The 57,671-nt window shown below is 36.9% G+C and carries 54 protein-coding genes (2 of these 54 cut by a window edge); 19 read left to right on the top strand and 35 right to left on the bottom strand.

Features of this window, described 5'->3' with window-relative positions; genetic code table 11:
* A protein-coding gene (locus tag DFQ08_RS12040; RefSeq protein WP_114310273.1) for a purine-cytosine permease family protein crosses the window boundary here: on the bottom strand, nt 1-1,530 show its 5' portion. 189 nt of this gene lie to the left of the window's left edge; 1,530 of the gene's 1,719 nt are visible here — the first part of the coding sequence; it begins with the start codon at nt 1,528-1,530; its stop codon lies off the left edge, out of view.
* Nucleotides 1,531-1,986: 456 nt separating this feature from the next.
* On the opposite strand from DFQ08_RS12040, the gene DFQ08_RS16345 reads away from it, so the two are divergent.
* Complete coding sequence (locus tag DFQ08_RS16345; RefSeq protein WP_245935432.1) at nt 1,987-2,133, top strand: hypothetical protein; 147 nt, start codon at nt 1,987-1,989, stop codon at nt 2,131-2,133.
* A gap of 272 nt (nt 2,134-2,405) precedes the next feature.
* Here DFQ08_RS16345 and DFQ08_RS12030 read toward each other — a convergent pair whose 3' ends face one another.
* Nucleotides 2,406-4,202 carry an AMP-dependent synthetase/ligase gene (locus tag DFQ08_RS12030; RefSeq protein WP_114310505.1) on the bottom strand — a complete coding sequence of 599 codons (1,797 nt, stop codon included), beginning with the start codon at nt 4,200-4,202 and terminating at the stop codon, nt 2,406-2,408.
* A gap of 531 nt (nt 4,203-4,733) precedes the next feature.
* On the opposite strand from DFQ08_RS12030, the gene DFQ08_RS12025 reads away from it, so the two are divergent.
* Nucleotides 4,734-5,621, top strand: a complete 888-nt coding sequence (locus DFQ08_RS12025) for an outer membrane beta-barrel protein (protein WP_114310272.1) — start codon at nt 4,734-4,736, stop codon at nt 5,619-5,621.
* Nucleotides 5,622-5,695: 74 nt separating this feature from the next.
* Here the strand turns inward: DFQ08_RS12025 and DFQ08_RS12020 are convergent, their stop codons facing one another.
* From DFQ08_RS12020 to DFQ08_RS12010, 4 genes are all read right to left on the bottom strand, one after another.
* Nucleotides 5,696-6,700: an LLM class flavin-dependent oxidoreductase gene (locus DFQ08_RS12020; RefSeq protein ID WP_114310271.1), complete on the bottom strand. Its 1,005-nt coding sequence runs from the start codon at nt 6,698-6,700 to the stop codon at nt 5,696-5,698.
* Between the two features lie 293 nt (nt 6,701-6,993).
* Nucleotides 6,994-8,490, bottom strand: a complete 1,497-nt coding sequence (locus DFQ08_RS12015; RefSeq protein WP_114310270.1) for a mannitol dehydrogenase family protein — start codon at nt 8,488-8,490, stop codon at nt 6,994-6,996.
* Between the two features lie 46 nt (nt 8,491-8,536).
* Nucleotides 8,537-8,662, bottom strand: a complete 126-nt coding sequence (locus DFQ08_RS16385; protein ID WP_262508884.1) for a hypothetical protein — start codon at nt 8,660-8,662, stop codon at nt 8,537-8,539.
* A gap of 28 nt (nt 8,663-8,690) precedes the next feature.
* Nucleotides 8,691-9,566, bottom strand: coding sequence for a hypothetical protein (locus tag DFQ08_RS12010; RefSeq protein ID WP_245935431.1), 876 nt, complete (start codon nt 9,564-9,566; stop codon nt 8,691-8,693).
* A gap of 242 nt (nt 9,567-9,808) precedes the next feature.
* Between DFQ08_RS12010 and DFQ08_RS12005 the strand changes: the two genes are divergently transcribed.
* On the top strand, nt 9,809-10,540 hold the full coding sequence (locus DFQ08_RS12005; protein WP_245935430.1) for an NUDIX hydrolase: 732 nt from the start codon (nt 9,809-9,811) through the stop codon (nt 10,538-10,540).
* 90 nt (nt 10,541-10,630) lie between these two features.
* Here the strand turns inward: DFQ08_RS12005 and DFQ08_RS12000 are convergent, their stop codons facing one another.
* The 12 genes from DFQ08_RS12000 to DFQ08_RS11945 form a co-directional block, all read right to left on the bottom strand.
* Nucleotides 10,631-11,215, bottom strand: a complete 585-nt coding sequence (locus DFQ08_RS12000) for a DUF6515 family protein (RefSeq protein WP_114310504.1) — start codon at nt 11,213-11,215, stop codon at nt 10,631-10,633.
* Between the two features lie 260 nt (nt 11,216-11,475).
* Entirely contained in the window at nt 11,476-11,775 is a 300-nt protein-coding gene (locus tag DFQ08_RS11995) for a hypothetical protein (RefSeq protein WP_147269474.1), read from the bottom strand.
* Between the two features lie 124 nt (nt 11,776-11,899).
* Nucleotides 11,900-12,634, bottom strand: coding sequence for a LytR/AlgR family response regulator transcription factor (locus tag DFQ08_RS11990; RefSeq protein WP_114310267.1), 735 nt, complete (start codon nt 12,632-12,634; stop codon nt 11,900-11,902).
* 48 nt (nt 12,635-12,682) lie between these two features.
* Nucleotides 12,683-13,690, bottom strand: a complete 1,008-nt coding sequence (locus DFQ08_RS11985; RefSeq protein ID WP_114310266.1) for a hypothetical protein — start codon at nt 13,688-13,690, stop codon at nt 12,683-12,685.
* Nucleotides 13,691-13,701: 11 nt separating this feature from the next.
* Nucleotides 13,702-14,301: a YbhB/YbcL family Raf kinase inhibitor-like protein gene (locus tag DFQ08_RS11980; RefSeq protein ID WP_114310265.1), complete on the bottom strand. Its 600-nt coding sequence runs from the start codon at nt 14,299-14,301 to the stop codon at nt 13,702-13,704.
* On the bottom strand, nt 14,298-15,614 hold the full coding sequence (locus DFQ08_RS11975) for a YHYH protein (protein ID WP_114310264.1): 1,317 nt from the start codon (nt 15,612-15,614) through the stop codon (nt 14,298-14,300). The genes DFQ08_RS11980 and DFQ08_RS11975 overlap by 4 nt, the downstream gene beginning before the upstream one ends.
* 31 nt (nt 15,615-15,645) lie before the next feature.
* Nucleotides 15,646-16,683 (bottom strand): sensor histidine kinase, encoded by a 1,038-nt coding sequence (locus tag DFQ08_RS11970; protein WP_114310263.1) that lies wholly within the window; start codon nt 16,681-16,683, stop codon nt 15,646-15,648.
* 158 nt (nt 16,684-16,841) lie between these two features.
* Nucleotides 16,842-18,152 (bottom strand): Lcl C-terminal domain-containing protein, encoded by a 1,311-nt coding sequence (locus tag DFQ08_RS11965; RefSeq protein WP_114310262.1) that lies wholly within the window; start codon nt 18,150-18,152, stop codon nt 16,842-16,844.
* Nucleotides 18,153-18,191: 39 nt separating this feature from the next.
* Nucleotides 18,192-19,412 carry an ABC transporter permease gene (locus DFQ08_RS11960; RefSeq protein ID WP_114310261.1) on the bottom strand — a complete coding sequence of 407 codons (1,221 nt, stop codon included), beginning with the start codon at nt 19,410-19,412 and terminating at the stop codon, nt 18,192-18,194.
* A gap of 2 nt (nt 19,413-19,414) precedes the next feature.
* Complete coding sequence (locus DFQ08_RS11955; RefSeq protein WP_114310260.1) at nt 19,415-20,158, bottom strand: ABC transporter ATP-binding protein; 744 nt, start codon at nt 20,156-20,158, stop codon at nt 19,415-19,417.
* A gap of 8 nt (nt 20,159-20,166) precedes the next feature.
* Nucleotides 20,167-21,372 (bottom strand): efflux RND transporter periplasmic adaptor subunit, encoded by a 1,206-nt coding sequence (locus DFQ08_RS11950; RefSeq protein WP_114310259.1) that lies wholly within the window; start codon nt 21,370-21,372, stop codon nt 20,167-20,169.
* Nucleotides 21,373-21,439: 67 nt separating this feature from the next.
* Nucleotides 21,440-22,771, bottom strand: a complete 1,332-nt coding sequence (locus tag DFQ08_RS11945) for a TolC family protein (protein WP_114310258.1) — start codon at nt 22,769-22,771, stop codon at nt 21,440-21,442.
* A gap of 308 nt (nt 22,772-23,079) precedes the next feature.
* On the opposite strand from DFQ08_RS11945, the gene meaB reads away from it, so the two are divergent.
* Together meaB and DFQ08_RS11935 are read left to right on the top strand one after the other, a co-directional pair.
* Nucleotides 23,080-24,084 carry a methylmalonyl Co-A mutase-associated GTPase MeaB gene (gene meaB, locus DFQ08_RS11940; protein ID WP_114310257.1) on the top strand — a complete coding sequence of 335 codons (1,005 nt, stop codon included), beginning with the start codon at nt 23,080-23,082 and terminating at the stop codon, nt 24,082-24,084.
* A gap of 29 nt (nt 24,085-24,113) precedes the next feature.
* Nucleotides 24,114-24,866, top strand: a complete 753-nt coding sequence (locus DFQ08_RS11935; RefSeq protein ID WP_114310256.1) for an acyl-[acyl-carrier-protein] thioesterase — start codon at nt 24,114-24,116, stop codon at nt 24,864-24,866.
* 80 nt (nt 24,867-24,946) lie between these two features.
* Here the strand turns inward: DFQ08_RS11935 and scpA are convergent, their stop codons facing one another.
* The 9 genes from scpA to DFQ08_RS11890 all read right to left on the bottom strand — a co-directional run bounded on the left by scpA (nt 24,947) and on the right by DFQ08_RS11890 (nt 34,537).
* Nucleotides 24,947-27,082: a methylmalonyl-CoA mutase gene (gene scpA / locus DFQ08_RS11930; RefSeq protein WP_114310255.1), complete on the bottom strand. Its 2,136-nt coding sequence runs from the start codon at nt 27,080-27,082 to the stop codon at nt 24,947-24,949.
* A 51-nt stretch (nt 27,083-27,133) separates the two neighbouring features.
* Entirely contained in the window at nt 27,134-28,933 is a 1,800-nt protein-coding gene (locus tag DFQ08_RS11925; protein ID WP_114310254.1) for a methylmalonyl-CoA mutase family protein, read from the bottom strand.
* Between the two features lie 38 nt (nt 28,934-28,971).
* Nucleotides 28,972-30,294: a sodium ion-translocating decarboxylase subunit beta gene (locus DFQ08_RS11920; protein ID WP_114310253.1), complete on the bottom strand. Its 1,323-nt coding sequence runs from the start codon at nt 30,292-30,294 to the stop codon at nt 28,972-28,974.
* A gap of 55 nt (nt 30,295-30,349) precedes the next feature.
* Nucleotides 30,350-30,769 (bottom strand): biotin/lipoyl-containing protein, encoded by a 420-nt coding sequence (locus DFQ08_RS11915; protein WP_114310252.1) that lies wholly within the window; start codon nt 30,767-30,769, stop codon nt 30,350-30,352.
* 89 nt (nt 30,770-30,858) lie between these two features.
* Complete coding sequence (locus tag DFQ08_RS11910; protein WP_114310251.1) at nt 30,859-31,218, bottom strand: OadG family protein; 360 nt, start codon at nt 31,216-31,218, stop codon at nt 30,859-30,861.
* Nucleotides 31,218-32,777, bottom strand: a complete 1,560-nt coding sequence (locus DFQ08_RS11905) for an acyl-CoA carboxylase subunit beta (protein ID WP_114310250.1) — start codon at nt 32,775-32,777, stop codon at nt 31,218-31,220. The genes DFQ08_RS11910 and DFQ08_RS11905 overlap by 1 nt, the downstream gene beginning before the upstream one ends.
* 43 nt (nt 32,778-32,820) lie before the next feature.
* Entirely contained in the window at nt 32,821-33,222 is a 402-nt protein-coding gene (gene mce / locus DFQ08_RS11900) for a methylmalonyl-CoA epimerase (RefSeq protein WP_114310249.1), read from the bottom strand.
* Between the two features lie 233 nt (nt 33,223-33,455).
* Nucleotides 33,456-34,079 carry a MarC family protein gene (locus DFQ08_RS11895; protein WP_114310248.1) on the bottom strand — a complete coding sequence of 208 codons (624 nt, stop codon included), beginning with the start codon at nt 34,077-34,079 and terminating at the stop codon, nt 33,456-33,458.
* Between the two features lie 257 nt (nt 34,080-34,336).
* Nucleotides 34,337-34,537 carry a CsbD family protein gene (locus tag DFQ08_RS11890; RefSeq protein ID WP_114310247.1) on the bottom strand — a complete coding sequence of 67 codons (201 nt, stop codon included), beginning with the start codon at nt 34,535-34,537 and terminating at the stop codon, nt 34,337-34,339.
* A gap of 237 nt (nt 34,538-34,774) precedes the next feature.
* On the opposite strand from DFQ08_RS11890, the gene DFQ08_RS11885 reads away from it, so the two are divergent.
* The 9 genes from DFQ08_RS11885 (at nt 34,775) to DFQ08_RS11845 (ending at nt 42,621) form a co-directional block, all read left to right on the top strand.
* Nucleotides 34,775-35,359: a TetR/AcrR family transcriptional regulator gene (locus tag DFQ08_RS11885; RefSeq protein ID WP_114310503.1), complete on the top strand. Its 585-nt coding sequence runs from the start codon at nt 34,775-34,777 to the stop codon at nt 35,357-35,359.
* Between the two features lies 1 nt (nt 35,360).
* Entirely contained in the window at nt 35,361-36,029 is a 669-nt protein-coding gene (locus DFQ08_RS11880; protein WP_114310502.1) for an NAD(P)H-binding protein, read from the top strand.
* A gap of 19 nt (nt 36,030-36,048) precedes the next feature.
* On the top strand, nt 36,049-36,681 hold the full coding sequence (locus DFQ08_RS11875) for an NAD(P)H-dependent oxidoreductase (protein WP_114310501.1): 633 nt from the start codon (nt 36,049-36,051) through the stop codon (nt 36,679-36,681).
* 19 nt (nt 36,682-36,700) lie between these two features.
* On the top strand, nt 36,701-37,699 hold the full coding sequence (locus DFQ08_RS11870) for an NADP-dependent oxidoreductase (RefSeq protein WP_114310246.1): 999 nt from the start codon (nt 36,701-36,703) through the stop codon (nt 37,697-37,699).
* Nucleotides 37,700-37,756: 57 nt separating this feature from the next.
* Nucleotides 37,757-38,917 (top strand): iron-containing alcohol dehydrogenase, encoded by a 1,161-nt coding sequence (locus DFQ08_RS11865; protein ID WP_114310245.1) that lies wholly within the window; start codon nt 37,757-37,759, stop codon nt 38,915-38,917.
* Between the two features lie 8 nt (nt 38,918-38,925).
* Nucleotides 38,926-39,732, top strand: coding sequence for a type 1 glutamine amidotransferase domain-containing protein (locus DFQ08_RS11860; RefSeq protein WP_181858407.1), 807 nt, complete (start codon nt 38,926-38,928; stop codon nt 39,730-39,732).
* A gap of 238 nt (nt 39,733-39,970) precedes the next feature.
* The gene (locus DFQ08_RS11855) at nt 39,971-40,618 is read left to right on the top strand and encodes a thiamine phosphate synthase (protein ID WP_114310244.1); all 648 of its coding nucleotides are present in this window, start codon (nt 39,971-39,973) and stop codon (nt 40,616-40,618) included.
* Nucleotides 40,619-40,680: 62 nt separating this feature from the next.
* On the top strand, nt 40,681-41,580 hold the full coding sequence (locus DFQ08_RS11850; RefSeq protein ID WP_114310243.1) for an EamA family transporter: 900 nt from the start codon (nt 40,681-40,683) through the stop codon (nt 41,578-41,580).
* Nucleotides 41,581-41,700: 120 nt separating this feature from the next.
* Entirely contained in the window at nt 41,701-42,621 is a 921-nt protein-coding gene (locus tag DFQ08_RS11845) for a glutaminase (protein WP_114310242.1), read from the top strand.
* A gap of 120 nt (nt 42,622-42,741) precedes the next feature.
* On the opposite strand, the gene DFQ08_RS11840 is transcribed toward DFQ08_RS11845, so the two are convergent.
* Complete coding sequence (locus DFQ08_RS11840) at nt 42,742-43,836, bottom strand: alkene reductase (protein WP_114310241.1); 1,095 nt, start codon at nt 43,834-43,836, stop codon at nt 42,742-42,744.
* Nucleotides 43,837-43,942: 106 nt separating this feature from the next.
* Nucleotides 43,943-45,199: a DUF2130 domain-containing protein gene (locus tag DFQ08_RS11835; protein WP_114310499.1), complete on the bottom strand. Its 1,257-nt coding sequence runs from the start codon at nt 45,197-45,199 to the stop codon at nt 43,943-43,945.
* A gap of 247 nt (nt 45,200-45,446) precedes the next feature.
* Between DFQ08_RS11835 and DFQ08_RS11830 the strand changes: the two genes are divergently transcribed.
* The 4 genes from DFQ08_RS11830 to DFQ08_RS11815 all read left to right on the top strand — a co-directional run bounded on the left by DFQ08_RS11830 (nt 45,447) and on the right by DFQ08_RS11815 (nt 50,174).
* Nucleotides 45,447-47,618 carry an FUSC family membrane protein gene (locus tag DFQ08_RS11830; RefSeq protein ID WP_114310240.1) on the top strand — a complete coding sequence of 724 codons (2,172 nt, stop codon included), beginning with the start codon at nt 45,447-45,449 and terminating at the stop codon, nt 47,616-47,618.
* 96 nt (nt 47,619-47,714) lie between these two features.
* Nucleotides 47,715-48,005, top strand: a complete 291-nt coding sequence (locus DFQ08_RS11825; protein WP_114310498.1) for a hypothetical protein — start codon at nt 47,715-47,717, stop codon at nt 48,003-48,005.
* 117 nt (nt 48,006-48,122) lie between these two features.
* Entirely contained in the window at nt 48,123-48,644 is a 522-nt protein-coding gene (locus tag DFQ08_RS11820) for a 5' nucleotidase, NT5C type (protein WP_114310239.1), read from the top strand.
* Between the two features lie 183 nt (nt 48,645-48,827).
* Nucleotides 48,828-50,174 carry an exonuclease domain-containing protein gene (locus DFQ08_RS11815; protein ID WP_317048385.1) on the top strand — a complete coding sequence of 449 codons (1,347 nt, stop codon included), beginning with the start codon at nt 48,828-48,830 and terminating at the stop codon, nt 50,172-50,174.
* A gap of 23 nt (nt 50,175-50,197) precedes the next feature.
* Here DFQ08_RS11815 and DFQ08_RS11810 read toward each other — a convergent pair whose 3' ends face one another.
* The 5 genes from DFQ08_RS11810 to DFQ08_RS11790 form a co-directional block, all read right to left on the bottom strand.
* A complete protein-coding gene (locus DFQ08_RS11810; RefSeq protein WP_114310497.1) occupies nt 50,198-50,374 on the bottom strand; it encodes an adenylosuccinate synthetase in 177 nt (58 codons plus the stop codon).
* 163 nt (nt 50,375-50,537) lie between these two features.
* On the bottom strand, nt 50,538-51,068 hold the full coding sequence (locus DFQ08_RS11805; protein ID WP_147269473.1) for a hypothetical protein: 531 nt from the start codon (nt 51,066-51,068) through the stop codon (nt 50,538-50,540).
* A 196-nt stretch (nt 51,069-51,264) separates the two neighbouring features.
* Nucleotides 51,265-53,004 (bottom strand): tetratricopeptide repeat protein, encoded by a 1,740-nt coding sequence (locus tag DFQ08_RS11800; RefSeq protein ID WP_147269472.1) that lies wholly within the window; start codon nt 53,002-53,004, stop codon nt 51,265-51,267.
* A 171-nt stretch (nt 53,005-53,175) separates the two neighbouring features.
* Nucleotides 53,176-55,671 (bottom strand): ABC transporter permease, encoded by a 2,496-nt coding sequence (locus DFQ08_RS11795; RefSeq protein ID WP_114310235.1) that lies wholly within the window; start codon nt 55,669-55,671, stop codon nt 53,176-53,178.
* 44 nt (nt 55,672-55,715) lie between these two features.
* Entirely contained in the window at nt 55,716-56,405 is a 690-nt protein-coding gene (locus tag DFQ08_RS11790; protein WP_114310234.1) for an ABC transporter ATP-binding protein, read from the bottom strand.
* 30 nt (nt 56,406-56,435) lie between these two features.
* On the opposite strand from DFQ08_RS11790, the gene DFQ08_RS11785 reads away from it, so the two are divergent.
* Complete coding sequence (locus DFQ08_RS11785) at nt 56,436-57,182, top strand: arylesterase (RefSeq protein WP_114310233.1); 747 nt, start codon at nt 56,436-56,438, stop codon at nt 57,180-57,182.
* A 137-nt stretch (nt 57,183-57,319) separates the two neighbouring features.
* Here the strand turns inward: DFQ08_RS11785 and DFQ08_RS11780 are convergent, their stop codons facing one another.
* A protein-coding gene (locus DFQ08_RS11780) for a DEAD/DEAH box helicase (RefSeq protein WP_114310232.1) crosses the window boundary here: on the bottom strand, nt 57,320-57,671 show its 3' end. Its footprint extends 959 nt past the window's final position; only the last 352 of its 1,311 coding nucleotides appear in the window; its start codon lies off the right edge, out of view — the gene reads right to left on this strand; it ends in the stop codon at nt 57,320-57,322.

Genomic DNA, 57,671 nt, shown 5'->3' with positions numbered 1-57,671 from the left:
GCGTAATACTTTAGTAAATATGGAGTGGTCTATTACAGGAACTGTTTCTTGCTCTGCTTTTTGTTCTTGAAATTTAGCGATGTTTATGTTGCGTAATCTTTCTTTTTCTTCAGCTTCAGGATAGTTGTCTTTAGCGCCATATTTCCCTGCTAAAATGGTATAAATAATGATGGTGAATACCCAAGTTGGTAAAAACAGATAAAAGAACGACATCACATTTAAAGCGTTGAGGCCAAAACCAAAGACCAGTCCTAATCCCCATGAGGCAACTGCAGGCGTGCTAAAAGTTAATTGGCGGTAATGTGACCAGTACCTCGTGTAGCCAATGCGTGGGAATATTTGATGCTCTGCAAATACAATAGCCCCTACTGGCACTACTAAAAGTCCTGCGTAAGTTAATAACGGTAAGATTTGAGAAAATACAAAAGGGAAACAAGCGACCGCCATAGTAACTAAGCCAACAACAATGGTTGTTTTTTTACGAGAATGGTTTTTAAATATGGCCTGTGCGGCTAAACCAGCACGATAAAGGTTAGCCACTGCTGTGGTCCACCCCGCTACAATAACAATTACAAAACCAGACCATCCTAAAGCGTAATAGGCAACATCACCTGGATCGAGTTCTACGATAGATTTTCCAATGATTACTGCTGCTCCTGCCCCCATAATTCCGGCAGAAATCCAAGCGACGTAGTGTCCAAACATCATCCCTGTACTCGTTGCTAATCCGTAAGATTTCTTTTTAGAAAAACGAAATAAGGCCATATCTATAAGTCCAAAGTGTGTAATGGTGTTCGCTGCCCAAGCAAATCCGATAACTTCTGTTAAACCGATCCCTGCTTCTCCTTCACTATTAATGCCGGTCCATATCGATTGGTTACCTAAGGCAATAAAATCGCTCCATCCGCTAGGAATGGTTTTGTCTAAAACTTCTAAAGACAAAGCAGGTAAAAGCACAAAGGCGCCACAAGTAAACATGACAAATAACCAAGGGGCACAAATACCAGCAAACTCAGATACCGCTTTAAAGCCATAAATAGCAATAGAAACCACAACAGAGCCAACAATTAATACAATAAGTACAAACCAAGGATTGGTCGGATACCAATTTAATTGTGGCGGAATATTAAACGCAAAGCGCACCGCTGTTGCGGATACGGTAATCATTGCTGCGGAAATCACGGTAAAAATAATCACATTAGCCCAATTATAGAGTTTGGTCATAGAATCGCCAGCTATTTTATTGAGGTAGGTATAGAGGCTTAACCGTGTGTCTACTGCAATTGGCGATGTAATAAAGGTCCAACTTAAAACCGCTAGTATATTACCAATTAGTAAGCCTAATAAAATATCTTTTGTTGAAGCCCCTAAGGCTACAAAGGTAGCACCAATAACAAATTCTGTTGCGGCTACATGTTCTGCCGCATAGATACCTGCAAAATGTGTCCAATTGTGCAATCTGTTTTTTGCAATTGGTAATTGTTCTTCTTTTAAGTTTTTGAACTGCTGAAAGTCATTGGTTCCATTCATAATATCGCTTTTTATGATCTTAAGGTATTGTAATTCACGTTTTCAACAGTTTAAGTGTTATGGCTAACGCTTAAAATTCACATTAATGGAATTTGTTATCGTATGAAAATTACAATTCGGTCGACGCTTATATTATAAACGTCATAATTACGTTTGTTTTTTCAAATGTATTGCAAAAAAATAAGAAATTGTCGTTTTTGAGGAGAAAATGTGTGTTAAATTACTTATTAACTATACTATATTGATAAATACATATTTTTAAGGAAGCTAAAGTGTTAATGATTATTAATGTAAATATGACGTTTAATGATGTTTATCATAGTTTAGATGTGCTCAAGAATAAGGTTTTATTGTTGTAATTGAATTGTGTTGTGGAAATAGAAACATAGATCAAATTTGTCAGTAGATTGTGTAGTGTTTGGGTATGACACTAGTTCGAAATCTTGAAATGATTTGTTGATACCACGTTATTTAACTCTTAAAGATTACGAGGACGTTGTAGCTGATGATGATGATGTGCTTGTAGTAGAATGCCTCAGTAAATCAGAAACTTTAGATAAGTTTACGATGAACGAGGTGCAAGACTTGTACAAGTTGATATGAATAGATTTTAATAATCGAAATTTTAGACGAATGCTAATTCATAAAAAAAATACATTATTCCTCTAGATGAAAAACCAATTGGGGTTCTGAAAAAAATAGCGGAACTCTATAGGTTTGGTAGAGCCGTCTATAACAAAGTGGTTTAAAAAACGATTTAATTAGTCTCTACGTGCTAGTAGAAACCAATGAAGGTCCCTTCACTCCTATTTATGGAATCATGACGAAAATAATGACACTTAAAATTGAATGTTTAAGTGCGATTGGAATTACATTTATTCAGAATACATCTTATCAATAAGTTCTTGATATTTATGCTGAATAACCTTTCGTTTTAATTTTAAGGTAGCGGTAATTTCTCCCGTTTCAATAGTAAACTCTTTTGGTAATAAGGTGAACTTTTTAATCTTTTCAAACTTAGAAAATTCCTTCTGAAGGTCTTCAAAACGTTTTTCGAAAAGCGTTATAATTTGGTTGTGACTGATTAGGTCCTCAACGTCCTGAAAACTTATTTTATGCTCTAAGGCATATTTTTTTAAGTTCTCAAAGCTAGGCACTGCTAAGGCCGTAACATATTTCTGCTGATCGCCAATAACAGCGATTTGCTCAATAAAAGAATCGGTAATTAAGGCGTTTTCAAGCTTTTGAGGGGCAATGTACTTTCCTCCAGACGTTTTCATAAGATCCTTAATACGGTCTGTAATAATAAGGTTGCCTTTGTGGTCTAGTTTTCCGGCGTCACCTGTTTTAAACCAACCGTCTTCAAACACTTTAGCGGTTTCTAAAGGTTTTTTATAATAGCCTTTCATTACCCCAGGACCTTTTACTAAGATCTCGTTATTAGCACCAATTTTAATTTGGGTACCTTTAAGGGGTTGGCCTGCGGAATTAAATTCAAAATGTGTGTCTCCAAAAAGTGTTGCTGTTGCTGTAGTTTCGGTTAAGCCATAACCACATTTTATATTAAGTCCGAAGGAATGAAAAAACGATACCAAATCGGCCACTAAAGGTGCACCTCCACAAGGCATAAATTTAATGTTACCGCCAAAGACCTCGCGTAATTTACTTAACACCAGTTTGTCGGCAATTTTAAGTTTTAATTGTAAGCCTAAAGGAATAGATTTCCCTAAGCGTTTGTGTTTATTGTAATAGTTGTTTCCTACACCTAAGGCCCAGCTGGCTAATTTCATTTTTGTAGGAGACGCTTCTTTTCTTTTGTCTTGTATAGCGGCAAATATTTTTTCAAATATTCTAGGCACTGTACACATTACTGTAGGTTTCACTTCTTTAATGACATCTACAATTTTTTTAGGATCTTGGTTAAAGTACACCTCAATACCTTTCTTTAAACAAAAGAAAGCCCAACTACGTTCGTAGATATGACTTAAGGGTAAAAAACTAAGAGACGTGTCTTTTTCGGTAAGGTCTAACTCGTAATCATGTGCGGCTAATGCACCTCCAAAATTATGATAATCTAACATTACCCCTTTTGGTTCTCCAGTTGTTCCGGAGGTATATATAATACTGGCTAAATCTTCAAAATCACGTTCGTAATAACGTTTTTGAAGTTCTATATTTACCTGTTCTGTGGGGGTAATAGCCATAAAATCGTCTAAATGCATAACACTGCTAGAAGGTTTTAGTTGAATGGATTTTGTTAAGGCTACAATCCCCTTTAAATACTCAGAGGTTTGTAAAAGTTCAAAGGCTTTATCAAATTCATTCTGGTTTCCAACAAAAAGAAGCGATACTTCAGCGTCATTAATAACATATTCAACCTCTTTTTTAGAATTTGTGGCGTAAATAGGAATACTCACAGCTCTAACTCGCATAATAGCGGCATCTGCAATAATCCAGTTCGGCATATTTTCAGAAAAAATAGCCACATTCTGTTGCACGTTAATACCGTAATGAATTAAGGCTTTAGAAAGACGCTCAACCTGAGTTTCAAAATGTAACCAAGACATACCTTCCCAGGTGTTGTTTTGATCGTTTTTAGCGTAAACCGCGTTTTTATTTTGAAAACGTTGACTGTTCTCCTTGAGTTCTTCAACTAAATGCTTGTAATTCATTCTCTTAATATTACTGAGTTTCATTGAGGAATTTCGCCTCAATTAAAGGCTGCTAAGATACGACTATTTGTACGGTATTGCTTATAAATACTAAGGCTGTTTTAGTATTTAATATGTGAAATTGGGTGAATTTTGGATCCCATCCTTAATCTATACCTTAAAACAAGCTTCAATTTTTTAGACCTCAAATTTTTTGGTGTAACAGGCTTGTGTTGACCATCTTTAGGTGTGGTGATGGTCCTGTGATGTATTTTGCTTAGAACAAATAGACTTGTAAGGGTTTGGAAATGTAGTATTTATCGTATGTTTTTTTGTATTTAAGATGGTTTAGTGCCGTGTGTTTTTCTTTTTTAGAAGTGGTTCATGGCATTTGGAATTCATAAGAATGTTTATTTTTTGGCTTAAAAATTCGATTATCGTTAATATTAATGTGAGATTTTAACAATTCAACATTATTAAACAATTATATTTGCCATCGATTTAAAACTAGGACGGTTTTAAAATCGTAATAACTTTAAAAAAACAACATCAATGAAACAAACAATTACAGTATTAGCTGCACTTTTAATAGGCAGCGTGTCTTATGCTCAATTTCAAATTTCTGCTAGTGGCGGGTATGCTATTGGAAGTGCGGGGATGAAAATTGGAGAAAAAGTATCTGTATCTCAAACCGAAAATACTTACGGAAGTTACGGTGAGGGTTTTAATGGACAAATTAGAGGAACCTATTTTTTTAATGACCATATTGGTGCTGACCTAAGTGTGGGATATTTACACGGTTCTGATCAAACTGTTTCTGAAGTAAATGTACCAGGTTTAGAAGTTGATGCCGTGGCTAGAGCACGTGCTTTTGGAGCTGCTTTATCTGTCGTATATAAATTTAATGATAATGTGTACGCACGTTTAGGAGCTTTAGTAAAGTTAGGCGGAAAAACAGAAGCTGTAGCGTATCAAAATGCTGTGATGAGTGATGAGCAAGCAGCAGGTTTGTCGCAAGCATATGGGACAGAGATTGAGTCTGGATCAACTTTTGAAACGAACTATGTTGAAGATTACCATGGTCAATTTCCTTTAGGTTTTGTAGCAGCAATTGGTTATGAATATCCTTTAAATGATAATTTTAGTGTTTTTGCTGAAGCTGAATATTATGGGATCAGTTTAAAACGTAAAGATTCTGAAATTACTGAATGGAACACTGATGTGGTAAGGACTGATGGTACGGTTGCCATAGCTGGGTTTTATTCTTTAGATAATTTACCAGCAGGAACAAACAGAACCACCACTTATGTCGATGAATTGTCTAATACAAATGCAGATGATTCTAAAGAATTAGCGGTAAAAGTACCTTACTCTTCTTTCGGAATTAACTTTGGGATTACCTATAAGTTTAAGCGTGCTGCGTCAAACAAGATGATGTAAGTCAGAAAAGTATTTTACAGTAGCTTATAAAAAAACTCCTATGTTATTCATAGGAGTTTTTTTAGGCTTTATTTTTACTGTAATTCAGTCATAATTTCTGCGAATAACTCTGCTGATCGTATGCGACTGTCAATATCGTAAATATGCGTAACGGCAATAAGTTCGTCCGCTTTGGTTTGGTCTAAAAATTCTTTAACCTGCGCTTTTACGGTGGCTTTACTTCCTATAAAAGAATATTTCAGCATTTGATGTACCTGAGGATTGCGCATAATATCTTTAAGGTCTTCGGTCATTTCCGTTGGTGGTTGCACCTTGGCACGTCGGCCGGTAAAAATACCAACAATCATGCGGATCAATGAGGTGGCTAAACGTTGGGCATCTTCATCAGTTTCAGCAATAATAATATTAACACCTGCGATGACGTATGGTGTTTCTAACTCTTCTGAAGGCTGAAACTCTTTACGGTAGGTTTCAATGGCTTCAAATAAATGCGTTGTTGCAAAATGACTGGCAAAAGCATAAGGAAGTCCTTTTTGGGCGGCCAAATGCGCACTATCAGTACTTGAGCCTAAAATATACAAAGGCACCTCTACCCCTTCAGCAATAGTCGCTCTTACTTTAGCATCTTCGTTTTGCGTTGAAAAATAGGTTTGTATTTTACTAACTTCATTTGGGAATGAATGCGCAGCTTTCATAAAATCAGATCGGATGGCTTCAGCAGTTTCGCGGTCCGTCCCTGGTGCTCTTCCTAAGCCTAAATCTATACGTTGTGGATAAAGACTTCCTAAAGTACCAAATTGTTCGGCTATAATTAAAGGTGAATGATTAGGAAGCATAATTCCACCAGAACCCACACGAATCGTTTGTGTGCCTTGCGCAATATAACCAATTAAAATTGAGGTGGCATTACTCGCAATGTTTTCCGCATTATGGTGCTCTGCTAACCAATATCTGGTGTAGCCATAAGTTTCAGCATATTGCGCTAATTTTAAAGCATTGCTAAAGGTTTGTTTTAGAGAATGACCTTCAGAAACTAATGCCAGATCTAAGATAGAATAAGCTATGGGTTGGGTATTCATTAATGGGGTATATAAATTTTTACTGATAATAATTGTGATTGCTGAAGGCCTTTTTTAAGGCTGAATCCTAATGTAAAGTGGCCTTTCAAAATGTAAATTTACAAAGCCAAAAATCAACTTATAGCTTTATTAAGTTAAACTTTTGTTTACAAATGAAAATAAATGCAGGATAGTCATTTAAAAACTATAAAGACAACTTCTCTGCACTGGATGGCTTCACGATAAAAACAAAAAAAAGGTTTATGACTTTCGCCATAAACCTTCGAAGAATTGCTATTATAAATATAGGGGAATTAGCAATTGATACGGTTATTGGTATAGGTTTTAATACAGGCCTTAACTCCTGAGGTTCTTAAGGTGTTATAAGCTTTGGTGTAAGCGCTTACAAACGAGGGTGACGATTTCAATAATCCAAAAACGGATTCAATCTCTAAGAAGGCTTCCGGTTGTCCGTTTGCTGCTTGGGCAGCTTTCTTCCTTAAAGTGGCCTCCATAGCATCTTTTATGTTGAGGGACTTTCCTTGTTCATTTCTACCTAAACTATAGATGGCAAACCCAGCAATTAAAAGGGCGGCACATTTAATTTGCCCTTCAGATTCTAAATTAGCGGTAATGGTCGGTAAAACAAAAATTGGAATTTTAGAAGCGCTTTCAGAACAAATACGGTCAATTTGATCTTTAATACTAACATTTCCGAAGCGCTGTAATAAAGAAGCTTTATAATGCTCTAGGTCCACACCTTTTAAATCGGATAAGGTTGGGCTGACTTCATGATCCATATACTGTTCTAGAAAAGTACGGAGATCTTCATCATGTACGGCTTCATCAATAGTCTTGTAACTTAATAAGGCTCCTAAAATGCCGAGTACGGTATGACCCGCATTTAATAGGCTTAATTTCATTTTTTCATAGGGCACAATATCCTCTACAAATCGAGCCGCAACAGCATCCCAAAGTGGGCGACCATTAACAAAATCATCTTCAATAACCCATTGCTTAAAAGGTTCACATACCACTGGACATGTGTCTTTAATGTTTGTGGTGGCTTTTAAAATTGCAATATCTGAAGCTGTTGTTGTTGGTGTTATACGGTCTACCATACTATTAGGAAACGAAACATGAGTTTCAATCCATGACACTAAGGAAGGTTCTGCAAGTCTTACATAGCTTAAAAGCATATTCTTAGCCATATGACCATTCCTTTGGATATTATCGCAAGATTGAATGGTTACCCCTTTAGCGCCTTTTTCTTTTCTAAGTTTTAAAGCCTGCGTAAGATAACCAAACACCGTTTTAGGCATTAGTGGATTGGCAATATCGTGGCGTATATTGGGGTTTTGATCGTCAAAAGCTTTGGTGACTTCATTGTAGTTGTAGCCACGCTCTGTAATGGTTAGGGTGATAATTTTAACGGCACTACTGGCCATCTTTTTTATGACTTTACTTGGATTTTCTGGAGCGAATAAAACTTCCGTAATAGAACCAATGACCCGTTTAGTGAGTGCGCCATCAAATTCTTTTACCATTAACGTATATAGGCCATCTTGCTTTTTAAGCGCCTTATATATTTTAATATCTGATGGCAATAAGGCTACTCCGCAGATGCCCCAGTCTGTAATTGAGGTGTCGTGTAATAATTGATCCGTGTAATAGGCTTGATGTCCACGATGGAAATCGCCAATACCAATATGGACAATGCCCGTTTTTAGTTGACGTCTTTGATATTTAGGGATCGATATATGTTCCGATATCGCGTCTAAGTGGTCTTGTTTTAAGGTGTAAGCTGTCATCAATTTTTCTTTTCCATTAATTTTGGTGGCGGTTCTTTTTCCATGGTTAAGTCAGCATCGTGGTTCCTAATTCTGCTAAAGGATTAATAGAACGACCCGTAATAAAAATAGGAATTCCTGAAGCCTTAGCGATTTTTGTAACACCAACGAAGGTATCGGCTATTGTTTTCATAGGATTAGGAGTCTATGTTATTTAAGAGTTAAAATAATTTAAGGTCTAATTGTAAGACTGTTTTTTCTTGTTCAGGGTTCCACATAGCAGTTACTTCTACTGGTAATTGGTAGCTACCAATATTTAAATTTTTACCATAAGTAGCGCCGACGTTTATAAGGTTTCCAGAACCTTCGGTGTAAAAGGTCTTATCTGTAATAAAGGACCATGCACCACCAGCAAAAACGGATAAATTAGCATTGTCGTTGTTCCAAACTTTGCTTTTTACTTCAAAATAATGCGTCCAAGAATCTTCTAGGCTCCCATCGGACTGCACCTCGTAATCGCCGGCCCCACCTGCTATAATCGTAGCAAAATAAAGTAAAGTGTTTGGGCAAACATTGTATCCTATTCCGATATCTACAAAATTGTAACCTTGAGTTTTGTCGTAACTCCAATAATGCAATTCGTCACCACGTTCTTCTACTCCAGTATAATTGTTGTGCGATACGGCCTCTACAAACAACCGGTCTGAAAACTTATACTTTGTATAGATAGAAAACTCTTTATAGCTTGCACTTACATTTTCTCCTGTATTATAATTTTCAATATCAACGCCAGAAAAACTAGCCCCTCCCCATACGCCAAAAGTAAATTTTTGATCTCGAGTATTGTACTCAAGGCTTGTCGCAAATACCGCACTTGGGTGCACTACAAATCCATGCCAAGTGTGCATGTTTTTTATATGTCCGCTTATGCTAAACGGTTTGTAGGTTTCTGTTACGCTTTCTGTTTGTGCGTTAAGGGTGGTATTGGCAACCCCTAGAAATAAACTAAGAATGAATACCTTATAACTTAAAGATAGGCCTTTGGGATTAAATACCTTTTTGATGTTGTTGGTATGCGATGTTGTTAAGGTGCTCATTTCTATATGGTCTAAGATTATATTTTAATAAACGTCATATTTACGTTTATTAGTCAAATGTATAAAATATATTTTGAATATTACAAAATATAAAGCCAAAAAATATATTATATTAGCTTAATACTATGCTATATTGATATGAGAATACTGATGTGGCTTGGCTTTTATTCAATAAATATTTAATGTTATATTGACGTTTAATAAAATTATTGTGCTACATTTAACACCGTTAAAAACAAATTATGCCTAATAAAATTTCTAATATATCTGTAGATTGTGTGGTTTTTGGTTATGACACAATTACTAAATCTTTAAATGTTTTACTGATAAAACGTTACTTAGAATCTAAAGAGAAAGAGGTTTTAGTTGACGACTATGTCCTTACAGGATACCATGTTTATGAAGATGAAACTTTAGATGATTCGGCAACCCGTGTATTAAAGGAATTAACGGGATTAACCAATCAGTATAAAAAGCAATTTAAAGCCTTTGGAGATCCTGATCGTTTATTAAGTGAGAAGGATTTAATTTGGATTGATAAAGAAGCCTTTAGTTTACGTACCATCACGATTGCCTACTATTTTTTATTAAAAACAGAAGATGTTGATGTTACACGTAATAAGTACCAAGCTAAATGGTTTCCGTTAAGATCTTTGCCCGAATTAGGCTTCGATCATAAGAAGATTATAGAAGAGGCGCATGAAGATTTAAAAACCAAGTGTTTAGCGGAACCTATTATTTTTGAATTGTTACCAGATAAATTCACCATTAATGATGTTCAGGATTTGTATGAATCTATTTTGGGGATAGAAATTGACAATCGTAATTTTAGACGAAAACTCATCAATAAAAAATACATTATTCCTTTAGATGAAAAGCAAGTTGGTGTTTCTAAAAAACCAGCGCAACTCTATATGTTTAGTAAAGACATCTATAAAAAGATGTACCATAAGAATTATCTTATCAGTATTTAAAAGAGAGCATAAAAAAAGGAGGGCGCCACTCTAATAACTTCCCTCCTTCTCACTCTAACAATCAATTAAATATGATTTTCTTAAATAGCTTTATTCCATATCTATAATACCAACCACTTCATAAGCTCTTGTGCCGTCTACCTGTACTTTTTCGTATAGAATATTAGCGTACTCATAATAAGTTTGGTTGTCTATAGTTACTTTTTCGTAATCTTCTGGTAATTCAGATACAATAGTTCCTATCTCTGGTTCTACCACTTCATATTCGTTATTAACGTAGATATAAAAGGTTCCATTAACAGCATAATAATCACGGTTGTTAAAACGTATACGCTTATAGTTAGATGGTATGGTCTGAATTCTGAATCCTACCTTAGGAGCAATAACAATATAACGTCCTCTAGATTGTGTATAGAATCTGTTATTAGCGTAATAATAATTCTGTCCCTTATATTGTACAACCTTTTTATTAGGAACGCTTCTTACAGAAACCACTTTTTTAGTCTGTTTTTTATACGTCACTTTTGAGCTCGGTATTTTTTTGCTTACGGGTTTCTTAGTGCTTATTACGGTTGTTTTTTTACTGCTACTACGTTTGGTTTGCGCGGGCGCCTGAAAAGCGAATGCAACCAAAAATGTTAAAGGGAGTAAGTAGGTTTTAATACGTGTTTTCATAATCATTTATTTTAAGGCGTTAAACAATCTTTTATCGCAATAATGATAAGCCTTATTGCTTTCCTTGATTTAAAGGTATTGCAATTATAAGGCTTGTGAGAAAGCAATAGACTAGTGCTTGATATTTATCTATAAAGCGGCTGTTTTTGTAGATATAGAGTTTTGTTCAAGTGCAATTTCTGTAAGGGTTTAGAGGTATGCATAAAAAAAAGGAATACCTTTTCAAGTATCCCTTTTTTAGCAATTAATTCTAGGGGTAATTATTTTAATAAGTCTAATAAGCCTGTTAGCTCGGTAAGATTTAAATTAGAACTGTTGTCTGTATCTAAGACGTCAAAGTTTTCTGAAACTGAACCAATAGCTTCTGAAGAACTGATGGCATCATTATGATCAGTGTCTAATAAATTGAAAAGACTTGTAATTTGTTGTACTGTAGAGTTTGAGCTTAAAGAACTTAATAGTGTTGAAGCTTGTGCAATGGTAGAGGTGTCTACATTTTTAACACTGTTACAACTTAACATTATGATTGCAACCGATACGGTTAAAACAATTTTTTTCATGATTTGATATATAGTTTTGTGCAGTACAAACGTACTTCTATTGCTTTTAAATTAAAAAGGAAATAGACCAATACCGCAATTCCTCATATTAAATCTGAAAATCAATAGATGAATACCAATCGTGCTATCCGTTTAAGGAGTTATTATTAATGAATTCTAAGAATTTTGGCTTGTAATGTTCTGATACTGTGACGCGCTGATCATTGATGATAATCTGACTGCGTTCAATAACATCAATATTATCTAAGGAAACGATAAATGAGCGGTGCACACGCATAAATTGTGTGCTTGGCAGTTCTTCTTCTAAAGATTTTAAGCTCATTAAGGTTAGGATGGGCTTCTTATTATCTTTAATCCATATTTTAATATAGTCTTTTAAACCTTCAAAATAGAGCACATCGGCTAGTTTAATGCGTAACTGCTTGTATTCCGATTTTACAAAAAGGAATTCCTTTTCTTCAGAAAGTACACTTTGGCGTTGTCCTTTTACCAATTCAAACCAAGTATTCGCCTTATTGGCCGCCACTAGGAACTCGGCGTAATCAAAAGGTTTTAATAAATAATCTATAGCTTCTACTTTAAAGCCTTCTAAAGCATAATGATCAAAAGCCGTTGTAAAAATAACACGTGTGTCTTTAGGTAACATTTTTGAAAATTCAATACCTGTTAAATCTGGCATTTGTATGTCTAGAAACAGTAAATCTACCGGTTGATCTTTGATGTATTCCATCGCTTCAATGGCACTACTACACTTTTTCTTGAGGTCTAAAAAGGGTGTTTTTTCAACATAACTCTCAACTAAATTAAGCGCCATAGGCTCATCGTCTACAATAACACAAGATATTTTAAATGGACTCATAAATTAGATGTATAAATTAAAAGTGGCTAGCTTTAAAACGATTAAAATTTAGTTTACCGTATATCTTACCAAAACTTCATTGTCTAAAATAACATTGGTAGACCATATAAATTTTGCATCGGCTTTGCTGTGGTCAAAGATATCTATAAAATTGGTATATGCAGGCTTATTATCGACGCCAATCGTTCTATTTGTGTACTCGGTTGCGCTAGGCCATTGGCTATCATCAAAATCTGAAGATTGCCAGTTTAGAGGTGTTTTCCAATGTAAAGCGTAGTATGATGTTCCATCGTTAGAATCTTCGGTGTTGCAAGACGAACTTAGTCTTAGGGTGCCTTCTTCTGTAGCACAAGATAAATCGCTTAACGGAGCGGTATAAAAGGTTTGCGCTTTCCATTCTGAATTTGTTGTAACAATTATTTCTCCTGCAGCATCTTTAAAAACAGCGACCATACCGCCATCTCCAGGATGAAATGCTTGTCCTCTATTCGCTTCAGAACCTAAACCACTATTTTCTTCCCAATCCACTAATTTCATAGCTATAGTAAACGGTTTTTGAACTTTAAAACGAACGATATTCGAGTTGAATTGCGTAAAAGGCACATTGTCTTTCCCTACTGGAATGCCGTTTATATACATTTCAAAATAGTTGTCGGCAAAGACATACGCGGTAATAAGTTCGCCATCTTCATCTACTTCTACAATATCACTGCCATCCAAAGCAAATAAAGCTTCATCTGCAGAGGTAAATTCTATTTTGGTACAAGGGTTAAATAAATCGGATGCCATCGGAAAACTTTCATCCGTAAAATTAACTTCTGCAGGAACGGTCCATGTGCTACCACCTGTAGCTGTAGACGTCCCGATTGGTGCTTTTCTACCTCTATCGCAGTCATAAATATTTTGCGTTAAGACCGTTGCTGGCCCTTGAGATACGGAGGCGGTACCATTATAGGTTTCCGTTTTTTTAGGTGTCGTTTTTTTTGTGTTTTTACAAGTGAATAGTGCAAAACAAGAAAAAATAACGAGGAGTGTGCTAGGTTTGATGTGTATCATTTTTTTTTTTTTTAGTTGGAATCGACAAAGGTTAAGGTGGTTCTATCGACAATTTTTACGGTATTTATGGCATTCATAAACACATTATAATCGACGTTTAAACTGTTTTTTTTAGGTAATGAAGCTGGTGTTTCTGCCAAAGCATAAAGCGCTATGGTGTATTCGTGTTTTCCCTTTCCACGAGAACAAGGTGATGTATAAGATATTGCTGTACCATCTTTATTTGCGCCCATAAACCAGTTTCCTTGAGACGCCATTTTATAGGGTAGTTCTGTGACTTCAGGATCAATATTCCATAATAACAAATAGGAATTGATCTCGCTCTTATGTTCTTTTTTCGGGTAATGATACATGACAATCGCTAAAGATTTCGTGCCCTTAGGAACATTTTCCCAAGACAGTGGTATGGAATTTTCCACATCCTTGACCTTTTCTTCACATTTATATGCGTCTAATAACACCCCGTTTTCTACAGCAACACTTGTGAGTTTAAAATTGGGATGAATGGTTTTAAAATCATCATGATTTACAGTTGTAAGCTCAGTAGTCTTGTTTTTACAAGCTATAAAAGAAAGAAAAAGGATGAGAGCTAAAATTTTTGTTGGTTTCATTTTTCTTTGTAGGTTTCAAGGGTTGTCGTACCATCCGGATTTATAAATTGATAGGTGTAAGTTCCTGTACTATCCCAACTGTAATTAATGATATAGTCTTTCCCTTCTGAGCGATAGGTTAATTGATAGGCATTTTCTCCCAAAGATTTAAAATTGATAATTTCAGCACCACGTAAGGGTCTTAGTGCAGGTCTTAATTCTTGTGTTCTTGGTTGTGGATACACCTGATTTTCTGGTGCTTTTGTTTTTGGGTCTAACTGGACTTCACCTCTCATACCTGCAATAAAATAAGGATACTCCTCAATGCTATGGTATTGGTAAGATCCATCAGGATTTGTTTTGCCTAAGTATTCATCTAAGGGCTCTGTTGTTTCTCCATATACCGGAAAACCATCTACAGCATAAGCTACAGGATTTCCTTCGCCCACTTGATCTTGTAAATGTAATGGCGGTAAATGGTAATGATAATCATCGGCACGTCCACAATGTCCGCCCCATTCATCTAATTCACCAATAGCATTGGCATCTTCACCTCTATTATTTAAAGGATTAAAAATAGGAATTCCATTCACCGCTACAGCAATGGCTCCTTTTAGTAAATTAGTTTTTGTAGATAAGGGGTCTTCTGCCATTTTTGGATGTATAGGAATAGCCCAACTATTAGCGCCTGTGTAATTTTGATTAATTGGTACTTGCTGTTGCCAATTGCTTATGCCAACCATCATATCATGATTGGGCAATCCATTAGAGGATATATATAGATAAGTACTGTCTGCATGCGTAGTGACACCATCAAATTTTTCAAAAAAGCTTTGCATTACAGAAACCGCGTGCGAAGGAACTTGAAGCACACTAATCCCCGTAGTGGCGGTATTTTTACAAGACACAAAGGTGACGATACATCCCCCTAAAATACCATAAGTGAAATGCATGGCTTTTCTTTCTTTCCTTAATTTATAAACAGATACGCCCAAAAGCAGGAGTCCAAACATAAGGAGCCACCAACTAGAATTGGATCCTTCTTGAGATTCTGAAGCTGTGTGATGATTATTTAAACTCTGAATAGCTGCACGTTTAGCCTTTATATAATTTTGATCGGCTGCAGAAAAGTCTGAAAGCTTATAAACCTGAACCGGGTGATGCGCATCCATTAAATAAACGTCATTATCCTCTAATTTGATGAAATTAGCATTGACAGTTTGATGCGTTGTTGCTAATTCCCATTGTTTTAAAGGTGTACCATGTCCGCCTTCATGAGCAAACAGATGTAGATTTAGGAGGAAAAAACAAATGGCTAAAAGTGTATTTTTCATAGAGCTTTATTTTTCGGAATATATGAGTGATTTAGTTGGTCTCTATTTCTAAGGTCACTAAAAACCTATCGTTTTTTAAGAAGGTTTTAAACTCGTGTTTCTGAGGGTATAATAATTCTAAGCGTTTTACTAAATTCTGTAATCCTATACCAGAACCGCTTTTATCATCGGTTTGTTTGGGATAGTTATTGTTATCAATAACAAAACGTATTTTATGATCTTCTTGGGTCATATCAATAGTGATCAGGCTTTCCTTGCTGGCAGATACCCCATGTTTAAAAGCATTTTCAATAAGTGAGATGAATAAAAGCGGAGCAATCTTAATTCCTGTTTCTTTTACTGGGAAACTGTAATTCACCACGGTTTTATCTGATACACGAAGCTTCATGAGTTCAATATAGCGCTTCATAAAGTCAATTTCTTTAGATAGAAGAATGGTTTCTACATTAGTTTCATACAACATGTAGCGCATCAGCTTACTTAAACTATGTATAGAGGTTTTGGCCTGATCTGGAGACAGGTCTACCATGGCATAGATATTATTTAAAGAATTAAAGAAGAAATGCGGTTGTAATTGATAATGCAAATGCTGTAACTCGGACTGCAATTTAACGTTAGTAGCTTCTTTGCGTTCTGCTTCTGTTTGCACCCAACGTTTTGTGGTTTTTAATGCTATTGAAAACAAAAGCGGCGCCATATACGATAAGATTTGAATGTATACAGCCATTTTAAAAGGGGGCTCTGCTCTATTGGTGTTTTCTAAACGCTTCTTTATAATTTCTTGAAAATAGGTGTCTTCTATATGTTCTTTTAAAAATAGAAATAACACTATCATTACGGTATTTATAGCAATGAACTGTAACATTTTTTTTGGAAATAAAAACCGATCGACTAAAACAAAGTAATTTGAATAGAAGATAAAAACTGAAAAACATAAAGGGATCCAAAAATGGGCTTTAATTCTATCCATTTCTTGTTCTTGCCCATAAGTTAAAAAATAAGGCATACTAAAGAGAACAATCCAAACGAGGAGGTGTGAAAATAGGGTGATATTTTTATTGTTAGGCATTCTTGTCGTTTTTAATTAATCCTATTTGTTGTTTGAAGCTACATTGTATTTACCTGCGCCTGTCAAAAACAAAGCTAAAGCACCTATTGAATACATCAAAACGAATTCAGATTTAAGTGTCGCTTTATGGTCAAGCACAAGATTTTCCATGCAAACTATTAATTGACATTTCTAACCAAACGCACATAATTATAATAGCGCTCTCCCCCTTCACTGGCGGGGCCATTTTCATGTTTGGTATCAAACCTTATGGCTCCTGCGCCATGAAAATCTAAACCTTCATTATTCACGGCACGTCCAAAAGCAACATACCAGGCATAATAATAGGGTTTTCCTTTTTGAAATCTCGCAGAAGTACTGGTCCAAAAATACGGATAATCTTTATCGCCATTTTCATTGACAATTGCTGAAGTTTCAAATACTGGAGCTATGGCTGCTCGGTCCTTAGAGGCATCTTTGGCTCCTGGAGCATAATCGTAATCGACTAGGCCTTGTAGTTCTTTTACGTTAGGCAAGCGCCAATCGGTGTAGCCTGCGAGTTCTGAATTTTCAGCATACATCAAGGCATTTTTCCAATCGAAGCCCTTTTTACTATCTTGCTTAGACCACATAAGTCCTGTGGCTTTATCTGTAATCGTTTGATCACCATTATCTATAAAATCATTTTCACCATAGTCGTTTCCTCTAACAGCGCGAACATATTTTAACATTGGGTTGCCCATAGGTCGGCTGCCGTTCTGATTAGTAGGAGGCGGTGGTTTGTGACCTTCATCATCATCTTCAGGATGCGTTTGACCCTTAGGACCATTTCCCCCAGGAGGTGGTCCTTTTCTATCCTTCATATCTTTAGGCGCTTCCCCAGCATAGGCTTTTATATGTCCGGTAGCATGGTTTACACCAAACACCGCACTATACCGCCCTTCTTCGGTATGGCCAACATAGGCATTATTAGTCCAATATTGTTCACTTTTATCCACAAAATCATTATTGACTAACGAAAAATAAGTGGTATCTAAATATGGCCAACCTTCGCTAAAATCACTAATAGAATAGAGTTCTTTGGCTGTTGGCATTCTCCAATCGTCATAACCACCAAGCTTGAGGTTTTCACAATAGGCTTTGGCATCTTTCCAATTAAACCCTCCGGAAGTTGGAATTTCTTGCCACATTAATCCTGTATTTAGATCACTTATTGTCCCATCACCATTATTTTCAAACGTTATGGTTTTGCCTTTTAAATAATGTGCATCTTGCCCATAAAGCGTATCTCCTATTTGAAGATCCGCACGTACCGTTCCATCTTCATCATAAGCCTTTACTTGTCCCGTTGCTACTTGCGTATACGATGTATGATTTGTGGTTGCAACGGGCTTTGAGGTTGTACTCGCTTCCTTACAGGCCTGCATTAAAATGATGAACAGGACTATTGAAGTGACCTGAATTACTGTATTCGTTTTTAAAGTTTTCATGGTGACTCTTATTAAAGTTGCATTATACTTTAGGTTATATTACTCGTATCGTAAGGCTGTAATAGGATCTAAAGCAGAAGCTTTTCTTGCTGGATACCACCCGAAAAATATTCCTGTAACCGCACAAACGGCAAATGATATTACAATAGAATATAAGGCGACACTTGTAGGCCAATTCAAGAAGGTTTCAATAAATACCGTGGCTCCAAGGCCTAGGATAACCCCTAAAACTCCACCGGTGATACTTATTAATATGGCTTCAATTAAAAATTGCATTAAAATATCGGCGCCTTTTGCCCCTACAGCCATACGTAGACCAATTTCTTTTGTTCGTTCTTTTACGGAAACGTACATAATATTCATAATCCCAATACCTCCAATTAACAATGATATACTAGCAACGGCCACTAATAGAATGGTTAACATTTCACTTGTAGAACTAAATGTTGAAATTAATTCTTCCATAGAACGTACCGTAAAATCGTCGTCTTCAGATTCTATTAATTTGTGTTGAGAACGCAATATATCTGTAACTTGTGTAACCGCTTCAGAAGCATCATCTTCACTAATTGCCGAAGCCATAATTTGGTTTAAATAATCGATTGCCAAAATTCGTTTTTGAACTGTGGTGTACGGCGCAATGACTACATCATCTTGATCTTGTCCAAAGGTATTCTCACCTTTTTCTTCTAATACTCCAATAACCTTGAATGGAATATTATTAAATCGAATCATTTGTCCGACTGGGTCTTGCCCATCTGGAAAAACATTTTCTACTACCGTTTCACCGATTAAAGCCACTTTAGCGGCAGATTTAACTTCAGCATCAGTAAACATACTTCCACTTTGTAACCCCACGGCTTTAATATTTAAATACTCCGGATTAACACCATAAATGGTAGATGGCCAGTTATTGGCGCCATTAATGACTTGTCCGCCACCATTAACAACAGGCGTAATATAACTTAATAGTGAGGCTTGTTCTTTAATTTCATTATAATCCTCTAATATTAATGTTTGCACATTACCCCCACTACCTCTAGCCGGACCTCTATCATCAGCTCCAGGTCTAATGGTAATCATATTAGAGCCCATTGATGATATTGTTGTTCTAATACTTTCTTTAGATCCCTCTCCAATAGCTAACATAGCAATCACAGAAGCAACGCCAATGATGATACCTAACATCGTCAACAAGGTTCTTGTTTTGTTAAGTATGATGGCTTTAGTCGCTATTTTAAATAAATTTAATAGTCTCATAATTAATGGTCTTGTTTAGGTAATTTTGCTAATTCAGCCGCTGCAGATTGCACATCTTGATTTTGATAATCTTGAATAATATTACCGTCTTTTAAAACGACAGTTCTACTACTAAAGGTGGCAATATCAGGCTCGTGCGTTACAAACGTAATGGTAATACCTTGTTTGTTTAATTCTTGAAATAAAGACATAATCTCATAAGAGGTTCTTGTATCTAAATTTCCTGTGGCTTCATCAGCTAAAATCATTACAGGATTGTTTACTAAAGATCTGGCAATAGCCACACGTTGTTGTTGTCCTCCTGATAATTGTGATGGTGTATGGTCTAAACGTTCACCTAAGCCCACCATTTTTAAAGCTTTTATGGCGCGTTCTCGGCGTTCTTCAGAAGAGACTTTGCTATTATATAATAAAGGTAATTCTACATTCTCAATAGCGGATGTTCTCGCTAATAAATTATAAGATTGAAATATAAAACCAATCTTCTCGTTTCTAATTGTCGCAAGTTCGTTTCTACTCAAATCCTTAACGCTTACACCGTCAATTTCATAAAGTCCCGAGCTAGGCTGATCTAAGCAGCCTAGAATATTTAGCATGGTACTTTTTCCAGATCCACTAGACCCCATTATGGTGACGAACTCTCCTTCTTGAATTGAAAACGAGAGGCCTTTTAAGGCATGGACCGTTTCGGTACCCATGGTAAACTCACGTTTTAAATCTTGTATTTTTATGATTTCTTTGCTCATAGTTTCTCTTATTTTCTTCCTCCTCCTGGACGTTGTGGCATAAATGGACTTTCACTTTTTTCTGCTGTAGCGCCGTCTGATTTAGAAACACCTTTTAAACTGTAGACTAACTTATCACCTTTAGAAATTCCGCTTAAAATCTGAACATTTACACCATCGCTTGCGCCAAGGGTTACGGGTTTCGGGGTGATAGCACCATTAGATTCTAAAACCCAAAGTGTAGTGGCTTCTCTAGATCGATCTGCTGTATTAGCTTCAAGTTGGTGTTGTGTGTTGTAAGTGGCTAAAGTTTCTCTTTCTGGTTTAAAGTTAATCGCTTTTGCTTCAGCTGTTAACACATCATTAAGTTCTAAGGTGAAAATAGAAATGGTTGCTGTTAAACCTGGTTTTAATTTAAGGTCTTCATTATCGGCCTTAACAACCACTGTATACGTTACAACATTAGAAGTAACGGTTGGGTCTAAACGGACTTGGGTAACCACACCATTAAAAGTTTCTCCTACATAGGCATCTACCGTAAATTCTACACGTTGACCTTCTTTAACTTGCCCTATATCAGCTTCATCAACATCGGCTTCAACCTGCATTTGTTCTAAGTCTTGAGCGATAGTGAATAGTGTTGGTGTGCTGTAACTTGCAGCTACAGTTTGTCCTTCTTCAATATCTTTAGATAAGACCACTCCATCAATTGGCGAGTAGATATTAGCATAACCTAAGTTAGTTCTTGCCGATTGCAAATCTGAATAACGTTGCGTAACCGTACCTTTTGCGGTTTGATAATTATAGTTAGCGTCATCAAAATCTGATTTACTAATCACCTGATTATCGTATAAGGTTTTCTGTCTATCGTATATGGTTTTCGTATAATCTCTCTGGCTTACCGCATTATCATAAGCGGCTTGGGCTTGTGTCAGTGAAGCTTGTAAGTTTGTTTTATCAAGCTCTGCAATTAACTGGCCTTCCTTTACAATAGAGTTGTAATCTACATATACTTTTTCTACAACACCAGAGACTTGGGTACCCACATCAACTTGGTTAATAGGTTCTATAGTTCCTGTTGCGGTTACCATGGTGGTTACATTGGCTTCTTTTGCAGCAACAGTTTCTGCTTGTATAATTACAGCATCATCGGCATTAAAATATCCAAATGCTGCTATGGCGAGTCCGACTGCAACTAGGCTACCGATAATTATTTTTTTCTTATTCTTCATGATGATTTCTATTTAATGGTTTTGAGAATGCCATAAGCCTATGGCATAACGATCTTGTTTTTTATTTCGATTAAAGTGTTATAGCATTTCCTTGGTAGTACTGTAGCAATTGGTGGTACAATACATTAAGGTATTTTGCTTGTAAATAATTTTGCTGGGCATTAGTAAACGTGTTTTGGCTAATCACTAAATCCGTGGTACTTAAGGCACCGAGCTCATATTTCTTTTGTGCTAATTCATAAGATTGCTCGGCTGCAACTTTAGAGGCTTCTGCGGCCAGGACTTGCTCTTGGGCAGAAACGGCATTTTGATAAGCTGTTTCTACACGTTTATAGAGGTCTTTTTCTGTGGCCTGCTTTTGTATTTGTGCTTTTTCAATATTAATTGTAGCGCTTTGTACAGCAGCTTTGGTTTGATTTCTGTTAAAAATAGGAATGCTTAAAGACAGCCCTAATTGTTGGTTGAAATTCACATCAAATTGATCTGAAAATGTGTTATCGTTAATACTTGTATACCCTGAGCCTACACTACCCGATAAGGTTAAGGTTGGTAAATACCCGCCTTTAGCAATATCCAGTTCTTTTTCTGAGACAGCTACATTTAATTCACTAGCTTTAATTTCTGGTAAAATGCCTAAGGCTTTGTTATAGATGTCTATCTTATCGAGTTCTAAATTTACCACATCCATATTTTCAGAAATCGGGTCTATTTCAAGTTCATCTGCTGGTGTCAATTCTAAAAGTTGTTTTAAAGTAATGATGTATTGTTGGTAATCATTTTTAGCCGCAATAATATTGTATCTGTTGGTGGCCGCCTGACTTTGTGCTTCGGTATAATCGCTTAAGGCAATGGTTCCGGCATCTAATCGGGCTTTGGCTCTAGCAACTTCAGTTTCAGAAGCATTTAAATTATTTTCAGCAACAGTGATGCTTTCTTTAGCGTAAAGCGCTTGTAAATAAGTTTCTAAGATATTTAAGATGATGTTATTTTTCTCGACATCTTCTTGTAAAATACTTTGATCTAGTAATAGTTTACTTTTCTTTATTTCGTTGCTAATTTGATTCCCTTGAAACAAAGTCATAGAACTATTAATACCAAGATTGGTACTGTGAATTTGGTCTGTAACATAATCGCTTGTAATTGGGTCAATTGTATTACCGTTAGAAAAGTTTTGCGAAGCACTTCCGAATAAATTAGGTAGTCGCGACGATTTTGAGGCACCATAATCTACATCAGCAAGGTCTTTATTTAAACTGGCTTCTTTTATAGTGATGTTATTTTCAATGGCATAAGAAATACAATCTTCTAATGTCCATACCTTTTTTGTTTCAGGTGTTGGTGTGTCTTGAGCAAAACTAAACGTTGCGGTTAATAATGCTATAAGGAGGAAATACGATTTCATAATGTTATGTATTTAAATTCTACACTTCAAAGATGTAAACCTATGGCCTGTTTTAAAACTGTAATATAAGTTGAGTACAATCTCCTAGATCAATGATAGTATTTTATCGACGAGATTTTTTAGGACGATACCAAATCCCTAGAGGAAGTTTTATAGCTGTTTCAATAGATTATGGTTGACAAATGCGAAAATAGTTGCTGTATTTTACCGCTATAAATCCCTTTTTAAACTATGCATTCTTTGGCTTATTCGTTACCTTTGTAAGGTGTTGAATTTTATCAAAGCAACCGCGTTTTATACCTCAAAAAATGAAACAATACAAACCCAAAAATAGACTTTCATCTCAAGCTTATATTAATGGTGTTTTAGCGGGTGACCGTGTTATGTTGTCTAGAGCGATTACTATTATAGAAAGTAATTTAGCAAGTGATAAGGTCTTAGCGAAGGACATTGTACAACAAATTTTACCGTATGCTGGAAACTCTATCAGGATTGGAATTACCGGAGTTCCAGGAGTTGGTAAGAGTACCTTCATTGAAGCTTTTGGGTTATACCTGGTGAAACAAGGCCATAAAGTGGCTATATTATCTATAGATCCGAGTAGCCAACGTACCAAAGGAAGTATTCTTGGGGATAAAACTAGGATGGAAGAATTAGCAAATTTGGAAGACGCTTATATAAGACCCTCGTCTTCTGGAGATACCTTGGGTGGTGTTGCTAATAAAACGGGGGAAACCATGTTGCTTTGTGAAGCGGCAGGTTATGATGTTATTTTGGTTGAAACCGTTGGGGTTGGTCAATCGGAAACTGCTGTTCATGGGATGACGGATTTCTTTTTGCTGTTAATGCTTTCGGGTGCGGGAGATGAATTACAAGGCATTAAGAAAGGTATTATGGAAATGGCAGATATGGTGGTTATTAACAAAGCCGATGGCGATAATATTACCAATAGTAAATTAGCCAAACGACAATATCAAAACGCCTTACATATTTTTCCATTGGGCGAATCTGGGTGGAGTCCGGTGGTGAGTACCGCATCCTCCACAAAACATATTGGGATTTCTAAGGTATGGGATGAGGTGCTGAAATATAAAGCTCTTGTGGATGACAATGGTTACTTTATAAAGAACAGAAACCATCAGAAAATTCAATGGATGTATAACAATATTAATGAAGAACTAAAACAGATGTTTTATGGTTCTGAGGCCATAGCTCAAACTTTAGAAACTTTAGAGAAAGACATCATCTCTTCAGAGGTTTCCCCTGTAAAAGCGGCGCTTGAAGTCATTGAGAAATTTAAAAAATCTTTTTAATTCCTGTGTAATATTCAAAATTCCAAGCTATGACAGACGCCGTTTATTTTGACAAGTCGTTTGAGTTGCGTTATTTTGAAATGAATGCATTAGGCTTAGCGACTCCAGCAATTATGTTGGCCTTGTTAGAGGAAACTGCTGCAGAACATTGTTACGCCATTAATTATAGTTTATTCGATTTACTCAAGAAAAACATCGGCTGGGTCTTATTTTCAGGGGTGTTGAAAATGGAACGCTACCCTAGATACAAAGAACGAATTACCATTAGAACTTGGTTATCTAATTATTCTACTATAAAAGGTTATAGAGAGAATCTTATTTTTGATGAAAACCAGAATATCATTGGTCGTGCTAAAGGCTTATGGGTGTTTTTTGATATTGAAAAACGAAGGCCCACTCCTATTTACGATACGATAATCTCACGCTGGTCGTACTCAGAAACCCCTTCCATTACGACGAATATTAGGAAAAAAATTCAAGCGGTTAATAATCCCGATTTTACAGGAGAATTTAAAGTGCACCGATTTGATACGGATATGAATAAGCACCTAAACAATATTCGTTATTTGCAATGGGTTATTGAAACCATCCCTGAAACAATTGTAAATTCTCATTTTCTTCATGTCATTGATGGTCGTTTTATTGCTGAAGCGCAATTAGGAGATACGGTGGTCTCTTTCACCGAGCAATTAGAGGAGCCTCAATCGTATCGCCACAGTATTACTGTTAAAGGTACGTCTAAGGTTTGTGCTACTGCAACCACGATTTGGAAACCTTATTAAAGGTCCGTTCTATATAAAAAAGCCTGAACCCAATACAGGTACAGACTTTTCTAATCATCAACTTAAACTTGGTTAAACACTTATTCTTTTTCGAGGTATTTCTCCATTATGGTAATGGCAGATTCCGAGATTACTGTACCAGGACCAAAAATAGCTACGACTTTTCGTTCTAATAAGAAATCATAATCTTGAGCAGGGATTACACCTCCAGCAAATACCATAATATCTGGTCGGCCTAATTGTTCTAATTCTCCAATTAACTGTGGAATTAAGGTTTTGTGTCCCGCCGCTAAACTAGAAGCACCAATAAAGTGCACATCATTTTCAATGGCTTGTTTCGCCACTTCTTCAGGTGTTTGAAATAAGGAGCCCATATCGACATCAAAACCGAGGTCCGCAAAACTAGAAGCGACCACTTTGGCACCACGATCATGACCGTCTTGTCCCATTTTAGCAATCATAACCCTTGGTCTTCGGCCTTCAATCTCCGCAAATTTATCGGCTAATTTCTGAGCACGTTCATAGGTTGTATCATTATTGACTTCTTTACCATAAACACCGCTTATAAGTTTTGTGGCGGCTTTATGTCTTCCGAAGTGCACTTCTAAGGCATCAGAAATTTCACCTAAGGTGGCAAAGTTTTCAGCAGCTTCAACAGCTAAGGTCAATAGATTACCTTCCTTACCACCTGCACAATCTTCTAAAGCTTTTAAATTGGCCGCAACCACTTCAGAATCGCGTTCGGTTTTCATTTTATTTAATCGGGCAATCTGAGATTCTCTTACAACCGTATTATCGACTTCTAGGATCTCAATATTCGATTTTTCATTAGTTTTAAACTTATTTACGCCGACTAAAATATCTTGTCCAGAATCTAATCGGGCTTGCTTACGGGCTGAAGCTTCTTCAATTCTCAGTTTAGGAACTCCGGTTTCAATCGCTTTTGCCATGCCGCCAAGTTCTTCTACTTCTTCAATAAGCGCCCAGGCTTTTTTAGCAATTTCTTGAGTTAAATATTCAACATAATAAGAGCCTGCCCATGGATCTACGGCTTTCGTCATTTTCGTTTCTTCTTGAATAAAAATCTGGGTATTTCTAGCAATTCTAGCAGAGAAATCCGTAGGTAAAGCAATAGCTTCATCTAAAGCATTGGTGTGTAAGGATTGGGTACCGCCTAAGGTGGCCGCCATAGCTTCAATACAAGTACGAGCCACATTATTAAAAGGATCTTGTTCACTTAAACTCCAACCCGAGGTCTGGCTATGCGTCCGCAAGGCCATTGATTTTGGGTTCTTAGGGTTGAAGGATTTTATAATTTTTGCCCACAACATTCTTGCGGCACGCATTTTAGCGATTTCCATAAAATGGTTCATCCCAACGGCCCAGAAAAAGGAGAGTCGTGGCGCAAACTCGTCAATTTTTAGGCCCGATTTTAATCCGGTTCTTATATATTCCATCCCATCGGCTAAGGTGTAAGCCAATTCGATATCTGCGGTAGCGCCTGCTTCTTGCATATGGTAACCACTAATAGAAATAGAGTTGAATTTTGGCATATACTTCGTGGTATAGTCGAAAATATCACCAATAATTCGCATAGATGGTGCAGGTGGATAGATATAGGTATTTCGGACCATAAATTCTTTTAAAATATCATTCTGAATGGTTCCTGATAATTGGTCTAAAGCCACACCTTGTTTTTTGGCTGCAGCAATATAAAAAGCCATAATTGGGAGCACCGCCCCATTCATGGTCATAGACACCGACATTTTATCTAATGGAATTTGATCGAACAAGATTTCCATATCTAAAATAGAATCGATAGCAACACCAGCTTTACCAACATCACCCGTAACACGTGGGTGATCGGAATCGTATCCGCGGTGTGTGGCCAAATCAAAGGCTACTGAAAGTCCTTTTTGACCTGCGGCAAGATTTCGTCTATAAAAGGCGTTAGATTCTTCGGCTGTTGAAAATCCGGCATACTGTCTAATGGTCCAAGGACGCATGGCATACATGGCGCTATAAGGACCTCTTAAAAATGGCGGTACACCAGAAGTGAAATCTAAATGTTCCGCTTCAGAAAGATCGGCTTTACTAAAATGTTTTTTTACGGGAATACCTTCGGGCGTGTTCCAAATGTCCTTAGTCTCTTCTTTTGTTTCAACCGTATGTTTTACGGCTTTATTTAATGTTATATCTGAAAAATCGGGTTTCATAACTTTAGTGTTTAGAGGTTTCAATAGTGGTATAAAGGAAAATTAAGGTCTTTATATTTCTAAAGATATTAAGGATTTTTGGATGTTTTTCTGAAGAGTCGTAAGGGTTTCAAGCACATCCGTTTTCATATTTATAATGCCGTCTAGTCCGGCGGCCGTCAATTGCTCTAAGGCTTTAGGCGCTCCTGCTAAAAGCAAAACTTTAGATTTGTTAAGTTGTCTAAAGGTTGTTACAAATTCTAAAGCCGTAGCGTCATAATCTTGGTCCGAGCTACAGATTACAACAACATCGGCATCCGATTGCGCACTTTGGGTTGCTGCTATTGTGGCGTTCTCAAAGCTCTCTTCTTGGTGTACATCAAAACCACTCACCCCAATAAAGTCGTAAGCAAATGCCGCTCTTGCTTTTCGCATGGTTAGATTTCCATAGCTTGCTAGTTTTACAACTGGACGAGCATTGGTTTTCGCAACGATGTCTTCCGTAACACTACGCATAGCTTCAATTTCTAAAGAGGCACGACGCGGTGTTAAAACTTTTGGATCTGATGAGGTTTTGGTGGATAGCAAAGTCTTATCTACCGTTTCCATCAGATTAGGATATTTGTTAATCCCGACCATCGCTGTACGACGTTGGCTTATAAGCTTCAACTTTCTGAGGCGTATTTCTGCAATTTGTTGCTGAATTTTTTCAGCTTCAAAGGCTGTATAGAATCCACCTTGCGCTTCAATCGCTTTAAATAATTCTAGCGCTTTTTCGGCGATTTTAGAGCTGACCTCTTCAATATAATAGGCCCCATCTACAGGATTAGATACTTTTCCGAAGTAAGATTCTTCTTTTAAAATGGTTGTAATATTCCCCGCGATACGTTTAGAAAAGTCAGTAGGCGCTTTATAAGAAGCATCGTAAGGATCAATAACAACCCCGTTGACATTTCCTAAAATGGCCGACATAGCTTCGGTGGTACAACGTAATAAATTGGTTTCTGCATCGGTAACTGATTTACTCCAAAGTGAGGTTTTAGCCGTAAGGGTATGGCAGAAATCATCCACACCATATTTGGCCGCCACTTCAGTAAGTAAATTATTAAATGCTCTAAATTTTCCGATTTCAACAAAGTACTCCAGACCGATGGCAAGATTAATATTAAGATGGTCAAAGGCGCTCTGTGCTGAGATGCCTTTTTCTTTTAGTTGTTCAACTAAGAAAACTAAAGCATTTAAGGTATAGGCAATTTCTTGAACTTGGTTTGCTCCAGAATCTAAGAATTCGGTACCCGAAACGGTTAGCACTTTAAGATTAGGGAAAAACGAGGTTAAATTGATAAGCTCTGCAAGGTCATCTATGGCACTGGCCTTATAAACGGCTGTGGTGACATACTCAGAAATGAGGCCGGTATCAATAAAACCTTTAAGGTTGGTGTCTTTCGCGTAAGCCACTAAATCTTTTGTAAATGCTACAGCATCGTTGTCTAACTTAAAGGAAACGCTATAAGCATTAAGATCTATACCCTTTAATAATAGCGACACGTCTACAGGAGCGTTTATATGAAAGAGAAGTCCATTAAGCCCTTCTTCTATAGCTATTAAAGCGGAGCTGTTTCCTTGTAGAGCGGTAACCACATCAATGGTTCTATAATTCACTAGCGATTGTGAATTAACCCCTGTGTTTTTTAGTTGTGTTATAGAATCTTGTCTGGTATAACAAGGTTGAAAGTTGAGATCGTTTAAGTTTTTCCAAACAAGTTTTTTATTGAAATCCGCGCCTTTTAAATCGGCAGTCACTTTTTCCATCCATTCCGATTTAGACACGGGTGAGAATTCGGAAAAAAGAAGTTTGTTCGTTGTATTCATAATAATTAGAATTTTAAAATGCGATAATACTTAAGCATTTAGCCTAAGAAACTCAATATTATACCGGCGGCAATGGCAGAACCAATAACACCTGAGACATTTGGAGCCATGGCATGCATAAGTAAATAATTACTTGGGTCTGACTTTAAACCTTCGGTATGGACTACTCTAGCACTATCTGGAACAGCAGAAACCCCTGCAGCGCCGATTAGTGGATTAATTTTATTGCCGTCTTTTAAAAAGAGGTTCATAAATTTAGCAAATAATAAGCCACCACAAGTCGCGATAACAAAGGAAATTGCTCCTAAGCCAAAGATTAACATTGAATCTTTAGTGATAAAAATATCGGCTTGTGTTGAGGCTCCTACGGTTACCCCTAATAGAATGGTTACGATATCAATTAATTTGGTACGTGCTGTTTCGGCTAAACGTTCTGTTCTCCCAGATTCTTTTAATAAATTACCAAAGAAGAGCATCCCTAATAAGGGTAGCGCACTCGGTGATATAAATAGAGTTAAGATTAAAGCGACAACCGGGAAGATCATTTTCTCTTTCTGAGTGACCGCTCTAGGAGGTTTCATCTTAATTTTTCGATCTTCTTTTGAAATAAGTAAACGCATTAATGGCGGCTGAATTACAGGGACTAAAGCCATATAAGAATAAGCAGCGATAGCAATTGGGCCAATTAAGTTTTTCACAGTAGTACCATCGGCGAGGACATTTATACCATTGGCTAATTTTGAAGATAGGAAAATAGCCGTTGGTCCATCAGCGCCTCCAATAATCCCTATGGCTCCGGCTTCTGGTAAGTTAAATCCTAAATAGAGGGCGCCTAAAAACGTTGCAAAGACACCAATTTGGGCAGCGCCCCCTAATAGCATTAGCTTAGGATTAGCTATTAAAGATGAGAAATCCGTCATGGCACCAATACCTAAAAAGATCAGAGGCGGATACACCCCTTTGACGACCCCAAAATAGAGATAATTTAGTACGGAACCGGTTTCGTAAATTCCGGTTTGGTTGCCGGCAACAAACGGTATATTTCCTATGATAACACCAATACCTATAGGGATAAGAAGTAAGGGTTCGTAATCATATTTAATACCTAAATAGATGAAGATAATCCCGACAATAATCATAATGATATGTCCGGAAGTCGCATTGGCAAATCCGGTATAGTTATAAAAGGTTTTAATGCCTTTAAACGCCCCATCTAATACGCTTTCTTCGTCAGGTGTTTGTACTTGTGTATTGGAAACGGTTGTGGTTTCCATAACCTGGTTATTAGCGCCCAAACCTAATACTGGTCTTATAAAAATCAGTAAAGACAAAACACTGAATATGATGATTAGTTTTTTCATTTTTGTTCGTTTAACTGTGGGTTAATGTGAAATAGAAATAGAGGAAAAGAAATTATTATTCTAATTCTATCATTAGGGCATCTTGTAGAACCTGTTGACCGACTTCAACTTTGACGGCTGTTACGGTACCCGATTTTTCTGCAACAATATTGTTCTCCATTTTCATGGCCTCTAACACTAAGAGCAAGTCGTTTTCTTTAATAACATCCCCTACTTTAACGTTTAGTGAAAGAATAACCCCTGGAATTGGTGCAACAATTCTGGTTTTTGCAGATTTTGGATTAACCTTTAAAGGAACGGCAGGTTGTTTAGAAGCAGAACGCACTAAGGTTGGCGTTTTGGTAGTTTTAACATTTGCTTTCATCACCACCTCGTAAGGTGTGCCGTTGACTTCTAAATTAATAATATTATCCTCGTGTGATTTAATATTAACCGTATAGCCATTTTCATTGACTTTGAATTTATAACTTTTCATATGTTTATAGTGTTGTGAGTGTAGTTTTCACGTTCTGACAATAGGTCTAATAACGTCTTGTCTTACCGTGAAATCTACTCGTAAGTCTGTTATAATCTATTTTGAATGCCGTAAATTTTAGAACTCCATGGCGAGTAGGTTTTTTTTACCTGTTTGATGGTTAAAATGGCGCTTTCATGATCGTGTTGCTCGCTCAAATACATATGAACTGAGGCTCCGATTACGGCTGAAATTTCACCTGTAAAACCAGTATCGCCTTTCACCTTAATCTCACTGATCTTTTTGTCTTTCCCCTTGGTAATAATCTTATAGACATAAAGCATTACGGGTAGACCAAAATTAAAGAAAAGAGCTAGGATGACTAAGGCTCCAAAAACAATGAGTAGTCCCGTTATGAGTATCACATAGCCTTCACTAATAGGATCTGTATTTAATAGAATCTGTATCATTATAAAGGAATGTTTGAGTGCTTTTTAGGCGGGTTGGTATCTTTTTTATTTTGAAGTAATTCTAGTGCTCTAATAATTCTGAAACGTGTGTTTCTCGGTTCAATAACATCATCAATAAACCCGTATTTTGCGGCTTGATAAGGGTTCGCAAATTTGTGGGTGTATTCGTCTTCTTTCTTTTGGATGTAATCTTCTTTTTCAGAATCACTTTCAATTTTTCTAATGTTAGAGCCTTCTAAAACTTCAACAGCACCTTTGGCGCCCATCACTGCAATTTCAGCCGTAGGCCAAGCATAATTTAAATCGCCTCGTAACTGTTTACAACTCATAACATCGTGCGCACCACCATAAGACTTACGTAATGTAATGGTAACTTTAGGCACTGTAGCTTCTCCGTATGCAAATAATAGTTTAGCACCATGAAGAATTATACCGCCGTATTCTTGACCTGTTCCTGGTAAGAACCCGGGAACATCAACTAAAGTGACAATAGGGATATTGAAGGCATCACAGAATCGTACAAAACGGGCTGCTTTTCTAGAGGCATCAATATCTAAAACCCCCGCGTAATATTTAGGTTGGTTGGCAACAATACCGACCGGACGCCCATTAAAACGAGCAAAACCAACGGCAATATTTCTAGCGTAATTTCTATGAACTTCGGTAAATTCACCGTGATCGGCTAGGATAGAAATAACATCTACAATATCATAAGGCTGATTAGGATTTTCAGGAATAATATCATTTAAAGCATCTTCTAAGCGATCTATAGGGTCATTACAAGGAATAATTGGAGCTTCTTCCAAATTATTCGCAGGCATATAACTCAATAGCTTACGAATAAGGAGTAAGTTTTCTTCATCATTTTCTGCTAAGAAATGTGATACTCCAGAACGTGTGGAATGAATTTTAGCGCCACCCAATTGATCGGCAGTCACTACTTCACCTGTCACCGATTTCACCACCTTAGGACCGGTCACAAACATATAACTGGTTTCTTCGGTCATAATGGTAAAGTCTGTTAAGGCAGGAGAATAAACAGCTCCCCCAGCACAAGGACCTAAGATTGAAGAGATTTGTGGTATCACTCCAGAGGCCATTATATTACGTTGAAAAATTTCAGCATAACCGGCAAGAGATCTTACCCCTTCTTGAATACGAGCGCCTCCAGAATCATTTAAACCAATTACAGGAACACCAATTTTCATAGCCATATCCATCACTTTACAAATTTTTAATGCGTAGGTTTCTGATAAAGAGCCTCCGAACACGGTGAAATCTTGCGCGAATAAATAAACAACTCTTCCGTCTATTGTACCATGGCCTGTAACAACACCATCGGAAAGGTAGATTTGCTTGTCTAGGCCGAAAGATTTTGTTCTATGTGTTACAAACATGTCAAATTCTTCAAAACTATCATCATCTAAAAGAATTGCTATACGTTCACGAGCTGTAAGTTTCCCTTTAGCATGCTGAGAGTCTATTCGTTTCTCTCCACCACCTAATTTGGCTTGGGCTCTTTTTTCTATGAGCTCGTTAATTTTATCTTGATTTGCCATAAAATTTGTAATTTACTGATATGTAAGAAGTTTGAATTTAGTTTTACTTAGAACAAAGCTCGGTGAGCACACCTAAGGTCGATTTGGGATGTAAAAACCCGATATCTAATCCTTCGGCACCTTTGCGCGACACCTTATCGATGAGGTTTACACCACGTGATTCTGCAGTTTTTAGGGCTTCCGTAGCATCGTCTACAGCAAAGGCGATATGATGAATGCCCTGCCCTTTTTTAGCGATGTATTTCCCAATTGGACCCTCGGGCGAGGTGCTTTCTAACAATTCAATTTTTGTATTACCGACCAAAAAAAAGGCGGTTTTGACTTTTTGATCTTCAACCTCCTCAATGGAATAACATTTTAAACCCAGTACGTTTTCATAGTATGCAATAGAGTCTTCGAGATTTTCAACCGCTATTCCTAAATGTTCAATGTGTGATATATTCATAATAAAGGCGTTTAATTTTTACCAAATTTACTTTACGACAGGGTCTTATTTTATGATAGATGTCATGTTATCAAATAAGTTCTAGTTTTCTTAAATTTAGAATTAACACGCCTAGACGTACCTCAATACGATAAGACCAAAAAAAAAGAGGACCGTTTTAAAACGATCCTCTTTGACTGCAGTATTATAGATGCAACATGCGCATCTTTTATAATAGCTTAGAACTACAAATATTATTGCGTAATAAGGTTGAATGAAATTTTAATCCCTTGGATCACCATTCCAGTTCCAATAATAGCAATGATTAAACCCATAATTTTACCAATTACTGAAATCACATTATTTCCAACCATTCTCACTACAAAGTTACTCAGACTAAAGGTAATGTAAGTTAAAACACTCATAAATCCAAAAATCGCAATAACTAAAAAAATTTTTAAAGGGGCGGCGTTGGCTACAAAGTTCATCGCTGTTACAATAGTCCCTGGGCCGGCAAGAATAGGAATTGCTAAAGGAGAAACGGCGATATTTTCGTCTTCATCTACATTCTTAATGTTTTTTACATTCGACTTTTTAGACTGAAGCATTTCAAACCCAATAAAGAAAATTAAGATTCCCCCCGTAATTTTAAAGGCAGGAATACTAATATTGAACAACTCAAAAATATATTTCCCCAAAATAATAAAGACGGTAACAATAATAAAAGCAATAAAATTGGCCCGTTTATTAATGTCTTGCTTAGTTGCTTTGTCTTCCCCTTGGGTTAAAGACAAAAAAACTGTAAGATTAGAGATGGGATTTGTAATCGCGAAAAAGCCCGTAAATACAGTGATTGAAAAGGTAATTAAGTTATCCATGGATCTTAAAATTTAATCGTGCAAGAAATTAATTTACTTCTATTTTACCAAAGTAATTTTCATAATTTAATTATTAAATTTTAAATCTTCGAAAAAAGTCCTTTTAAATTGAGTTTCAGCGAACAGTACCGCTTAACCATTTTGTATTTTTAACGGTTTGGATTTAAGAGAAAATTGTAGGTTTACACAAAACTTATGACGTCATAGTTAAAAAAAAATCCTGCCGAAGCAGGATTGTAAGCATTATATACTGTTGCTTAATATTTAAGATCGTTAAGAAATGAATTGATATTGTCTTTCGTTTCTCCTGTACGCTTTTGAATGCGTCCTATAAGTTCATCTTCTTTTCCTTCTGCATAGTCTAAATCGTCATCAGTGACCTCACCCCACTTTTGCTTGATTTTTCCTTTTGCTATATTCCAATTTCCTTTTACTTTATCTTCCCACGGTTGTGACATAATATCTATAATTTTAAATTAACTATAAATCGCTTTGATTTATTTACTGCTAAATTAAATCCTTTATCTTAGGCGGATTAACGCTTTTCCTTAAAGCCTTAGCTCGTTTCATTTCCATATAAGATTCCCGTTCAGCCTTCTCTTGCTATAACTTTTAAGCGGAAGTATAAACCTTTGTTAAAAAAAAAGAATGAACATTCATTTTTACTTACCTTTGTATCAGAATTAGATAATGACATGGCAAAACTTCAAAAAAGTATTGATAAACGTAACGCACTAGTGCAGGCGACTATTGAGTTGGTGAACAACAATGGTTTCCATGCGACGCCTATGAGTAAAATAGCCAAAATGGCTAAGGTGTCGCCAGCTACAATTTATCTATATTTTGAAAACAAGCAAGATCTCGTTAACCAAACCTATATAGAAGTTAAAGCAGAATATACCAATTATGCTTTTGAAAATTATGATGAGTCTATGAGTGTGGAAGCTGGTTTTGAATATATCTGGAAACGTATCGCGGATTTTAAATTGAAAGAGTGCGAACACGCTATGTTTTTAGCGCAATGTGATAACACACCTATGATAGATGAACCTAGCCGTATGGAAGGTATTAGACATCTTCAGCCCTTAGTAGATTTATGGCAACGAGGTAAAAAAGAAGGCATTATTAAACCGCTTTCTGACTTTATTCTCTACGCTTATGCTATCAATCCCCTATCCTTTTTAATGATAAATCAGAAACGTGGTACTTTTCAGATGGATGAATCACATATAGAAGAGGCGTATCGAGCGGCTTGGGATAGTATAAAAATGAATGCATAACATGGGAAAAACCGCGATAATATTAGGAGCTACAGGATTAACAGGATCTCAACTTCTTCAACAGTTAATTAAAGACCCGCGTTATGCGACTATTAAGCTATTTTCTAGGTCTAACGTCACGTCTGTGACATCGCCTAAGGTAGAACAATATATTGGTGACCTATTGAATCTTGAGCAGTTTCGTTCGGATTTTACAGGCGATGAGGTTTACTGTTGTATTGGGACTACCAAATCGAAAACTCCAAACAAAGATCTGTATAAAAAGATTGATTTCGGGATTCCTGTGTCTGCAGCTAAATTAGCGAAAGAAAATGGTATCGGTAGCTACGCTGTAGTGTCGGCTATGGGCGCCAATGCGAACAGTGCTATTTTTTATAACAAAGTTAAGGGCGAAATGGAAGCTGCCGTTTTAGCACAAAATTTAGACCACACATTTATATTAAGGCCCTCACTTATTGGCGGCGACCGAAAGGAAGCAAGAGCTTTAGAAAAATTTGGACTATCTCTTTTTAAACTGATCAGTCCTCTATTAATAGGGCCTCTTAAAAAATATCGCATTGTTGAGGCCGAAGCCATTGCCAATGCTATGATTTATATGTCGAACTCAAGTATGGCGAAGAACGTTATTATTAGATCAGATGAAATTAACGCAATACACAAACACAACTAAAAAAAGAAATAAATTAACTATGGAATTATTAGATAAATTAAACTGGCGTTACGCAGCAAAAGCAATGAATGGTGAAACGGTACCTGAAGAAAAACTTCAGAATATATTGGAAGCCGCACGTTTGGCCCCAACGTCAAGTGGACTGCAGCCTTTTGAGATTATAGTGGTTAAAAATCAAGAACTTTTAGAGCAAATAAAACCGGTAGCATGGAACCAATCTGTAATTACGGACTGTTCTCATCTCCTCGTTTTCGCAGCTTGGGATACTTACACAGAAGACCGTATTAATTATATGTTCGATTTAACCAATGATATTCGTGGCTTTAAAAACGAAGGTTGGGAAAATTACCGCCAAATGTTATTAAACTCTTATCCGCAGAAAGATGCTGAAGAGAATTTTAATCACGCGGCAAAACAAGCCTATATCGCCTTTTCTCAGGCCTTAACCGCTGCAGCTTTTGAAGGTGTAGATGCGACACCTATAGAGGGCTTCGACCCTACTGCAGTCGATAAAATTTTAGGACTAAGAGAAAAAGGATTACGTAGTGCCGTTTTAATGCCAATAGGCTATAGAGAAACAAATGAAGACTGGTTAGTAAATCTCGTAAAGGTGAGAAAACCTATGGAAGATTTAGTAACGGTAATGGATTAATTAAAAAAAATTAAACACAATGACAAAAACAATCATATTAAAAAATAGACCAGAAGGAAAACCTTCAACTTCAAATTTTGAATTTGTAGAACAAGATTCTGAATTAACAATCAAAGACGGAGAAATTTTACTAAAAGCAGCTTACGTCTCTGTAGACCCTTATTTAAGAGGTCGTATGAGCGATGCTAAATCGTATGTACCGCCTTTTAAATTAGATGAACCTGTGCACTCGGGCGTTATTGCTAAAGTTGTAGCTTCTAAAAACGATAATTTTTCGGAAGGAGATTATGTTTCAGGAATGCTTAATTGGCAAACCCAACAAGTTTCAAATGGTGAGGGCCTTACCAAAGTAGATTCTTCAAGGGCGCCATTAAGTGCTTATTTAGGTATTTTAGGAATGACCGGATTAACGGCCTATTGTGGACTTACAGAGATCGGGAAACCGAAAGAAGGTGAAACCCTAGTTGTCTCTGGAGCAGCAGGTGCTGTAGGATCTGTAGTGGGACAAATAGGAAAAATTCTAGGTTTGAGAGTTATTGGTATTGCCGGTACAGATGAAAAAGTAGAGCTTTTAAAATCGAAATTCGGTTTTGATGAAGGGATCAATTACAACACTACGGAAAACATGCAAGCAGCTATTGCTAAAGCCGCTCCAAATGGTGTAGATATTTATTTTGATAACGTTGGTGGACCAATATCAGATGCGGTTTTAGTGAATATCAACCAATTTGCTAGAATTATTATTTGTGGGGCAATTTCGGTATACAATAGTACTGAAGTTCCTAAAAGTTTAAGTGTACAACCATTTTTAGTGAAGAACAGCGCCTTAATGCAAGGGTTTATTGTTTCTAACTATGCCGCCAAATTCCCAGAAGCCGTGAAAGCTTTATCAGGTTGGTTAAGTGAAGATAAGCTGACCTATTCTGAAACTATTGTTGAAGGTTTTGACAATATACCACAAGCCTTTATCGATTTATTTGATGGGAAAAACAAAGGTAAAATGGTGGTTAAGATTTAATTCTGAAGCCACAGCTTATCGCAATCCCCTATTATTAATTATTTAAAAAGAAAAAAGATGAACAATTTTGAATATCAAAATCCTACCAAAATTATTTTTGGAAAGGACACTATAGAAAAGTTAGAAAATGAAATTCCTCAGGATGCTAAAGTATTACTGCTTTACGGTGGTGGTAGCATTAAGAAAAATGGAATTTACGATCAGGTTAAAACCGCATTATCAAAAGTAAAGGTCATAGAGTTTGGCGGAATTCCTGCAAATCCGGAATATGCTAAATTAATGGAAGCCTTACAAGTCATTAAAGACGAAGATATCACGTATTTACTTGCTGTTGGAGGCGGTTCTGTTATCGATGGTACTAAGTTTTTATCAGCGGCAGCCTTATATGAAGGAGATACGCCGTGGGATATTTTAACGCAAAACATTCGTACTGAAAAAGGAATGCCATTTGGTACCGTTTTAACCTTACCAGCTACAGGGTCTGAGATGAACTCGGGTTCTGTGATTACAAGAGCGGAAACTAAGGAAAAATTAGCCATGGGCGGGCCTGGGTTATTTCCGAAGTTTTCAATTTTAGATCCACAAGTGATTATTTCTATACCGGAACGTCAGTTAGCTAACGGTATTACCGATGCGTTTACTCACGTTTTGGAGCAGTATATGACCTACCCAATCGGAGCCTTACTTCAAGATCGTTTTGCAGAAAGCATTTTGCAAACCTTAATTGAAGTGGCACCAAAAGTTTTAGCCGATCCTACGGATTATAAAGCGGCATCTAATTTTATGTGGAGCTGTACAATGGCTTTAAACGGATTGATCCAAAAAGGAGTGCCAACGGATTGGGCTGTGCACGCTATGGGACATGAATTAACGGCCTTATTTGGTATAGATCATGCTAGAACCTTAGCTGTGATTGCACCGAGTCATTACAAATACAATTTCGATACGAAGAAAGAAAAATTAGCGCAATATGCAGAGCGCGTTTGGAATATTACAGAAGGAAGTATTGACGATAAAGCTTACGCCGCTATTGATAAAACAGAGGCCTTCTTCCATCAATTAGGTATTGCTACCAAGTTATCGGATTACACCGAAGATTACGAAGGGACAGCTGAAGAAATCGCAAAACGTTTTAAGGCGCGCAAGTGGATGGGCCTAGGTGAGCACCAAACCTTATCGCCAGACCGCGTTGAGAAGATTGTAAAAATGACCTATTAATTTTAAGAATGAATTTTATTAAAACACTAGCCTTAACACTGACTATCATTACAGCTTCGAGTTGTCAAGAAGTGAAAAAGGAAGTTATTTCTGAAAAAGATTCAGAAGAAAACATAGAACCTAAAAAAGATAAAAACATGAAAGTATTATTTGTATTAACCTCTCACGATCAATTAGGAGATACGGGAAAGAAAACAGGATTTTGGGTTGAAGAATTTGCAAGCCCATATTACACCTTGTTAGATAAAGGTGTAGATATTACTATAGCCACCCCTAAAGGAGGCGCAGCACCAATAGACCCAAGTAGTGACAGTCCAGATGCGGCCACTTCTGCAACAGAACGTTATGATAAAGATGAAGACGCACAACAAAAAATAGCGCATACTAAAGTCTTATCAGAGATGAATGCTGATGATTTTGATGCTGTATTCTATCCTGGTGGTCACGGACCATTATGGGATTTAAGTAATGATACGGATTCGGTTGCTTTAATCGAAAAATTTAATCGTCAAGAAAAGCCTATCGCCTTCGTATGTCATGCACCTGCAGTTTTAAAGGATGTTAAAAATGAAGACGGAACGGCTTTGGTTAAAGGTAAAAAAGTAACAGGCTTCTCTAATAAAGAAGAAGCTGCTGTAGGCTTAACGGAAGTGGTACCATTTCTTTTAGAAGATATGCTCATAGAAAACGGAGCTATGTATTCTAATAAAGAGAATTGGGCACCATACGCCTTACAAGATGGTCACCTTATTACAGGTCAAAATCCAGCCTCTTCAGAGCTCGTTGCTGAGAAGTTGTTAGAGGCCATTAAATAAATAAAGAAGCGATTGAACTAGAGTACAATTCTAGATGAAGCGCACTTTAAGAAGCTTGTAAACCTTGTGTTTGCAAGCTTTTTTTTATTCAACAACTAAAGTGTTTACTGTTTTTAAGGCGAAATTGAAGCGCGATACACTATAACAGAACATCTTTTTAAGTTTGAAAGCAAAAGCAGACAGTGACTATAGAAACCTTTGTATTTTTGCACATCGGAGTTAAAAAATAAGGAGAACAATGAGAAACGTTTCTAAACTACATTATATTTCTGAAGGAGCAACAGCAGAAATTATGTTACAAAATATTCAAAGTGCCTGCACGTCTGGTGCGGAATGGGTACAGCTATCGCTAGCAACGTTTCCCGAAGCTGAACATTTAGAACTTGCGCAATCGGCTCGAGGGATTACAAGTCACTTTCAAACCCGATTAATTATTAGTGATGCTTATGAGGTCGCTAAAGCTGTAAAAGCCGATGGGGTTCATATTGAAAATGCGGACCGCTGCCCTACAGGTTTAAGGACCGAATTGTATACCTGGCAAATTATAGGAGCTACAGCTTATACCCTCCAAGACTGTGAAGCTTTAGTACAAAAAGAAGTCGATTATATATTTTTAGGACCTTATAAGGTTGAAGGTTCAGAGACTCTTTCTAAGCCGTCTTTAGGAATTAAAGGTTACGCCGCAATTATGGAAGTTTTACAGACGCCAATACCTGTTATTGGTTTTGGAGGTATTAAGACTACTGCAGTTAAAGACATTTTAGAAACCGGTGTATCTGGAGTGGCTGTTTCAGAGGAGATTACTCAAAATTTTGATACTATAAAAACGTTTCATCACCTCCTTAAAGCCTCGGTGATTGCAGAACAGCGGCATACCTTCGAATAAAATAGTGCAAAAAACAAAGGCCTTACGGGAAGCAATTAGGTGCTAAATATTATATTCGCGCCATGTGGATGTATTTAGGCTTATTAGCGGCACTTTTTTTAGGGTTACACAATCTTTGTAAGAAGCATGCCGTACAAGGAAATGAAGTGTTTCCTGTGTTATTAGGAACGGTTTCTAGTGGTTTTTTGTTTATTGCAAGCTTCTGTCTCTTGTCCTTATACTATCCTGAATATGCTATTGCTAACGGCTATAATTTTCAGAAACTCCCTTGGTCTACACATGGTTTTATTTTTATAAAATCGGCTATAATGACCAGTTCATGGATTCTAGCTTATCAAGCACTTAAACACTTACCCATAACCATTGTTACGCCTATTCGGTCAGCTGGTCCCTTTTTTACCTTTATTGGTGCGATATTAATTTATCAAGAGCGCCCAAATGTCTTGCAATGGATTGGTTTTTTCCTCATTATATTTTCAGTCATCTTATATTCTAAAATTGGAAAAAAAGAAGGCATCAATTTCAAACGAAATAAGTGGATTTTTGCCATTATAGGCGCCACGTTTTTAGGAGCTTCTAGTGGCTTGTACGATAAGTTTTTAATTCAGAATCTAAGTCTAAATCCACAAACCTTACAATTCTGGTTTTGCTTTTATACCATACTTATTTTACTAGTTATTCTTACCGTAACTTGGTTTCCTTATGCCGAAAAACGGCGTGCCTTTACCTTTCGTTGGTCCATCATTGCAGTTGGGGTGTTATTACAAGCGGCAGATTATTTTTATTTTAAAGCGCTTCAAGACTCTGACGCCCTAATTATGCTATTGTCTGCCATAAAACGAAGCCAAATTCTAATCGCGGTGGTTGTAGGTGGTTTGGTCTTTAAAGAGCAAAACAAACGTAAAAAGTTGGTGCCACTTTTAGGGATTATGATTGGTGTAGGCTTAATATTATACTCTTAGAGTGCCGATTCTAAAATTAGAGTCTTACGGCAGGTTTTAGTTTTTAAAATCAAAGCGGGTATTATTGTGTGGTCTCAGAATTATAATTTATTTTAAAGGTTATAATGAATTTTAAGAATGATGAACACAAGTTATAGCCGTATTATAAAAAATGCTTTTGAGGAAGTAAAAGCCCTTCCTGACGCTGGTGAACTGGCCACCTATATTCCTGAATTGGCAAATGTAGATCCTTCAAAATTAGGAGTGCATATGACCTGTATAGACGGGAATCATTTTGGAATTGGGCACGATTTACATAAGTTTTCTATTCAGAGTATAGCGAAAGTTTTATCCTTAACCTTGGCTTATAAAATTGTTGGTGAACCCTTATGGGAACGTGTCGATGTGGAGCCCTCAGGGACAAAATTCGATTCGCTGCTGCTCTTAGAAAGTTATAGGGGCATTCCTAGAAATCCTTTTATCAATTCAGGAGCCATTGTTATTTGCGATATTTTAATGACGCATCTTAAAGATACTAAAGTAGAATTCTTAGAATTTGTACGAGAGTTGAGCGATTTGCCAGAGCTTAATTATTCAGATAAAATTGCAGATTCAGAAAAGAGAACGGGCTATCGGAATGTGGCGCTTTGTAATTTTATTAAATCCTTTGGAAACATCACTAATGAACCCGAAGAAGTACTTGACTTTTATTTTGATATGTGTTCCCTAGAAATGACCTGCCAAGAGGTGTCTAGAACCTTTGGTTTTTTGGCTAATGAAGGTTGTAAAATTTCAGATGGCACCAAAATTATCACCAAGAATAAATGCAAGCGGATTAATGCACTGATGCTCACTTGTGGATTTTATGATGAATCTGGAGAGTTTGCCTTTAGGGTGGGTTTACCAGGTAAAAGTGGTGTTGGTGGCGGCATTGTGGCGCTTTACCCAAAAAATTATGCTATGGTCGTTTGGAGTCCTAAATTAAACAAGCACGGCAACTCGTATAAAGGTATGGAGCTCTTAGAAAAGGTAACGACACATTCTGAAATGAGTATTTTTTAAACCTTAAATTACTACTGAAACAAAGCTATTGGTATACTGTAAAATAACAAATTAAAAGGCATAAAAAAAGCATGATTTCATCTAAGGACGAAATCATGCTTTGTAGGTTGTAAAACAGCTTTATTTTGAAGCCGCAGGGTAATCCGTATAGCCTTTTTCTCCTGTGGTGTAAAAGGTGTCTTCATCCCATTCTGAAAGTTCTAAACCTTGTTCAAAACGTTCAACTAAATCGGGATTGGAAATATAAAGTTTTCCGTAGGCCACAAGATCGGCATCACCATCGGCGATAATCTTATTTCCTTTATTCTGGTCAAATCCGGCATTAATCATAAGCGTTCCGTTGTATAAAGGACGAAAGTGCTTCGCGATATCGGTTACGGCAAACGGAACATCTGATACATCCGTAAAGGGTTCTGATAAATGCACATAAGCAAGATTATAATCGTTCAGTTTTTTAATGATATATTCAAACGTCGGAATGGTTTCTTCATCTACAGTAATACCAAAAAGACCGTGTGCTGAAGGGTTAAAACGAACTCCAATCTTTTCTTGCGGAATCACCTCTTTTAAAGCCTCTAAAACTTCAAAAAAGAATCTTGTTTTGTTTTCAATGCTTCCCCCATAATCGTCCGTTCTTTGGTTAGAACAATTATTGAAAAATTGTTGAAATAAATAACCGTTTGAAGAGTGAATTTCTACACCATCAAAGCCCGCTTCAACGGCATTGGCCGCGGCTTGTTGAAAATCTTTTACCGTACGCTTTATGTCTTCTATGGTCATTTCTTTTGGTGTTACGGTTTCCTTAAATCCAGATGGGGTGTACGACTGTGCCTTCGGGTTTATTGCAGAGGCCGAAACAGGGAGTTCGCCATCATGAAAATCAGGATGAGAAATGCGCCCCACATGCCATAACTGAATAAAGATTTTTCCGCCTTTATCATGCACACGTTTGGTGACCGATTTCCAACCTTCCACTTGGGCTTCTGAATGAATTCCTGGGGTGTTAATATAACCAACAGCTTCTTTAGAAACCTGAGAACCTTCCGTAATAATAAGGCCGGCTGAAGCACGCTGTTCGTAATATAAACCGTGTAAATCATTAGTCGGAACTTTAGCTTTGTTGTCTGCACGACTCCGCGTCATCGGCGCCATTACAACGCGATTTTTCAAAGTGATATTTTTATGATATGGAGTAAGTAAGTGTTGTGTATTCATCTGCTTTTTTTTAAAAATTCAATGACCTAAAGTTACGAATTTCGTAGCGCCTATGCATTGACATAGGTCAATTAGGATAGATTTAACTTTTTTGAATTCATATCGTTTAATCCTCCAAATCGCCTTCAGGAAGTTCTAAGGCTTTTACAGATTGAATGGCATTTCCGGCAATACCTTTTACAGAACCATACATATCGATGGTATTGATCACTACTTTTTCAATTTGTTTTTCACGTTGCTTCCAAATACGCTGCATAGAACGTTTTTCGCTATCTAAGTCCGATTTCATTTGTGTAAAACCTTCTACAATGGCTTCAATAGACATTCGGAAAGTACTGCTAGTAAGGTAATCGTAGAGCAAGTCCATTTTGTCGCCTTTGTTTTCTTGCGTCACCAAAGCATTATTAACTTGTAAAATACCTTCACGCAATACGGTACAAAGACCTTTAAACTCTTCATAATTACAGATCCAAATGCCGTCTTTTAATCCCATTCGGTCCATGTCTGAAGGCATCACTTCAGTTACTAAAACCCCAACATTGGCCCCACGATCTCTAATATCGGCTTTGAATTTTTCAATCCAACTAGGCTGAAAATCCTTAGTTCGCTTACTTTCGTAATAAATGGTTCCGCAGTTTTGTTCAGTTCGGGTATGGACCACTTGAAGACAATCGCCACCACGAGCCCCTTTTTTGATTTCTTCAATGGTATCTAAAGGAAATTTAGTAGCCAACCACTCCTCTATCGCTAATTCTTGAACTTCACCTTGCAATTGCATGGAGCCTTGTTCTTGCTTGCGTTTCATTTCTTCAGTAAGCTTTTTCTGGTCTTCTAACTGTTTTTGCATTTCCTTAAAACGCAATTCGTTTTTATCTTCTTCAAGCTTTTTTATTTTCTCGCGTTCTGCAAGAAGAATGTCGTTTAAACGCTTTTGAGCTTCTGCTTCAGCCGCTTCTTTCAGCTCTCCTTTTTCACGCTTTAATTTTTCAATTTCCGCTTTAGATCGGTTAAGCTCTCTAACCTGGGCAGATTTCTCATTTAATTCTTTCTGAAGGGCTTCAAACTGCTCTAATTGTTCATCTTTAAGCTTCTGTTTCAGCTTGTGTTCAATCTCTTTTTTATCGGCCTTTAATTGCTGAGCTAAACGCTCTTGAAACAACTCGTTTTCACGCTTTTTTTTCTGTTCAAAATTTAATTTTTCTTGCTTTAACTTCTCTTGCTCTACGCTGTATTGCTTTTTGGTTCTGGCAATTTCAGATTGGTATTTCTGCTTGATCTCTTCTTCAAGTTGGTGCGACAATATATCTTGAACATCTATAGATGTCCCACAGTTAGGACATTTTACTTGTGTTTCGTTTTTCATGGTCATGCGGTTTCAATTTATGCGAGGTCCAAATTTACTATTTCCAAAAATGAAAATACCCACTAGATTCAAATTTTAATAAAAAGGAATTTATTTTGGTTTAAAGGATTTTGTTTAAGCAGTCTGCAGGAACTTTTTTGTTCTCTTTTACGGAATGGATAAAGGATAATTAAACCGTATTCTTATGGGTCATTTAAAGCCGATTCCTTAATTTTACAAGACGAACCAATGCAGATGCCTAAATGATATGAAGAAGCTACAAAATTTACGTTTTAAACAGCTTCCTTGGTTGGCGACTTATAAAACCAAATTTCTTCGCAATCCTAACCGTTTACTCTCGGCAAAAGCAACCTTAGTTATTGGAGTGTTGCTTATTGTTACCTTGGGTTTGGGTTATCCTTTTTATGCGGTAACTTTAGGTTTAGGGGCATTAGCTGGTGCCTTATCAGAAACGGATGATCATCCCAAAGGCCGCCTAAAATCAATGGCCTTGAAAATTATATGTTTTCTTATTGCTAGTGTTTCAGTAGAGCTCTTACAGCCCTACCCTATTATTTTAGGCGTTGGACTAGGCTTATCGACCATTTTATTAATTCTCATTGGTGGAATAAGTGAGCGTTTTAGAGGCGTTAGTTTTGGTGGGTTGTTAATCGGTATTTATACCATGATTGGTACGCAAATTAGTCCTGATTGGTATATGCAGCCTATTCTGTTAACTTCCGGTGCTGTGATTTACGGTTTGGTGTCTTACCTACAATTGCGCCTCAAGCCCTACAGTCTTCTAGAAGAACAATTGGCAAGAGGCTTTTTGGCCTTGTCGTTATATTTTGAAGAAAAATCAAAACTCTTTCCGAGTACGGCTTCAGAACAGAAAGATATCAGAGCTAGTTTATCCTTGTTAAATGTGAAAACGGTGGTGGCTTTAGACCGTTGTAAGGAGGTTTTAAATAGCTATGGCGAATCCTTGCCCGACCAAAACGTTCTAAAACCGTATATGTATTATTTTATGGTGTTGCAAAGTTTGCACGAACGGGCCACCTCAAGCCATGAACGCTACGATTTGTTAAGTACGGATCCCTCTAATAAAGATGTGATTGGTGGCATCCGACAATTATTACGAGGCTTGTCTACCGCGTCGCATCGATTTGGACACAGCTTGCTCACCGGGAAAACCTACAAGCATCCTACGGCTTTAGATTGGGTAACCACTGCCGTTGCCAACACGATTAAGAATAATGAAGTTCAACCCTCTTTACCGATTAGTTTATTAATAAGAAATTTAAAAGCTTCGCATTTAGCTTTCAAAAATATTGAGGATAATTACGAGTTGGTGATGCTTCCTAGACTAGAAAAAGACCCTCGTAGTTATTTTGAACGGTTTAAATCTCAGCTGCATATAAGTCACCCTAAAATGCGCTATGCCTTACAGTTAAGTTTGGCTTTTGTTATCGCATATTGTACCTATCGCTTTTTTGAAATTGAAAAAGGTGAATGGGTCATTTTAACCGTGCTCCTTGTATTGCAACCGAGTTATAGTGAAACCCGAAAGTTTTTATTGCAACGTATTTTTGGAACGCTCATTGGGGTGGTTAGCGGTATTCTTGTCATACAATTAGTGACCTTTTCAGGCCAAATTGCTTTAATGATTTTATCGACTTATCTGTTCTTTTTCTGGTTAAAACGACAGTATTCTATAAGTGTTATTTTCATTACTTTCTTTGTGCTTTGTGCGTTTAATATCATCGCAGGGAAAGGGGTTGATGTTATGGCTCCCCGACTTATAGATACGGTGTATGGCGCTTTAATTGCATTTATTGTCATCCGTTTTTTATGGCCTAATTGGCAATATAAAAAGCTTCCTGAGTTGTTAAGTTTGGTTATTTTGAATAACTCCGCATATTTAAAAGCGATCTTAAAGGCTTGTAAGTCACCGCATCCAGATGATTTGGAGTATCGAATAGCAAGAAGAAAAGCCCATAGAGCAGATAATGCTTTGGTAATGGTGTGGCAAAATATGCAATTAGACCCTAAAAAACATCAAAAATTAAAAGCTACAGCCTTCCGTCTAACCTACCTCAATCATGCACTATTGTCTTATTTGTCGGCCTTAGGGGTGCATAAAGATCACAATACCAAGCAATCTATCAATGTAGTGATTATTGAAAATTATATTTTAAAAACCTTAGACCAAGCCAATAAATGGTTAACGGTTAAAGACATCAAAGAAATGAAGTCTATTGAAGAAGATTTAGCAGAAATAAGACGTATGCTTCACACTAAAAAGGAGATATCAGAGCGTTTAGATTATAGTTTGCTGTTCAATATTACAGAAGTGACCCAGCGCATCTTAAAGGAAGCAAAACGCTTTCACTTTGCGGATGATGACGATTTGAAGACGGTTTTTAAGGATCAGGCTTAAAATAAGCGCTTTCAAACGCATTAATATTTTGTGTTTTTCCGTTAAAGCACCTTTGGTAATCGTGTTAATTTTGAGATACATAAAAACAAAATGATTATGAAAGACGATAAAAACAAAACCAGTTATAATTCAGATATTACAAAAGAAGATGAACGCCTTTTAGGGGACAAATCTGGAAATTTAAGGCAAGACAATGGCGATGATGAAATTCTTAAAAAACGTGAAAACGAGCCAGATTTTGCTGCTAATAATCTCGATATTCCAGGGGGTAGAAATGCAAGACCATTAACAAATGATCGCCACTCTGATGAGGAGAACAGACACCACAGTCTCGGTAGTGACCACAATGAAAACCTAGAATTAGATATTGACAATAAGGATAAGTAATAAAGAAGATTATGCGCAAGTCGGTTCTTATTCAGGGCTGTTAAATTAAGGTGAAATGCCTAAGTGTTATTTGCGTATTCCTTGCAATATTAAGACCTTAGTACAAAATTGAAACCTATGACAATATTTGTAGACATGGATGATGTCTTGGCCGACACCTATGGCAAGCACATTGAAATGTATAATCTAGAACACCAACAAGAATTATGTGTCTCTCAAATCACGGAAGGCGAAATGTGGCAAAACGTCCCAGAAATGCATCAAAAAAGTATTTTGAAGCATGCACATCAGCCTGGGTTTTTTAGAGATTTAAAGCCTATTAAAGACGCTATTCAGGTTATGGAAGCCCTTTATGCAAAGCATGAGGTGTATATTGCTACTGCGGCAACCCAATTTCCGAATTCCTTAGAGGAAAAGAGTGAGTGGTTAGCAGAACACATGCCTTTTATTACATGGCAGCATCAAATTATGTGTGGTCATAAGTTTATTCTTAAAGGCGATTTGCTTATTGATGATAGAACTTATAATCTTGAAAACTTTGACGGCGATACGCTATTGTTTAATTCGCCTCATAACGTCAATGACACCGGTTATACCCGCGTCTCAACTTGGTTAGAAATTGCGGAACGTTTACTCTAATCGTTAATAAGAGACGCCTGACGTTTCGTTAGCCTAAAATAAAAAAGTACAAATAGCTATGGAAACTTGCCTTGCGTAAGTGGTCATGGCTTTTTTTATGAAAATGATTAAGGTATACGGTCTACTACGAGAATAATTTAATGGGCAGAAAGCCTTATCTTTACAAGGCTATAAAAAAGAAGAATTAAAACCATGTTATATACAATTATTGATGTTGAAACCACAGGTAAAAGTCAACGCATTACTGAGATTTCAATTTTTAAATACGATGGCGATACGGTTGTAGATGAGTTTACCTCTTTAGTGAATCCCATTGCTTATATTCCGCAACATATAACCGCCTTGACAGGAATTGATAATCATCTAGTGGCTGATGCTCCTTTATTTGAGGATATTGCTCAAGATATTTTAGATATTACAGAAGGAACTATTTTTGTGGCTCACAACGTTAATTTCGATTATAATATTATAAGTTCAGAATTTAAGCGCTTAGACCTTCCGTTTCAACGAAAAAAACTGTGTACCGTAAGGCTCTCAAGGCGTTTGTTGCCAGGGCATCGTTCCTATAGTTTAGGGAAACTCTGTCAGGCTTTAGATATAAATTTAGTGGATAGACACCGCGCTCGTGGTGATGCTGAAGCGACTGTTATTTTGTTTGAAATGTTATTGGCACAGCCTGAAGCCACAACTGTATTTACGGAGTTTTTAAACAAGAATTCTAGAGAAGCAACTTTACCTCCTAATCTTCCTAAGGCCACTTTTGAAGCTTTACCAACCACGGCTGGGATTTACTATTTTAAAAATAAAAAAGGGAAGGTCATTTACGTAGGGAAAGCCATTAATATAAAAAAGAGAGTTCTAAGTCATTTCTATAGTAAGACTAAAAAATCCTTAGATATGGTGCGGGAAACGGGCGATATTGATTTTGAAACTTCCGGGAGTGAACTCGTGGCTTTATTGATGGAAGATGCTGCAATTAAACATTATTATCCTATTCATAATAAAGTGGCGAAACGAGCACTACAAGCCTATTCCATTGTCTCTTATCAAGATCGAAAAGGGATTATTCATTTAGCGAGTAATAAAGGAAATCTCGTCCCTAATCCGATGATCACATTCTATAGTCTCAGGGAAATACGCGCATTTTTAGAAAAGTTGTGTGCGAAATATAATTTATGTCCTAAGTATTGTCATTTACAAGAAGCGGTTACCGAATGTTCGCATTACAGTATTACAGATTGTCGTGGAATTTGCAGAGATGAAGAGTCTGTAGAAACCTATAACAATAGAGTACTTGAAGCCATTTACGACATTAGTAATCAAAAAAGAGATCTTGTGATTAAGGAAAAAGGTCGTACCAAGGAGGAAGACGCCTTTGTGTTGATTGAAAATGGGACGTATTTGGGTTACGGTTTTATAGAGAAAGAGGTCCAAATTCAACACCCCGAAGAACTTCATGATTTTCTTATTCCACAAAAGAACAACCGAGATATTCAAAAAATATTAAGGCCCTACCTCTTAGAGCTCTAAGGCAATGTTCTGTAGCTTTTTGTTTACAGTTTGTTATTTTTCTGCTGTTTCCAAATAAAGTAGAAGACAATCATTAAAATTGGAAGCACAATAAACACGATGATGTCAAAAGTGCTATTAAAATCAATAGGACTGCTGCTTCCTGGGGTTGGTGCTGCTGTAGGGGTTTGTATAAAAATTGGTCGTAACAGATTTTGCATAGTGTCTTTTTTAAAGGTTGACATTAAGTTACAAAAAATAAGAAAAAGAGCTCTTAATATTAACTTAAATCCTTGGATTTCGGCCAGATTTTATAAGATTGGCCTTCATAAAGAAAGCAGCACGATTAAGGTGCTGCTTTTTAACTTAACTAACCAAGGTTACCTAAGATGTTAAGGGAAGGGAAACTGTTTTTATAAGGTCATCTTTTTTGAGTTGTACCGTGTAGCGTCTTGTGGTGCCTTCAGACTGGTCGTAATTTAATTGGCAAGTGCTTTTATAAAACGCCCATCCGGGGTAGTCTTTAGCTAATTTCACGCTCAATTGATATGGAATTCTAACGTCTGTATAATGCTCTTCAGAACGTAATATAAGGCCTTTGTAATCATAAATAGCGGTAATGGTATTAGCCTTTGATTGAAAATGTACCGTATACGTTACGCTCTTGTTCTTACTATAAACAGGATCTTTTTTAATGTTATAATTCGCTGCAAGCTGTTGTAAGGTTTTCATGTTTGCTGCAAAAGAAGCCGTTGTCTGCCGATCAGCCTTTAAATATCGAGCATTGTGTATTGCAACTTTAGAGCTCTTATAGGTTTTTATTTTGTGAGTTGAAGTTTCCATAGCGAGTTCGTTTTGCGCTGAAATTAGGTGGGTTAATCCTAGAAATACTAAACCAAAAAGTGTTGTTTTCATCTGAATATTGTTTTTAAAAGTGATACTAAAAATGAAGGTTATTTTAGTTTGAGGCCCATGCAAAATTTACACAAGACCAAAGTAAAGGATTATAAGGCTATAGCTAAATTTCTAGCATAGACCCTTAATAAACAGCCTATAGACAAACAATAGACAAGTGATGTATAATGGCTTTTAGGGCTTGTTTTAGAGGAGATTATAAATTTTGAATAAACAGATCTAAATCGTTGTCTTCTGAAAGTTGAAGTTTTTTACGTAAGCGATAGCGACTTGTATTTAGAGAAGCTAAAGTGATATTTTGAAGCGTGGCAATACTGCGGCTTTCAATTTTTAACCGAATCAGTGAACAGAGTCTAATTTCATTTTTGCTTAAGTTGGGAAACTGTGCAATTAACTTACTGTAAAAGGCATCGCTTAATTTATCTAAACGTTCAAAAAAGGCTTGCGTATCACTGTCTACCGTGATTTTATTATTAATGTCGGTAGACAAGGTCTTAAATAAGTTGCTCCGCTCCTCGCCTGTTGCTTTAGAAATTTGGTCTAATTGATGGGCGAGATTTTTAGCCCAATCTTGGTCTTGCGTTAGTTTTAGCGCAAAATCAGATAGATCACGTTCTTTAGATTTTATTTCCGAGTTGAGCTGCTCTATTTTTAAAGCTGTATTCTCTAAAGTTTGCTCGGCTAATAATTGTTTGTTTTTAGCATTGATAAGGTGTTGTCTGCGATTAAATATTAAGAGCACTAAAATCACAATAAATACAGAAGATAGTATTCCAATAAACCAAAGCTTTACGCGTTGGGCTTTAATCATTTTTTCTTTTTGAAGTTGGTCTATTTTAAAATCCAATCCTATTTTAGATAAGGTAATCGCGTTGAGTTCCGCTCTCCATTTTTTATCAGCCTGCTCAGAAAGCGTTTTAAGACTATCTGAAATTTTTTGTACCGTTTTAACGACTTTATAGGCCTCTTTTATTCGATTTTGAGCGCTAAGCAATTGCTCTTTAGCGTTTAGGTATTCCAATTGTGTTGTTGTAGATAGTGCTTGATTTTGGGGTGGTGAACGGACAATATCAGAAAGCTTGTTAAAGGTTACCTGGGCGGTATCTAAACGGTTTAGATAAATATTAGCCTCAATACCCTGAGCCCCTGCGCTGACAAGTCTTGGGAGGTCTATCAATAAGGTTTTTTCATTTCTAGCGGTTTGGTAAAACTTAAAATTTTCAGCGTATAAGGCTGCGGCGTTTTGGTAGTCGTTTTGGTCTCTGTAGATGTCTGCCATATTATCTCTAAGACTGCCATTGAGACTGTGCAGAGGATGATGGGCTTGTGTTAAGCGGTAAGCACTTTTAAAATACGTCATGGCCGTATCTGGCTTGTTCTTATGCCAATAGAAAAAGAGCCCGTAATTATTTAAGGCCGACGGATGATAGATGTAGTTAAGCGTTTTAGTGAACGCTACATTTGTTTTATGTTGTTCTTCTGCGTCGTCATATGCACCAAGTTTAGCATAACTTTCAGCCAGCATACTCCTCGCATAACTCCGCATTTCTTTATAGTGTTCGTGCTGAGTTAGACTGAGTTCTTGATGATGCTTTTGAAAATAATCGAAAAAATAAAGATAAGATTTTATGGATTCCTTCGGAAAACCGACTTCGTGAAACCAATTGCCAGAATGAAGATAATTGTCTAAGACAAATTGAGGACGTCTTTTAATACTTTTTAAAAGGTCTAAACGCTGCACATGTAAAGACAGATAGTTTTGCATCTCTGCATCTGAATACGAACTTCGTCGGTATGTTTGAAGTTCATCTTCAGGAAAAATAGCCGTCATAGAATCGCTAATCTGCTTGAATTCTAAAAAAGCTGAGGAGGATTCGGACTGCAGCTCTTGTCCATGTACTGTCAGAGATACAAGGCCAGATAAAATTAATAGCAAAGAATTTATAATCGATTTCAAAATCAACAAAATAAGAATTCTTCTAAAGATACTGTTTTTTAATTATCTGTAAATCAGTATTTAATGTGCTTGTTGTCTAAAGGTTTAGAAAGAAAAAGAGCTAAAGGAATAAAACTCCAATAGCCCTTATTTTATATAATTAAGTCTATGCTAAGCTTCCTTACGTAAAACGGCTAAGGGCGAACTATTTAAAACCGTTCTTATATTGCTCAGACCAATGACTAGTACCAAGAGGGTAATTCCTGGTAAAAACACCACAAATGGAATTAAGGAAGGAACAAAGGGTTCGTTAAAAAGTAATAAGGCCAAACAAAGACTACTGATTAAGGCTAGTAGAATTCCTACCGAACTCCCTAAGGCACCCAAAAAGAGATATTCAAATGCAGAAATCTTTAAAATATGTGCGTTTTTTGCGCCTAAAGTTCTAAGTAAAACACTTTCCTTAATGCGTTGGTATTTACTCGTTCTTACCGATCCTATTAAGACTATGATTCCTGTGATAATACTAAAAAAGGCCATAAAATTAATCACCCAGGAAACCTTGTCAAGGATGTCTTCAACAATAGTAAAAACCTGACGTAAATCAATAACGGTAATATTCGGAAATTCAGCCACTAAATTTCGTTGGAGTTCCGCTGAAATATTATCGTTAGGCACGGCTGTTAAAACCACACTAAATTGTGGTGCTTTTTCTAAAACTCCTGCTGGAAATAGTACAGTGAAGTTAGGATGCATCTGTCGCCAATCGACCTCACGGATGCTTCCAACGATAGTTTTCATAAGGACCCCTTGAACATTAAACACGACTGGATCGCCTACGTTTAACTTTGCACTTTCAGCTAAATTATCGGATACTGAAATAACTATAGGGTCTCCTGGATTTAATCGAGGGGTCCATATACCTTCCTTTAGAATTTCAGAATCAATAAGCGAATCTCTATAGGTCGCTCTAAACTCATGGCTTAGCACCCAACCATTAACCTTTCGTGTAGAATCTTGTCGGATTTCATTCACTAAGCGGTTATTAATACTGTGCATCCGCATGGTGACAATAGGAATGGTGGAAACCACCGGTAATTCACTCGCTTTAATCCGATTTTCAACAGCTTCACGTTGCTCTGTTTGGACATCCAATAATATTAAATTGGCGGTGTCAGCGTTCTGTTCCACTTCAGTTTTTGCTAAGAGGATATCTTTAGTGAAGTATAAATTACTTATTAAAAAGGTTCCTAAACCGATGGCTACTACTAAAACTACGGTCTGGTTATTGGGACGAAATAAATTCAATAAACTTTGACGCACCGTAAAACTCCAGCGTGAAGGGAAAAAACGTTTAATTCCTTTGATGCTTAACCATGCAATGCCTGCTAATACTGAAAAGGTCACTAATGTGGCCAGTACAAATGCCGAAGCGTATTTTAAATTATCTAGTAAGCCATAAGAAAATAAAAACAAGAATACTAGGATGGCTCCATACACCAAAAGTTTCACTTTTAAAGGCTCGTTCGTAGCTCGTTCATTAACACGAAGAACTTCCAAAGGCGATACATACCAAGTTCGTAATAAAGGCAGTAAAGCAAATAATACGGACATGAATAAACCTAGCAACACGCCGATAATAAGGGGTTGTGCTGCTATAGAAATTTCAACTGTAAAGGGTAGAAAATCTTTGAGTAAATAAGGAAATAAAGTTTGTATTCCGATTCCAATAAGAGATCCAATTAAGCCACCAATAATTCCAATCCCTGCAATTTGAATAAGAAATATCAAAAAGCTTTGTAATCGCGACGCGCCTAAACATTTTAAAACGGCAATGGCCGCTAATTTTTCTTTGATATAAATATGTACCGAGCTTGCAATCCCAATACAGCCTAGTAATAAGGCAATGAATGCTGTGAGATTCAGAAAGTTTCCTACATTTTCGTAGCGTTTCCCTAAACGCCGACTTGTGCTGGTATGGGTATCCAAATCTAAATTACCAGAATCGATTTTTGGTTTTAGAGCTTCAGCAAACTTGTCGATATCTAAGGTTTCAGGCGTTTTAAAAAAGTATTGATATTCCTTTCGGCTTCCAAACTGAAGCAGTCCTGTGGCTTCTAAAAATTGATATGGAATAACGATTGGTGGCGCTACGGAGGTACTTATTGCGGTACTTCCAGGTATAGCTTTTAGAGCTCCTGCAATCGGTAAAGTGAGATTACCAACTTTAATTGAATCGCCTGGTTGTACATTAAACTGAAGCATTAAGGTGGCGTCTACCAAAGCCCCGCCAGAAGATTGATAAGTGTCTGCGGCAACGCTTGGCGCAGTATCTATAGTTCCGTAAAACGGAAAATCCCCTTCTAAACCTCTTACTTTAACCAATTTGGTGCCTCCATTTTTTGGAAAGGCCACCATAGATACAAAATTCACCTCTTTGGCGTCCGGTTGTAAAGAGTCTATAAGGGCTTGTTCTTGAGTATTGGGGGCCTGCTTAATGTCTATAGTATAGTCGGCTCCCATTAGAGCTTTGGACTGTAGTTTTATGTTGTCCGTTAGATTATGACTAAAAAGTTGGATGGATACTACGGCTGCGATGCCCAGTATTATGGAGGCCATAAAAAGCAAGAGTCTAACCCGACTTGCTTTAGCATCTCTCCAAGCCATTTTAAAAAGCCAGATGGTATTCTGATTCATAAGCGATGTCTTATTTACTGTACGGATGTCATTTCATTAGTTAAAATTCTTCCGCCTTTAAGACGTAAGATCTGCTGCGTTCTTTGGGCTAAATCTAAATCGTGAGTAATAATTACCAAGGTGGTGCCCGCTTCTTTGTTGAGTTGCAATAATAATTGAATAACCTTTTCTCCTGTTTCTTCATCTAAATTCCCAGTAGGCTCATCTGCAAATAATATGGAAGGTGCATTGGCAAAGGCTCTTGCTAAAGCTACACGCTGCTGTTCACCGCCGGAAAGTTGAGAGGGATAATGGTGAACGCGTTTTCCTAAGCCCACTTTTTCCAGTAACTCCGTACTTTTTTTAACCGCTAAAGGATCGCCTTGAAGCTCTAAGGGAACACTCACATTTTCTAAGGCTGTTAATGTGGGAAGTAATTGAAAATTCTGAAAAATAAAGCCAACATTTTTATTTCTAAGTTGCGCTCTTTGATCTTCGCTAAGGGTTTTTAAATCTTGGCCACAAAGTTCTACAGAACCTTTATTAGGTTGGTCTAAACCCGCACATAATCCAAGTAATGTTGTTTTTCCACTTCCAGATGGGCCAACAATAGAAAAGGTTTGTCCTTGTTCTACCGCAAAGGAAACCTCGTGCAAGACCGTTAATTGTTTGTTACCGCTAGAATATGTTTTCTCTAAACCAGTTATGTTTAATATCTTTGGCATACTAAATTATTAATTAAAATAAGACACTTTATGTCGAAGGCTGAAAATAATCAATTGCGTTTAAATGTACTAACCTCCATCTCTCAGAAACTCATAAAGTTTTGTTATTTTCTAACGGTACTGCTTGTGGTGGCTTGTGGTGATCGTACCACAGAAAAGAAAACGGCTGAAGTAAATACGGAAGACGTTAGTGAGCAAACTGAGACGGAAACGAGTGGAACCAAAACGATTTTGTGTTTTGGCGATAGTATTACGGCAGGTTACGGCTTAAACGATACGGATGATGCGTATCCGGGAGTTTTACAACGTAAAATAGATACTTTAGGTTTAGATTATACCGTGGTTAATTCTGGGGTTAGTGGTGAAACGACAGCTGGAGGAAAAGCCCGTATTGATTGGGTTCTAAATCAGGATATCGATATTTTTATTTTAGAATTAGGGGCTAACGATGGTCTTAGAGGTGTTAATTTAGTAGAAACCACCATGAATTTACAAGCCATTATAGATCGTGTTAAGTCTGAAAGTCCTAAGACAAAAATCATCTTGGCAGGTATGCAGTTGCCACCTAACATGGGAGAAGAATATACTAGCGATTTTAAACAGGTTTTTATGAATCTTGCTGAAAAAAATGAGATTGAATTTATCCCTTTTATTTTAGAAGATGTCGGTGGAATTGCTGAACTGAATCAAAAAGATGGCATCCACCCTACTGAGGAAGGTCATGAATTAGTGGCCAATACCGTGTGGAAAACCTTAAAGCCTTTGGTGACGCCTTAAAAAATGCTAATGCGTAAATTGGCGTTGATAGTTAAATACTACTTATTCAAGTTGAAGTGTTATTGCCTTTATTAGTGTAGCACTTCAACTTAAAATAAGTGAATCCTTTTAAAAGTAAAAAGGTTGATATAAAGGCCTTAAATAAGATAAACTCTTACTTTTTTCTTCTTTAAACGCGAATTGTTAAGGTCTGCCGCTAAATTTTCAGCAATTTTAGCCGGAACAGAGACAAAAGCGCAATCTTGTTTTAATTCAATAACGCCTAACTGATCTTTTTTAAGTTGGCCTTGTTTAAAAAATAAGCCAGCGATATCGCCTTTAGATATTTTGTCCTTTCGTCCGCCCGAAATAAATAAGGTTTCCCAATAGGTAGGCTTAATAGGTGATTTCGATGTGGTATCCACCACATCTGCGGCCTCAATAAAATCCGGTAATAATTGATCTTTCCATTTTAAAATGTACGCCGTTCCCTGTGCTGACACACGTGCT

Source organism: Winogradskyella arenosi, assembly GCF_003337305.1.
Lineage (GTDB): Bacteria > Bacteroidota > Bacteroidia > Flavobacteriales > Flavobacteriaceae > Winogradskyella > Winogradskyella arenosi.
Note: the sequence above shows the minus strand (reverse complement) of the source record. Positions and strands in the feature narration are given on the sequence as shown.

What these genes read in the sequence shown, in the direction of transcription:
- DFQ08_RS12030 (WP_114310505.1), bottom strand. Translation starts at nt 4,202, where the DNA reads ATGAATTACAAGCATTTAGTTGAAGAACTCAAGGAGAACAGTCAACGT.
- DFQ08_RS12025 (WP_114310272.1), top strand. Translation starts at nt 4,734, where the DNA reads ATGAAACAAACAATTACAGTATTAGCTGCACTTTTAATAGGCAGCGTG.
- DFQ08_RS12020 (WP_114310271.1), bottom strand. Translation starts at nt 6,700, where the DNA reads ATGAATACCCAACCCATAGCTTATTCTATCTTAGATCTGGCATTAGTT.
- DFQ08_RS12015 (WP_114310270.1), bottom strand. Translation starts at nt 8,490, where the DNA reads ATGACAGCTTACACCTTAAAACAAGACCACTTAGACGCGATATCGGAA.
- DFQ08_RS16385 (WP_262508884.1), bottom strand. Translation starts at nt 8,662, where the DNA reads ATGAAAACAATAGCCGATACCTTCGTTGGTGTTACAAAAATCGCTAAG.
- DFQ08_RS12010 (WP_245935431.1), bottom strand. Translation starts at nt 9,566, where the DNA reads ATGAGCACCTTAACAACATCGCATACCAACAACATCAAAAAGGTATTT.
- DFQ08_RS12005 (WP_245935430.1), top strand. Translation starts at nt 9,809, where the DNA reads ATGCCTAATAAAATTTCTAATATATCTGTAGATTGTGTGGTTTTTGGT.
- DFQ08_RS12000 (WP_114310504.1), bottom strand. Translation starts at nt 11,215, where the DNA reads ATGAAAACACGTATTAAAACCTACTTACTCCCTTTAACATTTTTGGTT.
- DFQ08_RS11995 (WP_147269474.1), bottom strand. Translation starts at nt 11,775, where the DNA reads ATGAAAAAAATTGTTTTAACCGTATCGGTTGCAATCATAATGTTAAGT.
- DFQ08_RS11990 (WP_114310267.1), bottom strand. Translation starts at nt 12,634, where the DNA reads ATGAGTCCATTTAAAATATCTTGTGTTATTGTAGACGATGAGCCTATG.
- DFQ08_RS11985 (WP_114310266.1), bottom strand. Translation starts at nt 13,690, where the DNA reads ATGATACACATCAAACCTAGCACACTCCTCGTTATTTTTTCTTGTTTT.
- DFQ08_RS11980 (WP_114310265.1), bottom strand. Translation starts at nt 14,301, where the DNA reads ATGAAACCAACAAAAATTTTAGCTCTCATCCTTTTTCTTTCTTTTATA.
- DFQ08_RS11975 (WP_114310264.1), bottom strand. Translation starts at nt 15,614, where the DNA reads ATGAAAAATACACTTTTAGCCATTTGTTTTTTCCTCCTAAATCTACAT.
- DFQ08_RS11970 (WP_114310263.1), bottom strand. Translation starts at nt 16,683, where the DNA reads ATGCCTAACAATAAAAATATCACCCTATTTTCACACCTCCTCGTTTGG.
- DFQ08_RS11965 (WP_114310262.1), bottom strand. Translation starts at nt 18,152, where the DNA reads ATGAAAACTTTAAAAACGAATACAGTAATTCAGGTCACTTCAATAGTC.
- DFQ08_RS11960 (WP_114310261.1), bottom strand. Translation starts at nt 19,412, where the DNA reads ATGAGACTATTAAATTTATTTAAAATAGCGACTAAAGCCATCATACTT.
- DFQ08_RS11955 (WP_114310260.1), bottom strand. Translation starts at nt 20,158, where the DNA reads ATGAGCAAAGAAATCATAAAAATACAAGATTTAAAACGTGAGTTTACC.
- DFQ08_RS11945 (WP_114310258.1), bottom strand. Translation starts at nt 22,771, where the DNA reads ATGAAATCGTATTTCCTCCTTATAGCATTATTAACCGCAACGTTTAGT.
- meaB (WP_114310257.1), top strand. Translation starts at nt 23,080, where the DNA reads ATGAAACAATACAAACCCAAAAATAGACTTTCATCTCAAGCTTATATT.
- DFQ08_RS11935 (WP_114310256.1), top strand. Translation starts at nt 24,114, where the DNA reads ATGACAGACGCCGTTTATTTTGACAAGTCGTTTGAGTTGCGTTATTTT.
- scpA (WP_114310255.1), bottom strand. Translation starts at nt 27,082, where the DNA reads ATGAAACCCGATTTTTCAGATATAACATTAAATAAAGCCGTAAAACAT.
- DFQ08_RS11925 (WP_114310254.1), bottom strand. Translation starts at nt 28,933, where the DNA reads ATGAATACAACGAACAAACTTCTTTTTTCCGAATTCTCACCCGTGTCT.
- DFQ08_RS11920 (WP_114310253.1), bottom strand. Translation starts at nt 30,294, where the DNA reads ATGAAAAAACTAATCATCATATTCAGTGTTTTGTCTTTACTGATTTTT.
- DFQ08_RS11915 (WP_114310252.1), bottom strand. Translation starts at nt 30,769, where the DNA reads ATGAAAAGTTATAAATTCAAAGTCAATGAAAATGGCTATACGGTTAAT.
- DFQ08_RS11910 (WP_114310251.1), bottom strand. Translation starts at nt 31,218, where the DNA reads ATGATACAGATTCTATTAAATACAGATCCTATTAGTGAAGGCTATGTG.
- DFQ08_RS11905 (WP_114310250.1), bottom strand. Translation starts at nt 32,777, where the DNA reads ATGGCAAATCAAGATAAAATTAACGAGCTCATAGAAAAAAGAGCCCAA.
- mce (WP_114310249.1), bottom strand. Translation starts at nt 33,222, where the DNA reads ATGAATATATCACACATTGAACATTTAGGAATAGCGGTTGAAAATCTC.
- DFQ08_RS11895 (WP_114310248.1), bottom strand. Translation starts at nt 34,079, where the DNA reads ATGGATAACTTAATTACCTTTTCAATCACTGTATTTACGGGCTTTTTC.
- DFQ08_RS11890 (WP_114310247.1), bottom strand. Translation starts at nt 34,537, where the DNA reads ATGTCACAACCGTGGGAAGATAAAGTAAAAGGAAATTGGAATATAGCA.
- DFQ08_RS11885 (WP_114310503.1), top strand. Translation starts at nt 34,775, where the DNA reads ATGGCAAAACTTCAAAAAAGTATTGATAAACGTAACGCACTAGTGCAG.
- DFQ08_RS11880 (WP_114310502.1), top strand. Translation starts at nt 35,361, where the DNA reads ATGGGAAAAACCGCGATAATATTAGGAGCTACAGGATTAACAGGATCT.
- DFQ08_RS11875 (WP_114310501.1), top strand. Translation starts at nt 36,049, where the DNA reads ATGGAATTATTAGATAAATTAAACTGGCGTTACGCAGCAAAAGCAATG.
- DFQ08_RS11870 (WP_114310246.1), top strand. Translation starts at nt 36,701, where the DNA reads ATGACAAAAACAATCATATTAAAAAATAGACCAGAAGGAAAACCTTCA.
- DFQ08_RS11865 (WP_114310245.1), top strand. Translation starts at nt 37,757, where the DNA reads ATGAACAATTTTGAATATCAAAATCCTACCAAAATTATTTTTGGAAAG.
- DFQ08_RS11860 (WP_181858407.1), top strand. Translation starts at nt 38,926, where the DNA reads ATGAATTTTATTAAAACACTAGCCTTAACACTGACTATCATTACAGCT.
- DFQ08_RS11855 (WP_114310244.1), top strand. Translation starts at nt 39,971, where the DNA reads ATGAGAAACGTTTCTAAACTACATTATATTTCTGAAGGAGCAACAGCA.
- DFQ08_RS11850 (WP_114310243.1), top strand. Translation starts at nt 40,681, where the DNA reads ATGTGGATGTATTTAGGCTTATTAGCGGCACTTTTTTTAGGGTTACAC.
- DFQ08_RS11845 (WP_114310242.1), top strand. Translation starts at nt 41,701, where the DNA reads ATGAACACAAGTTATAGCCGTATTATAAAAAATGCTTTTGAGGAAGTA.
- DFQ08_RS11840 (WP_114310241.1), bottom strand. Translation starts at nt 43,836, where the DNA reads ATGAATACACAACACTTACTTACTCCATATCATAAAAATATCACTTTG.
- DFQ08_RS11835 (WP_114310499.1), bottom strand. Translation starts at nt 45,199, where the DNA reads ATGAAAAACGAAACACAAGTAAAATGTCCTAACTGTGGGACATCTATA.
- DFQ08_RS11830 (WP_114310240.1), top strand. Translation starts at nt 45,447, where the DNA reads ATGAAGAAGCTACAAAATTTACGTTTTAAACAGCTTCCTTGGTTGGCG.
- DFQ08_RS11825 (WP_114310498.1), top strand. Translation starts at nt 47,715, where the DNA reads ATGAAAGACGATAAAAACAAAACCAGTTATAATTCAGATATTACAAAA.
- DFQ08_RS11820 (WP_114310239.1), top strand. Translation starts at nt 48,123, where the DNA reads ATGACAATATTTGTAGACATGGATGATGTCTTGGCCGACACCTATGGC.
- DFQ08_RS11810 (WP_114310497.1), bottom strand. Translation starts at nt 50,374, where the DNA reads ATGCAAAATCTGTTACGACCAATTTTTATACAAACCCCTACAGCAGCA.
- DFQ08_RS11805 (WP_147269473.1), bottom strand. Translation starts at nt 51,068, where the DNA reads ATGAAAACAACACTTTTTGGTTTAGTATTTCTAGGATTAACCCACCTA.
- DFQ08_RS11795 (WP_114310235.1), bottom strand. Translation starts at nt 55,671, where the DNA reads ATGGCTTGGAGAGATGCTAAAGCAAGTCGGGTTAGACTCTTGCTTTTT.
- DFQ08_RS11790 (WP_114310234.1), bottom strand. Translation starts at nt 56,405, where the DNA reads ATGCCAAAGATATTAAACATAACTGGTTTAGAGAAAACATATTCTAGC.
- DFQ08_RS11785 (WP_114310233.1), top strand. Translation starts at nt 56,436, where the DNA reads ATGTCGAAGGCTGAAAATAATCAATTGCGTTTAAATGTACTAACCTCC.